General features: G+C 70.6%; 49 protein-coding genes and 2 tRNA genes (1 of these 51 running past the window's edge). 38 read left to right on the plus strand and 13 right to left on the minus strand.

The features are described 5' to 3' along the window. The first annotated feature begins 894 nt into the window (after positions 1–894). From ABEA93_RS04390 to ABEA93_RS04410, 5 genes are all read left to right on the plus strand, one after another. Positions 895–1,563 (plus strand): PadR family transcriptional regulator, encoded by a 669-nt coding sequence (locus ABEA93_RS04390; protein WP_345673930.1) that lies wholly within the window; start codon positions 895–897, stop codon positions 1,561–1,563. Between the two features lie 50 nt (positions 1,564–1,613). Then, the gene (locus ABEA93_RS04395) at positions 1,614–2,693 is read left to right on the plus strand and encodes an inositol-3-phosphate synthase (RefSeq protein WP_345673931.1); all 1,080 of its coding nucleotides are present in this window, start codon (positions 1,614–1,616) and stop codon (positions 2,691–2,693) included. A 94-nt stretch (positions 2,694–2,787) separates the two neighbouring features. Beyond that, positions 2,788–4,107 (plus strand): MFS transporter, encoded by a 1,320-nt coding sequence (locus tag ABEA93_RS04400; RefSeq protein ID WP_345673932.1) that lies wholly within the window; start codon positions 2,788–2,790, stop codon positions 4,105–4,107. A 235-nt stretch (positions 4,108–4,342) separates the two neighbouring features. After that, entirely contained in the window at positions 4,343–4,837 is a 495-nt protein-coding gene (locus tag ABEA93_RS04405; RefSeq protein ID WP_345673933.1) for an LppU/SCO3897 family protein, read from the plus strand. A gap of 209 nt (positions 4,838–5,046) precedes the next feature. Beyond that, on the plus strand, positions 5,047–5,565 hold the full coding sequence (locus ABEA93_RS04410) for an LppU/SCO3897 family protein (protein WP_345673934.1): 519 nt from the start codon (positions 5,047–5,049) through the stop codon (positions 5,563–5,565). 85 nt (positions 5,566–5,650) lie between these two features. Here the strand turns inward: ABEA93_RS04410 and ABEA93_RS04415 are convergent, their stop codons facing one another. Next, positions 5,651–7,159 (minus strand): CCA tRNA nucleotidyltransferase, encoded by a 1,509-nt coding sequence (locus ABEA93_RS04415; RefSeq protein WP_425584810.1) that lies wholly within the window; start codon positions 7,157–7,159, stop codon positions 5,651–5,653. Between the two features lie 222 nt (positions 7,160–7,381). On the opposite strand from ABEA93_RS04415, the gene ABEA93_RS04420 reads away from it, so the two are divergent. From ABEA93_RS04420 to ABEA93_RS04460, 9 genes are all read left to right on the plus strand, one after another. Then, positions 7,382–7,843: an NUDIX hydrolase gene (locus ABEA93_RS04420; RefSeq protein ID WP_345673935.1), complete on the plus strand. Its 462-nt coding sequence runs from the start codon at positions 7,382–7,384 to the stop codon at positions 7,841–7,843. Next, on the plus strand, positions 7,840–10,224 hold the full coding sequence (locus tag ABEA93_RS04425; protein WP_345673936.1) for a DUF6049 family protein: 2,385 nt from the start codon (positions 7,840–7,842) through the stop codon (positions 10,222–10,224). Before ABEA93_RS04420 ends, ABEA93_RS04425 begins: the two co-directional genes overlap by 4 nt. 159 nt (positions 10,225–10,383) lie before the next feature. Beyond that, positions 10,384–12,987, plus strand: a complete 2,604-nt coding sequence (gene murJ, locus ABEA93_RS04430; RefSeq protein WP_345673937.1) for a murein biosynthesis integral membrane protein MurJ — start codon at positions 10,384–10,386, stop codon at positions 12,985–12,987. A gap of 376 nt (positions 12,988–13,363) precedes the next feature. Next, the gene (locus ABEA93_RS04435; RefSeq protein ID WP_345673938.1) at positions 13,364–15,409 is read left to right on the plus strand and encodes a protein kinase family protein; all 2,046 of its coding nucleotides are present in this window, start codon (positions 13,364–13,366) and stop codon (positions 15,407–15,409) included. 71 nt (positions 15,410–15,480) lie between these two features. Then, a complete protein-coding gene (gene sigM, locus ABEA93_RS04440) occupies positions 15,481–16,134 on the plus strand; it encodes an RNA polymerase sigma factor SigM (RefSeq protein ID WP_345673939.1) in 654 nt (217 codons plus the stop codon). Continuing rightward, positions 16,131–17,501, plus strand: coding sequence for an anti-sigma factor family protein (locus tag ABEA93_RS04445; RefSeq protein WP_345673940.1), 1,371 nt, complete (start codon positions 16,131–16,133; stop codon positions 17,499–17,501). Before sigM ends, ABEA93_RS04445 begins: the two co-directional genes overlap by 4 nt. A 166-nt stretch (positions 17,502–17,667) precedes the next feature. After that, positions 17,668–18,621, plus strand: coding sequence for a thioredoxin-disulfide reductase (gene trxB, locus ABEA93_RS04450; RefSeq protein WP_345673941.1), 954 nt, complete (start codon positions 17,668–17,670; stop codon positions 18,619–18,621). 131 nt (positions 18,622–18,752) lie between these two features. After that, positions 18,753–19,079 (plus strand): thioredoxin, encoded by a 327-nt coding sequence (gene trxA, locus ABEA93_RS04455; RefSeq protein WP_345673942.1) that lies wholly within the window; start codon positions 18,753–18,755, stop codon positions 19,077–19,079. Positions 19,080–19,311: 232 nt separating this feature from the next. Continuing rightward, complete coding sequence (locus ABEA93_RS04460; protein WP_345673943.1) at positions 19,312–20,499, plus strand: N-acetylmuramoyl-L-alanine amidase; 1,188 nt, start codon at positions 19,312–19,314, stop codon at positions 20,497–20,499. 173 nt (positions 20,500–20,672) lie between these two features. Here ABEA93_RS04460 and ABEA93_RS04465 read toward each other — a convergent pair whose 3' ends face one another. Then, a complete protein-coding gene (locus ABEA93_RS04465; protein ID WP_345673944.1) occupies positions 20,673–20,897 on the minus strand; it encodes a YtxH domain-containing protein in 225 nt (74 codons plus the stop codon). Positions 20,898–21,234: 337 nt separating this feature from the next. Between ABEA93_RS04465 and ABEA93_RS04470 the strand changes: the two genes are divergently transcribed. Then, entirely contained in the window at positions 21,235–22,569 is a 1,335-nt protein-coding gene (locus ABEA93_RS04470; RefSeq protein WP_345673945.1) for an aminotransferase-like domain-containing protein, read from the plus strand. Between the two features lie 281 nt (positions 22,570–22,850). Next, positions 22,851–23,804 carry a D-alanine--D-alanine ligase family protein gene (locus ABEA93_RS04475; protein WP_345673946.1) on the plus strand — a complete coding sequence of 318 codons (954 nt, stop codon included), beginning with the start codon at positions 22,851–22,853 and terminating at the stop codon, positions 23,802–23,804. A gap of 1,593 nt (positions 23,805–25,397) precedes the next feature. On the opposite strand, the gene ABEA93_RS04480 is transcribed toward ABEA93_RS04475, so the two are convergent. The 8 genes from ABEA93_RS04480 to rpmH all read right to left on the minus strand — a co-directional run bounded on the left by ABEA93_RS04480 (position 25,398) and on the right by rpmH (position 31,843). Then, complete coding sequence (locus tag ABEA93_RS04480) at positions 25,398–26,549, minus strand: ParB/RepB/Spo0J family partition protein (protein WP_345673947.1); 1,152 nt, start codon at positions 26,547–26,549, stop codon at positions 25,398–25,400. Continuing rightward, positions 26,549–27,634, minus strand: a complete 1,086-nt coding sequence (locus ABEA93_RS04485; protein ID WP_423529875.1) for a ParA family protein — start codon at positions 27,632–27,634, stop codon at positions 26,549–26,551. The genes ABEA93_RS04480 and ABEA93_RS04485 overlap by 1 nt, the downstream gene beginning before the upstream one ends. 235 nt (positions 27,635–27,869) lie before the next feature. Beyond that, positions 27,870–28,667, minus strand: coding sequence for a 16S rRNA (guanine(527)-N(7))-methyltransferase RsmG (rsmG, locus tag ABEA93_RS04490; protein ID WP_345674281.1), 798 nt, complete (start codon positions 28,665–28,667; stop codon positions 27,870–27,872). Positions 28,668–28,987: 320 nt separating this feature from the next. Further along, positions 28,988–29,530 carry a Jag family protein gene (locus ABEA93_RS04495; protein WP_345673949.1) on the minus strand — a complete coding sequence of 181 codons (543 nt, stop codon included), beginning with the start codon at positions 29,528–29,530 and terminating at the stop codon, positions 28,988–28,990. A gap of 91 nt (positions 29,531–29,621) precedes the next feature. After that, positions 29,622–30,776, minus strand: coding sequence for a membrane protein insertase YidC (gene yidC / locus ABEA93_RS04500; RefSeq protein WP_345673950.1), 1,155 nt, complete (start codon positions 30,774–30,776; stop codon positions 29,622–29,624). A gap of 2 nt (positions 30,777–30,778) precedes the next feature. After that, positions 30,779–31,126, minus strand: a complete 348-nt coding sequence (gene yidD / locus ABEA93_RS04505; protein ID WP_345673951.1) for a membrane protein insertion efficiency factor YidD — start codon at positions 31,124–31,126, stop codon at positions 30,779–30,781. Then, the gene (gene rnpA, locus ABEA93_RS04510; RefSeq protein ID WP_345673952.1) at positions 31,123–31,539 is read right to left on the minus strand and encodes a ribonuclease P protein component; all 417 of its coding nucleotides are present in this window, start codon (positions 31,537–31,539) and stop codon (positions 31,123–31,125) included. The genes yidD and rnpA overlap by 4 nt, the downstream gene beginning before the upstream one ends. Before the next feature lie 166 nt (positions 31,540–31,705). Then, complete coding sequence (gene rpmH / locus ABEA93_RS04515; RefSeq protein WP_010849920.1) at positions 31,706–31,843, minus strand: 50S ribosomal protein L34; 138 nt, start codon at positions 31,841–31,843, stop codon at positions 31,706–31,708. Positions 31,844–32,397: 554 nt separating this feature from the next. Here rpmH and dnaA point away from each other — a divergent pair. From dnaA to ABEA93_RS04565, 10 genes are all read left to right on the plus strand, one after another. Then, on the plus strand, positions 32,398–34,806 hold the full coding sequence (gene dnaA / locus ABEA93_RS42075; RefSeq protein WP_425584812.1) for a chromosomal replication initiator protein DnaA: 2,409 nt from the start codon (positions 32,398–32,400) through the stop codon (positions 34,804–34,806). A gap of 1,162 nt (positions 34,807–35,968) precedes the next feature. After that, the gene (gene dnaN / locus ABEA93_RS04525; RefSeq protein WP_345673953.1) at positions 35,969–37,099 is read left to right on the plus strand and encodes a DNA polymerase III subunit beta; all 1,131 of its coding nucleotides are present in this window, start codon (positions 35,969–35,971) and stop codon (positions 37,097–37,099) included. 97 nt (positions 37,100–37,196) lie between these two features. Continuing rightward, entirely contained in the window at positions 37,197–38,153 is a 957-nt protein-coding gene (gene gnd, locus ABEA93_RS04530; protein ID WP_345674282.1) for a phosphogluconate dehydrogenase (NAD(+)-dependent, decarboxylating), read from the plus strand. A 128-nt stretch (positions 38,154–38,281) separates the two neighbouring features. Next, on the plus strand, positions 38,282–39,412 hold the full coding sequence (gene recF / locus ABEA93_RS04535) for a DNA replication/repair protein RecF (RefSeq protein ID WP_345673954.1): 1,131 nt from the start codon (positions 38,282–38,284) through the stop codon (positions 39,410–39,412). Next, a complete protein-coding gene (locus ABEA93_RS04540; RefSeq protein ID WP_345673955.1) occupies positions 39,412–39,978 on the plus strand; it encodes a DciA family protein in 567 nt (188 codons plus the stop codon). The genes recF and ABEA93_RS04540 overlap by 1 nt, the downstream gene beginning before the upstream one ends. Before the next feature lie 368 nt (positions 39,979–40,346). Further along, the gene (gyrB, locus tag ABEA93_RS04545; RefSeq protein ID WP_345674283.1) at positions 40,347–42,389 is read left to right on the plus strand and encodes a DNA topoisomerase (ATP-hydrolyzing) subunit B; all 2,043 of its coding nucleotides are present in this window, start codon (positions 40,347–40,349) and stop codon (positions 42,387–42,389) included. Between the two features lie 154 nt (positions 42,390–42,543). Beyond that, positions 42,544–45,108 (plus strand): DNA gyrase subunit A, encoded by a 2,565-nt coding sequence (gyrA, locus tag ABEA93_RS04550; RefSeq protein ID WP_345673956.1) that lies wholly within the window; start codon positions 42,544–42,546, stop codon positions 45,106–45,108. 382 nt (positions 45,109–45,490) lie between these two features. Continuing rightward, a complete protein-coding gene (locus ABEA93_RS04555) occupies positions 45,491–46,021 on the plus strand; it encodes a DUF3566 domain-containing protein (RefSeq protein ID WP_345673957.1) in 531 nt (176 codons plus the stop codon). Between the two features lie 86 nt (positions 46,022–46,107). After that, positions 46,108–46,181, plus strand: a tRNA-Ile gene (locus tag ABEA93_RS04560). A 608-nt stretch (positions 46,182–46,789) separates the two neighbouring features. After that, positions 46,790–47,251, plus strand: a complete 462-nt coding sequence (locus tag ABEA93_RS04565; RefSeq protein WP_345673958.1) for a DUF2568 domain-containing protein — start codon at positions 46,790–46,792, stop codon at positions 47,249–47,251. On the opposite strand, the gene ABEA93_RS04570 is transcribed toward ABEA93_RS04565, so the two are convergent. Continuing rightward, complete coding sequence (locus ABEA93_RS04570) at positions 47,241–48,266, minus strand: SGNH/GDSL hydrolase family protein (protein WP_345673959.1); 1,026 nt, start codon at positions 48,264–48,266, stop codon at positions 47,241–47,243. The two genes, ABEA93_RS04565 and ABEA93_RS04570, sit on opposite strands and share 11 nt — an antisense overlap. A 427-nt stretch (positions 48,267–48,693) precedes the next feature. Here ABEA93_RS04570 and ABEA93_RS04575 point away from each other — a divergent pair, with 427 nt between their 5' ends. The 4 genes from ABEA93_RS04575 (at position 48,694) to ABEA93_RS04590 (ending at position 50,626) form a co-directional block, all read left to right on the plus strand. After that, positions 48,694–48,867: a hypothetical protein gene (locus tag ABEA93_RS04575; protein ID WP_345673960.1), complete on the plus strand. Its 174-nt coding sequence runs from the start codon at positions 48,694–48,696 to the stop codon at positions 48,865–48,867. 148 nt (positions 48,868–49,015) lie between these two features. After that, the gene (locus ABEA93_RS04580; RefSeq protein WP_345673961.1) at positions 49,016–49,150 is read left to right on the plus strand and encodes a DLW-39 family protein; all 135 of its coding nucleotides are present in this window, start codon (positions 49,016–49,018) and stop codon (positions 49,148–49,150) included. Between the two features lie 316 nt (positions 49,151–49,466). Continuing rightward, a complete protein-coding gene (locus tag ABEA93_RS04585; protein WP_345673962.1) occupies positions 49,467–50,369 on the plus strand; it encodes a DUF4328 domain-containing protein in 903 nt (300 codons plus the stop codon). A gap of 184 nt (positions 50,370–50,553) precedes the next feature. Next, positions 50,554–50,626: transfer RNA gene (locus tag ABEA93_RS04590), tRNA-Ala, on the plus strand. Between the two features lie 100 nt (positions 50,627–50,726). On the opposite strand, the gene ABEA93_RS04595 is transcribed toward ABEA93_RS04590, so the two are convergent. Continuing rightward, the gene (locus ABEA93_RS04595; RefSeq protein WP_345674284.1) at positions 50,727–51,449 is read right to left on the minus strand and encodes a DUF5324 family protein; all 723 of its coding nucleotides are present in this window, start codon (positions 51,447–51,449) and stop codon (positions 50,727–50,729) included. Between the two features lie 303 nt (positions 51,450–51,752). On the opposite strand from ABEA93_RS04595, the gene ABEA93_RS04600 reads away from it, so the two are divergent. Together ABEA93_RS04600 and ABEA93_RS04605 are read left to right on the plus strand one after the other, a co-directional pair. Next, a complete protein-coding gene (locus ABEA93_RS04600; RefSeq protein WP_345673963.1) occupies positions 51,753–52,277 on the plus strand; it encodes a peptidylprolyl isomerase in 525 nt (174 codons plus the stop codon). 7 nt (positions 52,278–52,284) lie between these two features. Continuing rightward, positions 52,285–53,175: a rhomboid family intramembrane serine protease gene (locus ABEA93_RS04605; protein WP_425584813.1), complete on the plus strand. Its 891-nt coding sequence runs from the start codon at positions 52,285–52,287 to the stop codon at positions 53,173–53,175. 276 nt (positions 53,176–53,451) lie between these two features. On the opposite strand, the gene crgA is transcribed toward ABEA93_RS04605, so the two are convergent. Beyond that, positions 53,452–53,703, minus strand: a complete 252-nt coding sequence (gene crgA, locus ABEA93_RS04610) for a cell division protein CrgA (protein WP_345673964.1) — start codon at positions 53,701–53,703, stop codon at positions 53,452–53,454. A gap of 258 nt (positions 53,704–53,961) precedes the next feature. Between crgA and ABEA93_RS04615 the strand changes: the two genes are divergently transcribed. The 6 genes from ABEA93_RS04615 to ABEA93_RS04640 all read left to right on the plus strand — a co-directional run. Next, positions 53,962–54,654 carry a DUF881 domain-containing protein gene (locus ABEA93_RS04615; protein ID WP_423529867.1) on the plus strand — a complete coding sequence of 231 codons (693 nt, stop codon included), beginning with the start codon at positions 53,962–53,964 and terminating at the stop codon, positions 54,652–54,654. A 26-nt stretch (positions 54,655–54,680) separates the two neighbouring features. Then, entirely contained in the window at positions 54,681–55,427 is a 747-nt protein-coding gene (locus tag ABEA93_RS04620) for a class E sortase (RefSeq protein WP_345673966.1), read from the plus strand. Next, positions 55,427–55,639, plus strand: a complete 213-nt coding sequence (locus ABEA93_RS04625; RefSeq protein ID WP_345673967.1) for a hypothetical protein — start codon at positions 55,427–55,429, stop codon at positions 55,637–55,639. The genes ABEA93_RS04620 and ABEA93_RS04625 overlap by 1 nt, the downstream gene beginning before the upstream one ends. Further along, positions 55,636–56,277 (plus strand): aminodeoxychorismate/anthranilate synthase component II, encoded by a 642-nt coding sequence (locus tag ABEA93_RS04630; protein ID WP_345673968.1) that lies wholly within the window; start codon positions 55,636–55,638, stop codon positions 56,275–56,277. The genes ABEA93_RS04625 and ABEA93_RS04630 overlap by 4 nt, the downstream gene beginning before the upstream one ends. A 14-nt stretch (positions 56,278–56,291) precedes the next feature. Continuing rightward, positions 56,292–57,350: a class E sortase gene (locus ABEA93_RS04635; RefSeq protein WP_345673969.1), complete on the plus strand. Its 1,059-nt coding sequence runs from the start codon at positions 56,292–56,294 to the stop codon at positions 57,348–57,350. A gap of 119 nt (positions 57,351–57,469) precedes the next feature. Beyond that, positions 57,470–57,671: the 5' end (the start) of a class E sortase gene (locus ABEA93_RS04640; RefSeq protein WP_345673970.1), read on the plus strand. It continues 557 nt past the right edge of the window; the window shows 202 of its 759 coding nt (coding positions 1–202); it begins with the start codon at positions 57,470–57,472; the stop codon falls past the right edge of the window.

Consider the following 57,671-nt stretch of genomic DNA (forward strand, 5'->3'; position numbering starts at 1 on the left):
CCTCTGCCCCGGCCGTCCGCGCCGAGGGCGCCGGACCGCGTGGCCTGGCGCGCCGCGGCGCGGGTCTGCGCCCGGGGACCCGCGCCCGCGGCCTCCGATGCGGATGTGGAAGGGGCAGTCGAGGGGGATCCGGAGCCGCCGTCCGGCGCCGGAGCCGACGGAGACGCCGCCCGGGGACGCACGGACCCCGGTTCCGCGGCGTTTTCGGACGGCGTGCTCCCCCGAACATGCGAAGCGCGCCCTTCCGGGCGCGGCTGTGCCGACCTGCGACGGTGCTCACTCATGAATTCGCTGCTCCTCGGCCGTACGGCGGGGAGACCGCACGGGTCGTGGCTGTCCGTTCCCCAGGACGCGCGCGGGCGTCGAACGGTTGCGGAGGCGGTCCGGGGTACCACATGGCGGACCAGAGTACGCGCGGACGCAACGCCGGAAATCCGGACTCCTCTGGGCAATTCCGCACGAGTGGCCCACCGCGGAACCTGGAAATGCCCTGGGAGTTCGCCCTCGGCGCCACCGCCCTCCGCCGGCCGCCCCGTGTCGGTCTACGCGCCCGCACCACCGGACGCCGAGGCGCGAATCCCCCGCAAACGACCGCCGGACGACGGCGAAGAGACCGTGCGGAGACCTGGACGTAACCCTCCTGTGACTTGCGTCACCGACCCCGTTGTTGCACGGCATGCCGAGGAGACCTATCGTTCCGATGTATCGACTCGATACATCGAGCCGATACGACAGCCGGGATGCACCACGTCCCACGTCACACCCACCGCCTGTGGGTGGTCGTGGAACGGGGTGGATCCCCCGGTCTTCAGGCCGTCGGCGACCGTATCCCACGCGGCCCCGACGGGACCGGGCAGTCCGGTGGCGGCCACGCGAAGGTTGGAGGGGAAGCGGATGAGCAGGCGCGGAGGCGTCCTCGAGTTCGCCACTCTCGGCCTGCTGCACGACACCCCGATGCACGGGTACGAACTGCGCAAGCGGCTCAACACCGTGCTCGGGCCGTTCCGTGCGATCGCGTACGGGACCCTCTACCCGTGTCTGAAGTCCCTGCTCGAGCGGGGCCTGATCATGGAAGAGGAGCCCGAGCAGGTCGCCGCCGCCCTGGCCGGCGGCAAGCGGGCGCGCATCGTCTACAAGCTCACCGCGCACGGCAAAGAGCACTTCCAGGAGCTGCTGTCCGACTCGGGAGTCAACTCCTGGGAGGACGAGAACTTCGGTGTGCACTTCGCCTTCTTCAGCCGCACGGACCGCGAGGTGCGCATGCGCATCCTCGAAGGCCGGCGCAGCAAGCTCGAAGAGCGCCTGGAGCGCGTGCGCAATTCGCTGTCCAGCACGCGCGAGCGGTTGGACGGCTACACGCTCGAGCTGCAGCGCCACGGTCTGGAGTCCGTGGAGCGTGAGGTGCGCTGGCTGAACGAGCTGATCAACGCCGAGCGGTCGGCCGGGGAGACCCCGGAGGCCGGCGGCGGCGAGCAGCCCGAGAAGACCGAGAAGAACACCGGGACGACCACCCGGCAAAACCATCAGGACGCGGCCTCGGACCCGTCCGCAGCAACCAGTTGATGTCCGCCGATTCACGGCGGGGATCATTGAGACCACAGGGAGCAACCGGAATGGGTTCGGTTCGCGTAGCCATCGTCGGCGTGGGCAACTGCGCCGCTTCGCTGGTGCAGGGCGTCGAGTACTACAAGGACGCCGACCCCAACAGCCGCGTACCCGGCCTCATGCACGTGCAGTTCGGCGACTACCACGTGCGTGACGTCAAGTTCGTTGCCGCGTTCGACGTGGACGCGAAGAAGGTCGGCTTCGACCTGGCGGACGCCATCGGCGCCAGCGAGAACAACACCATCAAGATCTGCGACGTGCCTCCGACCGGTGTGACCGTGCAGCGCGGCCACACCCTCGACGGTCTCGGCAAGTACTACCTGCAGACCATCGAGGAATCGCCCGAGCAGGCGGTCGACGTCGTCAAGGTCCTCAAGGACACCGAAGCCGACGTCCTCGTGTGCTACCTGCCGGTGGGTTCGGAAGCCGCCGCGAAGTTCTACGCCCAGTGCGCCATCGACGCGGGCGTGGCGTTCGTCAACGCGCTGCCGGTGTTCATCGCGGGCACCAAGGAGTGGGCGGACAAGTTCACCGAGGCGGGCGTCCCAATCGTCGGCGACGACATCAAGTCGCAGGTCGGCGCCACCATCACGCACCGCGTGCTGGCCAAGCTGTTCGAAGACCGCGGCGTCATCCTCGAGCGCACGATGCAGCTCAACGTCGGCGGCAACATGGACTTCATGAACATGCTCGAGCGCGAGCGCCTGGAGTCCAAGAAGATCTCCAAGACCCAGGCGGTCACCTCGCAGATCAACCGCGACCTTGGTGCGAACAACGTGCACATCGGCCCGTCGGACTACGTCGCCTGGCTCGACGACCGCAAGTGGGCGTACGTGCGCCTCGAAGGCCGCGCCTTCGGCGACGTCCCGCTGAACCTGGAGTACAAGCTCGAGGTGTGGGACTCCCCGAACTCCGCGGGCGTCATCATCGACGCGGTGCGCGCCGCGAAGATCGCGAAGGACCGCGGTATCGGCGGCCCGATCCTGTCGGCGTCCTCGTACTTCATGAAGTCCCCGCCGGTGCAGTACTTCGACGACGAGGCCCGCAACGCCGTCGAGGCGTTCATCAAGGGCGAGGTCGAGCGCTGAATTCCGGCGTGACCGGCTGAGCGTTCCGACCGGAGGCCCGGTATCCCCCCAGGGGGTGCCGGGCCTCCGGTCTTTCCCGGGTACGTTTGCCTGCGTGTCACTGGTGCGCGATCTGCGCGAGCTGCTGCGGCTGCGGGACTTCCGGCGGCTGTTCGCGACCCGGCTGACGTCCCAGCTGTCCGACGGGGTGTTCCAGGTCGCGCTCGCCGGGCACGTGTTCTTCTCCCCGGAGAAGCACACCGGGGCCGGCGACATCGCGGCGGCGTTCGCCGTACTGCTGCTGCCCTACTCGCTCGTCGGTCCGTTCACCGGCGTCCTGCTCGACCGGTGGCGGCGCCGCCAGGTGCTGGTGTGGTGCAACCTGCTGCGCGCCGGGCTGGTCGTGGCGACCGGTGCGCTCGTACTCGCCCGGGTGCCCGACGCGGTGTTCTACGTCGCCGCGCTCGCGGTGCTGTCCGTCAACCGCTTCGTGCTGGCCGGGCTGTCCGCGTCGCTGCCGCGCGTGGTCCCCGAAGAGAAGCTCGTCGTCGCCAACGCCGTCTCCCCCACGGCGGGCACGGTCGTCGCGTCCGCCGGCGCGCTCGCCGCGGTCGTCGTGCATCTGTTCGTGCCCGCGGGCACCGTGGCGACCGCGCTGGTCGTCTTCATCGCCGCCGCGCTGTACGTGGGCTCGGCCGCGGTCGCCGCCACGATGGCCGTCGACCTGCTCGGCCCGGATCCCGGGGAAGTCGTGCCGCGGGTCCGCGACGCGGTGCTCGGCGTCGCACGCGGGCTGCGGGACGGCGCCCGGCACGTGCGGCAGCGCCGGGCGCCCGCCGACGCGCTGCTCCTCATCACCGCGATGCGGTTCTGCTTCGGCGTGCTCACCGTGATGACGCTGCTGCTGTGCCGGAACGTGTTCAACGACCCGGCGGACACCGACAAGGGCCTCGCCACGCTCGGCGTGACGGTCGCGGTGACCGCCGCCGGGTTCTTCGTCGCGGCCGTGGTGACGCCGATCGTCACGCCGCGGATCGGCGTGGCCGCGTGGATCGTGGTGTGCGCGGGGGGCGGCGCCGTGGGGCAGCTGCCCATCGCGGTGTTCCAGCTCGGGCCGCTGCTGGTCGCCGCCTTCCTGCTCGGGCTGGTGTCGCAGGGCGCCAAGATCGGCGTCGACACCATCGTGCAGACGACCGTGGACGACGCCTACCGCGGCCGGGTGTTCTCCGTCTACGACGTCCTGTTCAACGTGTCCTTCGTCGGCGCGGCCGCCGTCGCGGCGGTGACGCTGCCCGCCGACGGGCGGTCGGTCGGGGTGCTCCTCGGGGTGGCCGCGCTGTACGCCGCCGCGGCGCTGCTGTACGCGCTCGCGGTGCGCCGCAGGCCGCCCATCGAGGCGGTCTTCGCGGCCCAGGCGTCCGCTGGGCAGGACTGAGCGTCCCGGGAAACGGGACGGTAATACCGAAAAGTTGGTCGCTTTTGGGCGGCAATCGCGGCATTTGCCGACCGCAGGGCGAGACCGATGTGAAGCATCTCAAAGATCGACTTTGCGGTAGCTAGTGCGTGCCGGGTCGCGGCGTTCTAATCTGCCTCATCACCGATCGACCAACGATCCTTTTTCGTTGGGTATTCGTCGTATCCGCCGCATCCTGGCCACCCGGAGACCAATCATGACCAACTACCCGCGCGCGTCCGATCCCGACCGGGTCCCGTACGTACCGGCTTGGTCGGACGCCACCCCGCCGCAGGGCCAGCCGGCGCCGGGGTACGGCGGGGCGCCCGCCGAGCTGCCCGGGCCCGGCGGTGCGGCACACGCGGGCGGCCGACGCGGCCGGGCGGTCCGCAGGGAACGCAGCGTGTGGCTCAGCCCGCTGGTCATCGGCCTCGTCGTGGTGCTGGCCGCGGTCGTCGGCGGCGGCATCTACCTGTACGTCTCCGGCGGCAAGTCGCGCGGGCTCTCCCAGGGCGACTGCCTCGACCAGCTGTCCGGCACCAGCCCGCACGTGGTCGACTGCACGTCGTCCGGCACCAGGTACCAGATCGTGGCCATCATCAGGAACGCCATCGACGAGGGCCAGTGCCTTTCGGTAACCGGGGCCAACATCCCGTTCGTCATGGACGAGGGCGGCAAGCGCTCGGTGCTGTGCCTGACGAAGCTCGACTGATTTTCCGGCCGCCCCGATTGTCCTCCGCAGGCGCAAAACTGAGTCGGGTACGCGCAATATCGATCACCAAACCATCAAGTTATTGAGGCATTTGCTGATCGATGACCGATTTGACTGCGGGAAACGACTACACGATGTCATCAGGACCCCCTAGGGTGCTGGCCACTTGAGTGTCCCCCTCACGCAAATCCCCCCGACGGAGTCATCCCGTGTCGAACCCGTTCGCGAACGGTCCCCAGGGTCCCGCCGGCCAGCAGCCGCAGGGCCAGCCCTACGGCCAGCAGCCTTACGGCCAGCAGCCGCCCCAGCAGCCCTACGGCCAGGTCCCGCCGCAGGGGTACTACGGCGCCCCGCAGCCCCAGCAGCCCCAGCGCAAGCCGTGGCTGAAGTACCTGCGGATCGCTGTGCCGGTGATCGTGGTGGTGATCGCCGTCATCGGCTACTTCGCCAGCAAGAAGGACTCGGACGCCGAAGCAGCCAAGGTCGGCGACTGCATGAAGCACCTCAAGAAGGATGGCGGAGACGACGTCAAGAAGGCCGACTGCGGAACGCCGGACGGTCAGTACAAGGTCGTCGGCAAGTTCTCCGGCACCACGGACCGGGACAAGTGCGCCACAGTGGCCGAGTGGGACCAGACGGTCCAGATCTCGTTCTACATGAGCGGCAACGGCACCAAGCTCCTGTTGTGCCTGAACCCGGTTGCCGGCGTCGAGGACCCGCTGAGCTGACGGGCTTTTCGGCATACGGCCGAGGCCGCCGCGGAAAGCTCCCTCCGCGGCGGCCTCGGCCGTTTTCTTGTGCGCGGCGCGGCGGCTACTGCCGCTCCGCCCACCACTTCTTCAGTTCGGCGACGGCGGTCTCGTGGTCCATCGGGCCGTGTTCCAAGCGCATTTCCAGCATGTGCTTGTAGGCCTGCCCCACCTGCGGGCCCGGCGGGATGTCCAGGATCCCCATGATCTCGTTGCCGTCCAGGTCGGGCCGGATCGCGTCGAGCTGCTCCTGCTCCTGGAGGCGCGCGATGCGCTCCTCCAGCGAGTCGTACGCCCGCGCCAGCGCGGCCGCCTTGCGCCGGTTGCGCGTGGTGCAGTCCGACCGGGTCAGCTTGTGGAGCCGGTCGAGCAGCGGCCCCGCGTCCCGCACGTAGCGCCGCACCGCGGAGTCCGTCCACTCGCCGGTGCCGTAGCCGTGGAAACGCAGGTGGAGTTCGACCAGGCGCGCGACCTCGTCCGTGACGTCCTTCGGGTACTTCAGCGCCTTCATGCGCTTCTTCGTCATGTGCGCGCCGACCACCTCGTGGTGGTGGAACGAGACCCGCCCGTCGTCCTCGAAGCGCCGGGTGCGCGGCTTGCCGATGTCGTGCAGCAGCGCGGACAGCCGCAGCACCAGGTCGGGGCCGCCGGGCTTCTCCAGGTCCATGGCCTGTTCGAGCACGGTCAGGGTGTGCTCGTAGACGTCCTTGTGCCGGTGGTGCTCGTCCGACTCCAGCCGCAGCGTCGGGAGTTCCGGCAGCACGCGGGCGGCGATGCCGGTCTCGACGAGCAGCAGCAGGCCCTTGCGCGGGTTGTCGGACAGCACGAGCTTGGTGAACTCGTCGCGGACCCGTTCGGCGGAGACGATGTCGATCCGCTCGGCCATCGCGGTCATCGCGGCCACCACCTCGGGGGCCACCTCGAAGTCGAGCTGGGCGGCGAACCGGGCGGCGCGCATCATGCGCAGCGGGTCGTCGGCGAACGACGACTCGGGGGTGCCGGGGGTGCGCAGCACGCGGTCGGCGAGGTCGGCGAGGCCGCCGTAGGGGTCGACGAAAGTGGTGCCGGGGAGGTCCACGGCCATCGCGTTGACGGTGAAGTCGCGGCGGACCAGGTCGTCCTCGATGGAGTCGCCGTAGCTGACCTCGGGCTTGCGCGAGGTGCGGTCGTAGGCTTCGGACCGGTATGTGGTGATTTCGATCTGGAAGTCCTGCTTGCGGCAGCCGACCGTGCCGAAGGCGATGCCGACTTCCCACACCGCGTCGGCCCACGGCCGGACCAGGGCGAGGACCTGCTCGGGGCGGGCGTCGGTGGTGAAGTCGAGGTCGTTGCCGAGGCGCCCGAGCAGGGCGTCCCGGACCGAGCCGCCGACCAGGGCGAGGCGGTGCCCGGCCGCGGCGAATCTGCGTCCGAGGTCGTCGGCGACGGGTGCCACGCGCAGGAGTTCGGCGACGGCGCGGCGCTGGACGACGGACAGCTGGTTCGACGCGCTCGCGTGCTCGGCGGGCGCGGCCGCCTGGCCGACGGGCGCGTCGGGCACGGCGGCGTGCGGGGTGTTCTTCGCGTGGGGCACGACGTACAAGGGTACGGGGACCGTGCCCGGCGCTCGTCACCTTTATGGCGTCACCCGCTCCGTCGGCGCCCCGAGCCGCGCGTCGGCCCCGCCCGGAACGCCCCCAAGGCGACCCGAGGACGACCCGGCGACCGGCCGCGGAGCGCGGATCGGGCGGTCCGTGCGCGGCGATGGGGTGATCTTGTATCCCCCGCGCCCGACCCGGCGCACTAGGATTTCAGGATGCCCTCTGAGACCACCCCGCCGCGGCGGAGGCTCAAGGCGGTCGAGGAGCACTCGGCCGGTGGCCTCGTCGTGGACCGGGACACACTGCGGGCCGCGCTGATCGCACGCCGCGATCGGCGCGGCCGGTTGGTGTGGTCGCTTCCCAAAGGGCATATCGAAGACGGTGAGAGCGCGGTCGAAGCCGCCCTCCGCGAGGTCGAGGAGGAGACCGGCATCGTCGGCCGCGTCCTCGCCAAGCTCGGGGTGATCGACTACTGGTTCACCGCACCCGACCGCCGTGTGCACAAGACCGTCCACCATTACCTGATGGAGGCGGCAGGCGGGGATCTTTCCGACGACGACATCGAGGTCGAGGCGGTGGCGTGGGTTCCGTTGGGCGCGCTTTCAGCCCGGCTCGCGTATCCCGACGAGCGCAAGCTCGCGGTGCGGGCTCCGGAGCTGTTGGCGGACACGGCGTGATCCGTGCCCGGGCCGGCGCGGGACGCGCGGCCGCAATACTGCTCGCCGTCCTCGTGCTGGCCGGTCTGGTGACCGTGCTGCCGGGGGCTCCCCGCGCGGGTGCCGCCGAGTCGGGCGCCATCGACGTGGCGCCCACGAACCTGTCGTCGTCGGTGCTCACGTCCGCCAAGGGCGGGCCGCTGGTCGTCGGGTTCGATCTGGCCAACACGACCGGGCGCGATCTCGACCAGGTGACCGTGCGCGTGCGCATGAGCCAGCCGCTGACCCTTCGCGGGCAGCTCGCCAACGAGAAGGCGCAGGGGGCGCCGCTGGCCGACAAGGAAGCGTCGTTCAGCGTGTCCCGGTTGGCCGCGGGCCAGCGCGCGTCGGGCCAGGTGAAGATCAACCTGGACAAGGTGTCCCTGCCGTCGAGCAACGCTGTGTACGCGTTCACTCTGGAAGCATCCGCCGGCGGCGATTCCGCCGGTTCGGCGCGCGTGCTCGTGCCGTGGATGCCGAACGCCCAGAGCAAGAACAAGACCCAGCTCGGCGTCCTGTGGCCGCTGGTCGACCAGCCGCGCCGGGACGGCACCACCATCCCCGACGACCATCAGACGCCGGTCTTCGAGGACGACGGCCTCACCGCCGAACTGGCGGACAAGGGCCGCCTCGACCGCTTGGTCGCGGCCGGCGACAAGCTCGGCGACAAGCTCACCTGGGTCGTCGACCCGGACCTGCTCGACACCGCCGCCGCCATGCAGCGCGGCTACCGGGTCGCGCCGCCGCCCTCCGCGGAGAGCACGACCGACCGCGACGCCCGCAACGACCGCAAGAGCGGCGACAAGAACGGCCAGGCGACGCCCGGCACCGGCGACGGCGACACCGGGGCGGAGTCCCTGGCGAACCCGCGCACCGAGGACACCACGACGCCGGGCACCGGCGGGCCGACCGCGGGGACCTGGCTCGACCGCCTCCGGGCCGCGACCGCCCAGGGCACCGTCGTCGCGCTGCCCTACTCCGACACCGACGTCGCGACGGTCGCCCACGCCCCCGCCACCGCGGGCACCGACCTGTCCGCCGAACTCTCCGGGGCCATCGCGCAGGGCGGCGCCGCCGCGCAGCGCGTGCTCAACCGGCCGGTGCGCACCAACCTGATGTGGCCGATCGAAGGCGGCGTCGACCCGTCGATCGTCGCGCTCGCGAAGGCGTCCGGCGCGTCGATGCTGGTGGCCTCCGGCAGCGGCATGCCGACGAAGAAGTCGCTCAACTACACGCCTTCCGCGCGCGCCGAGGTCGGCCCGCAGCTCGACGCGATCGTCACCGACCCGCGCATCGACGCGCTGCTCGCCCAGGACGCGTCGGCGCCCGGTCGCAAGCTCGAGATCCAGCAGCAGCTGATCGCCGAGCTGTTCGCCATCACGATGGAGGACCCGACCCGGCAGCGGACGCTGCTCATCGCGCCGCCGCGGAACATGTCGGCGGACCTCGGCGAGGTCCTCGCGCAGGCCGTCACCACGGCCACCACGGCCGCGGCGTGGGCCGACATCGCCTCCCTCGACAGCGTCGCGCAGTCCGCGCTCGGCGAGGAGCGCACGGTCAAGCCGTACCCGCAGGAGCTGAGCCGGACCGAGCCGAGCCCGCGGTATCTCAAGACCATCCCGGAACTCCAGCAGTCGCTGGCCACGTTCGCGGCGATCCTCACCAAGCCCGAGCGGGTCACCGGCCCGTACACGCCGGCGGTGTTCGGCACGCTGTCCACCGCGTGGCGGGCGCCCGGCCTGGACGCCGAAGCGTTCCGCCTCGACGTCGCGCGCAGCCTCCGGGTCCTCGAACAGCTCGTCTATATCGCGCCGAAGTCAGGCGTCACCTTGTCCGGCGACAAGGGCAAAATCCCGGTCACCGTGGTGAACCGGCTCACCCAGCCGATCTCCATCCGCGTCGAGGTGACCTCGCGCCAGCCCAACCGGCTGAGCCTGACCCAGGCCGAAGCGGTGACGATCGAACCGGGCCGCACGCGCGCGATCGAGGTCGAGGCGGAGTCCGCGGCCAACGGCAAGGTGCTCGTCGACGCCCGGCTGCTGACCCCGGACGGCAGCGGTGCCTTCGGGCCGGGACAGACGTTCTACGTCAACACCACCAGCATTGACGGCATCACGTTGGGCATCATTGGAGTCATCGCCGCGCTGCTGCTCCTGTTCTCGCTCCGGGCGTACCTCCGCAGGCGGAGGTCCGGGTCGGGACGGGACGAGGGCGAGGAGCATCATAAGGACGACGGCGACGACGGTCCGGAGGGCGGACCGGGCACGGCCGGGCATCCGCAGGACGACGGGGCGCATCACCGGGGGGACACGACGGGGCACACGAGCTGGGATCGGCCGGGAGACCATCACGCACCGGCTTGACCGAATATGCGCCATATTTTCGCGTTCTGGCACAATATCCGCGAACATACCCGCGAACATGTGGCGTCGGGACCACCGCTTGCCGGGTCCCGAATGAGAAAGTGGGCACCTGGAGCCGACTGACGACCTACTGACGTGGAAGACGAGGACCTGGCCCGTATGAACGACCGGAGCGACGAACGGCAGCCGTACGGCGGCGCCACGGACGACCCCGGCGACGGGCGCGACCCCTATCTGACACCGCATCAGGACCCGTACGCGGCCCAGTACGGCCAACCGGTCCAGCCCGGGCAGCACTATTCCGACCCGGCCCACGAGTACGCCCCCTACGCCCAGCCCCCCGCCGCGCAGACCGGCGGCGACCCGTGGTTCCGCGACGACGACGGCAGCGGCGGCGCGGGCCTGGACGGCGCGTTCTCCCCCACTCCGCAGGCCCCGCCCGTCGACCCGGGCTACGGGCAGCAGCAGTACGGCCAGTACCAGCAGGCCCAGGCGTACGGCGACCCGCAGCAGGGCGGCCAGTACCCGCAGGGCGGGCAGTACACCGACCCGTACGCGCAGCCCGACGACGGGCAGCACTACGGCTCCCAGGTCCCCTACGGCCAGAGCGGCGCCCAGGTGCCGCCCCCGTACGCGCCCGAGCAGCAGCAGTACGCCCCCGAACAGCAGCAGTACGGGAATCAGCAGGCCCAGCACGGTCACCAGCAGAACCCGGGCTACGGCGGCCACTCCGGCTACGACCAGCCCGGCGCCGTCCAGGCCTACCGCGAGCCCGAGCCCCAGCAGCCCCAGCCGGGCGGCCGCGGCTCCGGTTCGGGTTCCGGCGGCTACGGCGGCGGCTGGGGCGACTACGACCGCCCCGGCGGCTGGCTCATGGACCAGACGCTCACCGGCATCCACCTCGGACTCACCGGTGAAATCGGCATGCCCACGTACACCGAGGCGTACCAGCGGTACGAAAGCCGCCAGCGCGCCGAAGCCGAAGCGGCCGCCGCGGCCGCCGTCTCGGTCGCCGAACCCGACCTGGCGCCGCTCCCCGGCCCCTCGCAGTCGCCCGTCTACCGGCTCCCCGGCAGCGGCGCCGAAGAGCGCATGGCCGGCATCCCGGTCGGCGGCAAGAAGGGCGGCAAGCTCTCCGGGATGATGCGGTCCAGCGCCCTCATGGCGTCGGGCACGATCGTCTCCCGCATCACCGGCTTCGTCCGCAGCCTCGTCATCGCGGCGGCCCTGGGCACGGCCGTGTTCGCCAACACGTACAACGTGGCGAACACGATCCCCACGATGCTCTACATCCTCGTCGGCGGCGGCGCGCTCAACGCCGTCTTCGTCCCGCAGCTCGTCCGCTCCATGCGCAACGACGACGACGGCGGCGAGGCCTACGCCAACCGGCTCCTCACCCTGGTGATGACCGGCCTGCTGGCCCTCACCGGCATCGCGGTGATCGCCGCCCCGTGGCTGATCCGCATCATGGCCAACTCGCTGGCCAAGCAGGACGCCGAGTTCGAACTGGCCACCACGTTCGCGCGCTACTGCCTGCCCATCATCTTCTTCATGGGCCTGCACGTGATGTTCGGGCAGATCCTCAACGCCCGCGAACGCTACGGCCCGATGATGTGGACCCCGGTCCTCAACAACATCGTCATCATCATCACCTTCAGCCTCTACATCTGGGTCGCGGGCACGCAGAACAGCTCCGGGATGACCGCCTCGCGCATCACCCCGGACGAGGCCCGGCTGCTCGGCATCGGCACCCTGCTCGGCATGGTCGTGCAGTCGCTGGCGATGGTCCCGTACCTGAGAGCCGCCCGCTTCCACTTCCGGCCGCGCTTCGACTGGCGCGGGCACGGCCTCGGCAAGGCCGCGGGCCTGGCCAAGTGGACCTTCCTGTTCGTCCTCGCCAACCAGGCCGGGTACCTCGTGGTCACCCAGCTCGGCAACGCGATCGACAGCAACGCGCAGACCGAAGGCATCACGTACGGCGTCGGCTTCTCCGCTTACAGCAACGCCCTGCTGGTGTGGCAGTTCCCGCAGGCGGTGATCACCGTCTCGGTCATGGCGGCGATGCTCCCGCGCATGTCGCGCGCCGCCGCGGACAACGACGCCGCATCGGTGCGCGACGACATCTCGGCGGGTCTGCGGCTCTCCGGCGTCGCGATCATCCCGTGCGCGGTGCTGTTCGTGGCGCTCGGCCGCGACATCGGCGGCCTGCTCTTCGCCCCGACCGGCGAGGACAGCGCGCACTGGATCGGCTACATGCTCGCCGCGCTGGGCCTCGGCCTCATCCCCTATGCGGCCCAGTACGTCCTGCTGCGCGGCTTCTACGTCTACGAGGACACGCGCACGCCGTTCCTCAACACCGTGTGGGTCGCCGCCTCCAACGCCGCCCTCGTCGGCCTCGCCTACATCGCGCTGCCGACCAAGTGGGCGGGCGTCGGCATGGCCGGCGCCTACGGCGCCGCCTACGTCATCGGCGTCTTCCTGGCCGCCGGCCGGCTCAAGAAGCGGCTCGGCGACCTCGACGGGCCCCGTGTCACCCGCACCTACACCCGGCTCTTCGTGGCCGCGGGCATCGGCGGCGCGGCGGCGTTCGCGGTCGCCCGCGTCGCGACGGGGGCGCTCGGCAGCGGCTTCGGCGGCTCGCTCGCCGCGGTACTCGGCGGCACCGTCGTGATGTTCGGTGTGTTCTTCGTCGCGGCCAGCAAGATGCGGATCGAGGAGATGTCCGCGATGACCGGAATGGTGAAGGGCCGCCTCGGCCGCTGACCCCCGCAGCGGGCCGCACAAGCCCCGAAGTGACCGGGAAGTGATCGTGATGATCACCAATCGTGGCCCACAATGCCTGTGTCAGATGAGACGATAGTTGTCACAAGTGGCATCGTTTTGACGCGGCGTCCCGTGCAAAATCAGCCACATCACGGTTCCAACGCGCGTTTTTCCGTGTCATGGATCACGATGGGGCGTACGGATGGTGCCCGCCGGCGCATCGGGGTAGGAGAGCCCGGGACGCCGGACGGTCCAACCACAACGGCGGGAGCAACCGGTTGCCCCCGTCGCGAGTCGTATCAAGTGGCGGGCGTGCTCCGGGGTCATCAGGCGCCGCTCGTACGATGGGGCGGGCTATGAGGAGGGTGAGGATACGGTGACGGACCGGACCGCAGGCTCCGTCAACCTGGTCGAGGACGGTCCGTCCGAGGCCGCCGACACCACCAAGACCTCCGATACCGGGGGCCCGTCCGCGGGCCGCAAGCCCACCGACCCGAAGGCTTCCCAAGTCGCGATCGAGACGATGCCCATGAGCACCCTCGACGAAGACGACATCGACGGCGAACTCGACGGTGGAACCGACGGCGTGGCCGACGGCACCGCGAAGTCCGGTGGCGCGCCCGATACTCGGCGTACCGGCACACCCAAGTCGAACAGCGCGTCGAACACTTCGAACGGTTCCGCGCCGACGAACGGCAGCGCCGCCTCGGCGCCCGGGAAGTCCCCCGCCGAACCCGCGGCCTCGCCCGCCGCCGAAGGCGGTTCGGCCGACGCCGCGGAGGAAACCGGAGGGCCGGCCTCCGGACCGGGGAAGTCCGACGAGCCGAAGGGCCGTTCACTCGGCGACATCACCCGCGGCACCCGGCTCGCGGACCGCTACCGCCTTGAGGACAAGCTCAGTTCGCACGGCAAGAGCGCCACGTGGCGCGCCGTCGACGAGAAGCTGCGCCGCGCGGTCGGCGTCCACATCGTCGTCGCGGGCAGCGAGTACGCGCGCAGCGTGATGGCCGCCGCGCGCGCCGCCGCGCTGGTGGGCGACCCGCGGTTCGTGCAGGTGCTGGACGCCGCCGAGGAAGACGGCCTGGTCTACGTCGTCAAGGAATGGCTGCCGGACGCCGACAACCTCGCGACACTGCTGGCCACCAACCCGCTGCCGCCGCACGAGGCGTACGAGATGACCCGGTCGGTCGCCGACGCCATGGCGGTCGCGCACCGGGCCGGGCTGTCGCACTTGCGCCTCGACCCGGACAACGTGCTGCGGATGCACACCGGGCAGTACAAGATCGTCGGCCTGTCGGTGGAAGCGGCGCTGTACGGCCACGACACCACCGACGCGGCACGTGACGACACGCGGGCGATCGGCTCGCTGCTGTACGCGTGCCTGGCCCGGCGGTGGCCGGACAGCGAGGCGTACGGCCTCGCGCAGGCGCCCCGCGCAGGCGGCAAGCTGTGCAGCCCCGGCCAGGTCAAGGCCAACGTGCACAAGCCGCTCGAAACGATCGCGATGCGGGCACTCGGCCACGAGGTCAAGCACCAGGCCCCGTTCGAGGCACCCGAGGACGTCGTCGCGGCGCTCGCCGCGATACCCCCGATCCTGCCGCCCGAGCCGGAACCGCCGGTCAGCGCGGCGGGAGCGGACTTCGACGACGAGTACACCCCGACCGCGGTGCTGTCCCCGCACGGCGGCTTCACCAGCGGCCCGCCGCCGGCCGTCCGGCGCCCGGTGCCGGCCGGTCCGCCGCCCGCGCTCGGCGGCGGATTCGGCGGCGCGGTGAAGGTGATCGTGTCGCTGGTCGTGCTGGTCGCGGTGGTGTTGGCGACGTGGCAGATCGCGGTGCACTTCAATGCGCAGAAGGACGACGATCCGAAGGCGTCGCCGTCGGGGTCCCCGTCGGCACCGCAGGCGCCCGCAGCACCGCAGAAGCCGACGACGTTGAACATCGTCGGCGCCAAGGAGCTGAACGTCGACAAGAACGGCAGCCCGGCCAGCGCCCAGAACACCGACGACATCGCCAAGTCCTTCGACGGCGACCCGACGACGTTCTGGCGTACCAGCACGTTCTACGACGGTCCGCCGATGAAGCTCCGCGACGGGCTGGGCATCGTCTACGACCTGGGCTCGGAGCAGGAATTGCGGACCGCGCACGTCAAGCTGATGGCGGGCGGGAACTACACCGAGGTCGAGTTGCGCGCGGCGCCGGCCGGCGCCGGGGGCTCCCCGTCCTCGCTGTCCGCATTCACCACCCTGCAGAAGCAGAAGACCTCGGACACAGACCTGGACTTCACGCTCGACCAGCCGGTCAAGGCGCGGTACGTCCTGGTCTGGATCACCGCGATGCCGCACCGCACGACCAACAGGGCAATCGGCGTCTACGAACCGGGTTACCAGGACAGCATCGCGGAAGTCTCGTTCACCAGCTGACCGGCTCACCCGTCGGGCGCCATGGCATGCCAGGATGACTCCCGGGAATTCCACGTCACCGGGGGGTGAGCTTGGGCATCGAGTCCGCGTACGCCGAAGTCGGCGACGCCGAGCTGCTCGGGCTGCACGCCTCGGGCGACGCACACGCGTTCGGTGAACTGATACGCCGTCACCGCGACCGGCTGTGGAGCGTCGCGCTCCGCACCCTGGGCGACCGCGAGGAAGCCGCCGACGCCCTCCAGGACGCCCTGGTGTCCGCCTACCGGGCGGCAGGACGGTTCGAAGGCCGCTCGGCCGTCACGACGTGGCTGCACCGCATCGTGGTGAACGCCTGCCTCGACCTGGCCCGCCGCAAAGCGGTCCGGCCCGCGGTGCCGCTGCCCGACGACCTCGACCAGCGGCTGCCGTCCCCCGCCGGGGAAGACCCCGCGGTCCGCGGCGAGACCCGCGACACGCTCCTCTCCGCCTTGGCCACGCTGCCGGCCGAACAGCGCGCCGCGCTGGTCCTGGTGGACATGGAGGGTTACCCGGTCGACGAGGCCGCCCGCGTCCTCGACGTTCCGGTCGGCACCATCAAGAGCCGCTGCGCCCGCGGCCGCGCCCGGCTGCTGCCGCTGGTGCGCCATCTGCGCGACGGGAACCGGGTTCCCGGCCCGGCCGTCAGACCGACAGGCGACAGGGTCGCGCACCACGACGGGCACAAGGACGGAGGTGTGACGCGATGACCGCGGAGAACCGCGTGGTCGGCCCGGACGGGCACGTCGACGTCGACTTCCTCGCCGATTTCGCCGAGGGTCTGCTGTCCGGTGCGGACGCCGCCACGGCCGAGGCGCACATCGCCACCTGCGCGGACTGCCGCGCCACCTTCGACGCGCTCGCGGAAGTCCGCACGCTGCTGGCCGGCCATCCGGCCGAGCCGATGCCCGCCGACGTCTACGCGTCGATCCAGGACGCACTCGCGGACGCCGCCGCGGCGGACGCGCTGCTCGCCGAAACCGGCTTCCGACCCGCCGCGGCCGCACCGGCCTTCCCGGCCGACCACGCGGATGCCGACCCGGACTGGGCGGACTTCGCCGCCGCGCGCCGGGCACGGGCCGTCCCGACGGCACCGATCGTGCCCACCCCGGCACCCGCAGCTCCTTCGGCTCCGCCGGTGCCGCAGCCTCCGGCCGACGACGACAACGGCGCCACGCGGTTCCTCGGCGCGGCCCCCGCGCCGCATGCCGCGCCACCGGCGCCCCGCAACGCCGCCGACCCCACGCAGGTGCTCGGTGCGGCGCCGGGCGGGCCCGGCTCGGGCCGCCCGGGCAGCTCCGGCAGTGCGGGAGCCGAGGACGCCACGCGGGTCATCGGAGCCGGCGACGTGCACCCGTTCGGAGTCGCCGCGGTCCCGCCGATGCAGCCGCCCCGGCCGCCGATGCCGGCCCCGGGCAGTGTCCCCGGCGGCGGGCAAGTGGTCGCCCTGGACAGCGCACGCCGCCGCAAGCGCCGCTACGTGCTGCTCGCCGCGGCCGCCGCCGGCGTCGTGCTGGTCGGTGTGGGCGCGGTCACCCTGCTCGGTTCGTCGTCCGACGACGGCAAGACCAACGCCGGCAACCAAGCGCCCATCGCCGCGCCGTCGCAATCGCGGGAGGCCGCCGCACCCGCACCCACCCGCGCCGGCGGCGGCCAACCCGGAGCAGGTACCGCGGCCGCACCGAACGCCCCGGCGAGCAGTCCCACCACACTGCCCGCCTACACACGCGCCGACCTGTCGACCCGGGTTTCCGCGATGCTCGACCGGCAGACGGCGGCGACCGGCGTGAAGCCGGGTGCCACCGCGTCGTCCGACCCCGGCCGCACCCAGCCCGGCCGCGAGACCCCGGTCACCCTGCCGGCCTGCGTGAGCGCACAGTCCAGGCACGACAAGCCCCCGACCGCCGCGGAACTCGCCCGCTACGAAGGACGCACCGCATACGTGCTGGCCTACGCCGAACCGGGCAGGCGCAACGCCGAGGTGGTCGTCATCGACGCGGCCTGCGCCTTCGCGCGGCCCGGCAGCAGCGACCAGACGTCCGGCGTGCTGCTGGAGACCGTCGTCCAGGTGCGCTGAGCCGGCGGCGGGACCGCCGGTGGTCGGAGCGGGAATGGCGCGCACCTAGGATCGGTTGAGCGGAACGTGCCGCCTGCCCGCCCGCCGGGGGGCGGCTGCGCAACCGCCGGCAACAGCCGTCCGAAACGGTCGGGCGGCTCGACGAGAAGCAGGGATGGGTCCCAGCGTGAGCGACGTCCGCAACGTGATCATCATCGGTTCCGGCCCGGCCGGATACACCGCCGCCGTCTATGCCGCTCGCGCCGACCTGAACCCGCTGGTCTTCGAAGGCGCGGTGACCGCCGGCGGTGCGCTCATGAACACCACCGAGGTCGAGAACTTCCCCGGCTGGCCCGAGGGCATCATGGGCCCGGACCTGATGGACAACCTGCGCAAGCAGGCCGAGCGCTTCGGTGCCGAACTGGTCGCCGACGACATCGTCGAGGCCGAACTGGAAGGCGACATCAAGGTCGTCAAGGACGGCTCGGGCAACGTACACCGCGCCAAGGCGGTCATCCTCGCGACCGGATCCGCGTACCGCGAGCTGGGCCTGCCGAACGAGAAGGAACTTTCCGGACACGGCGTCTCGTGGTGCGCCACCTGCGACGGCTTCTTCTTCCGCGGCCAGCACATCGCCGTGGTCGGCGGCGGCGACTCGGCCATCGAAGAGGCCACGTTCCTGTCCCGGTTCGCCGAGTCGGTCACGGTCATCCACCGCCGCGAGGAACTCCGCGCGTCGAAGATCATGCAAGACCGCGCGTTCGCCAACGAGAAGATCTCGTTCGCGTGGAACAGCGAGGTCGCGGAGGTCGTCGGCGACGGCAAGCTCACCGGTGTCAAGCTGCGGGACACGGTCACGGGCGAGCTGCGCGACCTGCCGGTCACCGGCCTGTTCATCGCGATCGGCCACGAACCGCGGACCGAACTCCTCAAGGGCCAGATCGATCTGGACGAAGAGGGATACGTGAAGGTCGCGCACCCCACCCAGCACACCAACCTGGCCGGCGTGTTCGCCTGCGGCGACGTCGTCGACCACATCTACCGCCAGGCGATCACCGCGGCCGGCACCGGCTGCGCCGCGGCACTCGACGCGGAGAAGTACCTGGCCGACCTCAAGCACCGCGAGGAAGCCGCGGTCTGATCCGCCGCCGCTCCGCACGCTCCCCGGCACCCCGCCCCGCGCGGGGTGCCGCCCCGGGGCCCCGGCCCCGCCCGCCCACCCCGTGCCCGTCCGAACCCATCCCGGCACCAGCCCGACCCGAGGAGGCCGCCATGGCCGAGAACACCGTGAAGGTCACCGACAAGACCTTCGACGCCGACGTACTCATGAGCGAGAAGGCCGTGCTCGTCGACTTCTGGGCCGAGTGGTGCGGCCCGTGCCGCCAGATCGCCCCGGCGCTCGAGCAGATCGCCGCGGAGCACGGCGACAAGCTCACCGTGGCGAAGCTCAACATCGACGAGAACCCCGAGATCACCACGCGCTACGGCGTGATGTCGATCCCGACCCTGCACGTCTACAAGGGCGGCGAGATCGTCAAGACGATCGTCGGCGCCAAGCCGAAGTCGCTCCTCCTGAAGGACCTCGCCGACTTCATCTGAGCCCACCCCGCGCGGGCTCCGCAGGAAAGGCGTCTCCCGGAACCGGGAGGCGCCTTTTCCGCGTGTTGTGGCCGGGGACCCGGCCTGCCGCCGGAGACCCGCGCGACCCGCCGCCCCGGGTCCGCGCGGACGTCACGCGGAACGGCTTCCCACACCCCGTCGAAGGCGGTTGGATGACGCTTCGCCGCGCGTACGATCGGGTGTTGCGACAACCTCGGGAGGATTCCGTTTCATGACCCTGCAGCGGCAGTACCGGCGCGGAGACACCGGCCCCGCGGTCGCCGAGATCAGGTCGAAACTCGTGCTGCTCGGTCTGCTCGACGCGGACGCCCGAGCGATACCGGCCGAGAACCGCGACCGCGGCGACGCCTTCCCCGACGACACCGTCGAGGCGGTGTTCGACGACGCGGTGGACCGCGCGGTGCGGCACTTCCAGCAGCAGCGCGCGCTGACCATCGACGGCGTCGTCGGCACCGAGACCTACCGGCAGCTCGACGAAGCCCGCTGGCGGCTCGGCGACCGCGTGCTCAGCTACTCGGTCAGCCACATGCTCGTCGGCGACGACGTCGCGACCCTGCAGCAGCGGCTGCTCGACATGGGCTTCGACTGCGGCCGGGTGGACGGCATCCTCGGCGCCGCCACCGAACGCGCGCTGCGCGACTTCCAGCGCAACTACGGCCTCCGCGCAGACGGCACGTGTGGACCTGCGACGTTCCGCGCCCTCGACCGCCTCGCCCGCACCGTCGTCGGCGGCCACCCGCACGCCATGCGCGAATCCGAACTCATCCACCGCTCCGGCCCCGCACTGGCCGGCAAGGTCGTGGTGATCGACCCCGGCCACGGCGGCGGCGACCCGGGCGTCGTCGCCCAAGGACTCGGCGAAGCCGACGTCGTCTGGGACTTGGCCCGGCGCCTCGAAGGCCGGCTGTCCGCGCTCGGCGTCCAGGCCTACCTGACCCGCGGTCTCGACGGCGACGGACCCGTGCCCGAAGAGCAGCGCGCCGCGTTCGCCAACGCCACCAACGCCGACCTGGTCATCTCGCTCCACTCGGACCGCAACGACAGCCCGCACGCCCGCGGCGTCGCGACGTTCTACTACGGCAGCGGCGACCACCACGGCCTGCGCTCCCCCACCGGCGAGAAGTTCGCGGGCCTCGTCCAGCGCGAACTCTGCGCGCGCACCGGCATGGTCGACTGCCGCACACACGGCAAGGCCTGGCCGCTCCTGCGCATGACCCGGATGCCCGCGGTGCGGGTCGAGCTGGGCTACCTGACCAACCCGGACGACGCGGCGCTGCTCACCCAGGCGCTCTTCCGCGACCAGGCCGCCGAGTCGATCGTCGTGGCGCTCCAGCGGCTCTACCTGCCGCCGGACCAAGACGAGCCGACGGGCATGCTGCGGCTCCCGGCGTTCACCTGACGGTTCGTCCGGCGCCCGCCCCGCGGGCTCCGACACCTGTCCGCACACGAGGGCGGCGGCAGCCTTGCGGCGCCGCCGCCCTCGTATGTTTCACGTGAAACCGCGCCTCGGAAACGTGCACGGCGGTGCGCCCGAAAGCGCGTGCGCACCGGCGTGCACGTCGTGAGAGGGCGTCAGGAGCCGTACTCGGCAAGCGGTTCGCCGACCGCGACCGGCCGGGGCACCCCGGGCAGCCGCCGCTCCGCACCGGGCAGCTGACGCAGCGGCACCGCGGGCCCGTCGGGCAACCAGGGGTCCTCAGCCCGCGTCTCCGTCCGTGGTGCGGCCAACAGCCCGGCGACGAACCCGCCGGCGATGCCGATTCCGAGACCGGTGATAACCCATCGCACCGTGCGCATGGGGCCTCCAGAATGGGTGGTTACGCCATGCCGCATCGTAATCGTCCCGAGGGCGGCATACCGAATACGCCTGCACGGCGCACTCGGTTGCTTCCCTCAGCGCCCCCGCAGCACCGCCCAGGATGCCGCCCGCGGTACTCCTATGGCGGCAATCACAGGGCGCGGACGTGTCCGATTTCGGATACTCGATGCACGGCCACGGCCGCAGCACCCCAGCGTCGGCCGGACACCCGTACGCCGGACACCCGCCAAACGAAGAACCGATAACCACAGACCGACACCACGCCGACCGTCCGGACCCCCGGCGGCACCGGCATCGCCTCGAGGAGGCTGGTACGTGAACGTCCCGCAGAGCACCCCCGGATCCCGACTCGACAACTACGTCGACCGCTACGCCGCCCGCACCGCAGGCATGACGGCATCCGAGGTCCGCGCTCTGTTCGCCGTGGCATCACGGCCCGAGGTCGTCTCACTCGCCGGCGGCATGCCGAACCTCCACGCGCTCCCGATGGACGCCGTCGGCGACGCCGTCGCCCGGCTGATCCAGGAACGCGGCACCGTCGCCCTCCAGTACGGCTCCGGCCAAGGCGACGAGACCCTGCGCGGGCAGATCTGCGACGTGATGCGCCTGGAAGGCATCGAGGCGCACCCGGACGACGTGACCGTGACGGTGGGCTCGCAGCAGGCCCTCGACCTGGTGACCCGGATCTTCGTCGACCCGGGCGACGTGATCCTCGCCGAGGCGCCCAGCTACGTCGGCGCGCTGTCGACGTTCGCGTCGTACCAGGCGAACGTCGTGCACGTGGAGATGGACGACGACGGGCTCGTCCCCGAGCACCTGGAGAACGCCATCGCGGCGGTGAAAGCCTCCGGGAAGCGCGCCAAGTTCCTCTACACGATCCCCAACTTCCACAACCCGATGGGCGTCTGCCTCTCGGCGGAACGCCGGGTGCGGATCCTGGAGATCTGCCGCCGGGCGGACCTGCTGATCGTCGAGGACAACCCGTACGGGCTGCTGGGCTTCGACGGCGACCCGATGCGCGCCCTGCGCGCCGACGACAGCGACGGCGTGGTCTACCTCGGATCGTTCTCCAAGACCTTCGCCCCCGGGCTGCGGGTCGGCTGGGCGGTGGCCCCGCACGCGGTCCGCGAGAAGCTCGTGCTGGCCGCCGAGGCCTCCGTGCTGAGCCCGCCGGTGTTCTCCCAGATGACCGTCTCCACGTACCTGGAGACGCAGCCGTGGCGGGCGCAGATCAAGAACTACCGCGAGATGTACCGCGAGCGCCGCGACGCCATGCTCGACGCACTCAAGACCTATATGCCGCCCGGCACCACGTGGACGAACCCGAGCGGCGGCTTCTTCGTCTGGGTCACCCTCCCCGAGGGCCTCGACGCCAAGGCGATGCTGCCGCGCGCGGTCACCGCCCGCGTCGCTTACGTACCCGGCACCGCGTTCTACGCCGACGGCTTCGGGGCGTCGTCGATGCGGCTCTCGTTCTGCTTCCCGACGCCGGAGCGCATCCGCGAAGGCGTCCGGCGGCTGGCCGGCGTCATCGCGCAGGAGCTGGAGCTGCGCGCGATGTTCGGCGGCACTCCCGGTGGTGCCACGCCCGGAGCTGTGCTGCCGCCTGGCTCCCCGACCACGCAGGCGCCTGGGCCCGATCTGGCTTAACCGGGGTCGGTCGGAGGAGGTCCGGTTGCTCGGGCCTCTTCCGGCGGTCGGGTTCGGGTCGGCCGGTCCGACTCGGTGGCTCGGCTGAGGTTTCCCGTGAAACATCGTCGGCCGGTCCCGCTCCGGGCGGGCGGTGATGTTTCACGGGAAACCCCCGGCGGTCTCGGCCGCCGGTTTTCCCGACCCCGATCCACTCCGACGGTCCCCGCGACTGTCTTCCCACCGCGTTCCGGAGGTATACGACTGACATGCCTCCGACGCCCCCTTCGAAAGGACCACGGATGAGCGACCTCGGCCGCGTCGTCGTACTCGCCGGCGGACTCTCCCACGAACGCGACGTCTCGCTGCGTTCGGGCCGCCGTATCGCGGACGCCCTGCGGGCGATCGACGTGGACGTCGAGGTGCTGGACGTCGACGGGCGGCTGCTCGCGACGCTGGCCGCCGACCGCCCCGACGTCGTCTTCCCCGCGCTGCACGGCGCCTACGGCGAGGACGGCGCGGTCCGCGACGTCCTCGAACTGCTGGGCATCCCGTACGTCGGCTCCACCCCCGACGCGTGCCGTCTCACGTTCGACAAGCCGATGGCGAAGGCCGCCCTGCGCGCCGCCGGGGTCCGCACCCCGGACTCGGTGGCGCTCCCGCACGACACGTTCCGCGACCTCGGCGCGGCGGCGGTGCTCGACGCCATCGTCGCCCGGCTCGGCCTCCCGCTGTTCGTCAAGCCGGCCCGCGGCGGCTCGGCACTCGGCGCCTCGGTGGCCCACACGGTCGCCGAACTCTCCGCCGCGATGGTCGGCGCGTTCGCCTACGGCGACGTCGCGCTCGTGGAGACGTACCTGACCGGCACCGAGGTCGCGGTGTCCGTCGTCGACACCGGCGAGGGGCCGGAGGCGCTGCCGGTGGTGGAGATCGTGCCGGACGCCGGCGTGTACGACTACACGGCCCGCTACACGGCCGGAATGACGGAGTTCTTCGTCCCGTCCCGGCTCACGCCGGAAGCCGCTCAGGCGGCCGTACAGGCGGCTCTGACCGCCCACCGCGTGCTGCGGCTGCGCGACGTGTCGCGCACCGACCTCATCGTGGACGCGGACGGCACCCCGTGGTTCCTGGAAGCGAACGTCGCCCCGGGGATGACGGAGACCAGCCTGCTCCCGCAGGCGATCACCGCCGCGGGGCTGGACGCGGGAATCCTGTACCGCGAACTGCTGCAGCGAGGGGCGATGCGGAGGGCTTAGGGGGCTTCGGCCGAGCGGGCGGACGGCGGCTTGTTGACCAGCATGCTGACCGGCCGCGGCTGACCCAGCGGGGGTGGGCGCGCGGGCGGGGCCAGGGCTGACAGGTCAGGCCGAGCGCCGCGGCGCGGCCGCCTGAAGGGGTCGGTCGGAGGGGTCGGCTGAAGGGGGCGGCTGAAGGGTCGACCGGCTTGGCCGTCCGACCGCCCGGCGCGAGGACTGAATGGCCTACGCGCCAGCCGGGTGGCGAGAGGCCGAGGCCGACCGGGTCACCAGGCTCACCGGATGGTCGACTGACCGAACGACGTGCCGGCACTCCAAGCGCGCGGCCCCCGCCCCGATCGCCTGGGCGGGGGCCGCATCGCGTCAGCGGAAGGTGCGGGCGGCTTCCGACGCTGCGGCCACCACCCGCCGTTTCACGTGGAACCGCGGACGGCAACGGTGCGGGCCACAGGCTGGCTGTGTCTGGCTGACTGATTGACGCATCACGCGCGCAGCCTCCACCCGGAGATCCCGAGCAGCCGGGCGGCATCCCGCTGGTACCGACGCGTCCGCCGCCCGGCCGCCGTTTCACGCGGAACGACCAGCGGTCAGCTGTGCGGCTGACGGGCTCGATCGCTTACTGCCGACCCGGATCACCGGCCGACTGGCGACTGACTTACGCACCGCGTTCGCGGCCCCACCGGATCACCCGAGCGCGACCGAGCTGCATCCGACTGGTGGCGTCGCCGTGGGCGACGGGTGGCCGCCCGACCGCCGTTTCACGTGGAACGGTCGGCGGCAGCCGAGAGGCTGCCTGGCTCGCGCACTTGCTGCCGGACTCCCGGACTCGGCTCCCTGGCGAGCTGTCCAACGCACCACGCTCGTAGCCCCCACCCGGATCAGCGAGCGGACCGACCCGCATCCTGCCGATGCCGTCGCAACGGTCAACGTGCGGCCGCCCGACCCCCGCTTCGCGTGGAATGGCCGGCGGCCGCGGTGCAGCCGACCGACGTGCTTGCTCACTGGCTGACTGACGCACCACGGACACTCCCGCAGGGATCACTCGGGCGGGGGAGTTGAATCGGCTGGGTGCCGCAGCGACTATCCCTGCCGTTTCACGTGGAACGGCAGACGCAGGCGTGGGTCGTTGGTTGTCTGACGCACCAAGCACGGGGCCCCACCGGGATCTCCCCGGCGGCCGGTCGCGCCGCATCGCGGGGGAGCTGCGGCGAACGCCAGCGCAGTTCCCCCGTGCAATGCGTCGGTCGGCAAGCGAAGCAGCCGACGGCTGGCGGCTGGCGGCTGGCGGCTGGCGGCTGGCGGCTGGCGGCTGGCGGCCACGGTGCCGCGTTTCACGTGGAACGCGTGCGGGTGTCGACCGGATTCACCGCCGCCGTCCCCACCGCCGCCGCCCGACCCACCACCCGTCCTCGAACCTCCGCAGCCATGCCACCGGCACGGTGTGGCTCACGTTTCACGTGGAACAACCCTCCGGCGACATGACGAAGGCCCGACAGATCGCTGTCGGGCCCGTCATGTCTCCGGCTCGGGTCTTCTCGGTCCTCCGGTCGCCGCGTGCGTCCGGTTCGGCCGACCGCGGCTCGGCCGTCCGGCTCAGCGAACCGGGTCAACCGCCTCCGCGGTGCTCTGAGCCGGAACGTCGGCAGCCGAGGCGAAGCGCGCCGCCAGCGCCTTCCCTTCGCCGGGCGCCATCACCGCGAGAATGCGCTGCAGGTCCTCGATCGACGCGAACTCGACGACGATCTTGCCCTTCTTCTGCCCGAGGTCGATGCTCACGCTGGTCTCGAAGCGGTCCTTGAGCCGGTTCGCCAGATCGTTCAGCTCGGGCGCCACGCGCTTGCCCGCACGCGGTCCGGGGCGCTTCGCCGTCGCGGGCCCGTTCTGCTCCTCGTCGAACTGCCGCATGCGGACGATCTCCTCGACCGACCGCACGGAGAGCCCCTCGGCGATCGAGCGCCGGGCCAGCTCGATCTGCGCCTCGGGGTCCTTGAGTCCCAGGAGCGCGCGGGCGTGCCCGGCGGTCAGCGTGCCCGCGGCGATCCGCGTCTGGACCTCCGGCGGGAGCCGCAGCAGTCGCAGCGTGTTGGTCACCTGCGGGCGCGACCGGCCGATGCGGTCGGCGAGTTCGTCCTGGGTGCAGGCGAAGTCCTTGAGGAGCTGGTCGTAAGCGGCCGCCTCCTCCAGCGGGTTGAGTTCCGCGCGGTGCAGGTTCTCCAGGAGCGCGTCCAGAAGGAGCTTCTCGTCCTCGGTCTCGCGGACGATCGCCGGGATGTTCTCCAAGCCTGCGATCTGGCTCGCCCGGAACCGGCGCTCGCCCATGATCAGCTCGTACCGGTCCGCCCCCAACGGCCGGACGACGACCGGCTGGAGCAGGCCGACTTCCTTGATGGAGACGACCAGTTCCTTCAGCGGTTCTTCGGCGAACTCGGAGCGCGGCTGCCGCGGGTTCGGCGTGATCGCGGTCAGCGGGATCTCCGCGAACCACGCGCCGGCCACCGTCATGGGCGCCTCGGGCTCCCCTGCCGCCCGCACGTCCACCGCCGCGGCCGGGTCCTGCTCCGGAGCGCCGAGACCGGTCGCGGCGGGCGCGGTGTGGTCGGGGAGAACCAGCGGCCACGAGGTCGGGGACGTCGGCGCCGCGGGCTCGGGCAGCGGCCTGGTCAGCGCCCCTGCCCCGGATCCGGCGCCCGCCGGAATGAGCGAGCCCAGACCTTTGCCCAATCCCCTGCGCGGTCGGTCGTTCACTATGCCCCCTTCGCTTCTGCGGCGATTCCCCGAAGCGCGATCTCGCGCGCCGCCTCAAGATACGACAAGGCACCGGTGGATCCCGGATCGTAGGTCATCACCGTCTGCCCGTAGCTGGGCGCCTCGGAGATCCGCACGGAGCGCGGGATCGACGTGTTCAACACTTCGGCGGGGAAGTGGTCACGCACCTCTTGGGCGACCTGCGAGGCCAGGCGGGTGCGCGCGTCGTACATGGTCAGCAGGATCGTCGAGACGTGCAGATGCGGGTTGAGATGCCCCCGTACCAGCTCGACGTTGCGGAGCAACTGGCCGAGCCCTTCCAGCGCGTAGTACTCGCACTGGATCGGGATGACCACCTCGCGGCCCGCCACCAACGCGTTCACGGTGAGCAGACCGAGCGAGGGCGGGCAGTCGATGAGGATGTAGTCCAGCGGCTGTTCGTAGGCATTGATGGCGCGCTGGAGACGGCTCTCCCGGGCCACCAGCGACACCAGCTCGATTTCGGCACCGGCGAGATCGATGGTCGCGGGCGCGCAGAACAGACCCTCGACGTCCACCACGGGCTGGACGACCTCGGCGAGGTCCTTGCCCTCCACGAGGACGTCGTAGATCGACGGCACGCTCGCGTGATGGTCTATCCCCAGGGCGGTGGACGCGTTCCCCTGCGGGTCGAGGTCGACAACCAGGACGCGGGCGCCGTGCATCGCGAGGGCCGCGGCCAGGTTCACCGTGGACGTGGTCTTACCGACCCCGCCCTTCTGGTTCGCCACGACCATGACCCGCGTTTCGGCGGGACGCGGCAGCCCTTCGGCGGCTCGGCCCATGGTCTCGACGGCTTGGCGGGCGGCGCGGGCGATCGGCGTATCGTCGACCAGGGCATCGGCCGGATCGGGTCCCGTTTCACGTGAAACGTCGTGGAACCCGGGCTCATCGCCCGCCGGTCCGGATGGATAGGGGTCGCGCGGCCCGGGGACTGGATCGGCGGATGTCCGGGCGGTGACGTCGGACGACAACGGTCCACTCTCCTCTGCTGCCAGAACCCCGGCGGAGCGGCGCGCACCGCCGGCACTCTCAGAGCCTGCCATGTTCGAGGCCGACTGCGTGGGCGAGGGACCAAGGTGCCGGCGCGCGGGGCGACCGGGGACTTCGATCTCAGCGTTTCCCCAGGTGCGCTTCCATGGAAGTCGTCGTTTCACGTGAAACACGATGCCCGGCGCCAGACCCTCGGACCTTTACGACACACCGGGCAAGTCCCATATCAGTTACACAGACGGGACAAAGAGGACTCGCTGCGGTGTGCTCGGCTGTGCCGTTCCCGAGTCAGCGGCGGCCCGAACGGCCGTTGCGGCCGGTGCTCTTCGTCGTTGCCCGCCCGCCGCGCGCACTCTTGCGGGCGCCCTTCGACGCGGGGCGCACGACATCACCCATCCGGACGCGAACAACCGTGGTGAGCGGTTCGACGATCCCCTCGCCGACCTGGACGACGTCCCAGGCGACCGCGCCGAGCTTACGCAAATCCGCTTCGGACTCCTGGAGTTCGGCCGCCGCGGAGTCGCCCTTGAGGGCCAGCATCTCGCCGCCCGAGCGCAGCAGCGGCAGTCCCCACCCGGCGAGCTTGGAGAGCGGCGCAACGGCGCGGGCGGTCACCACATCGGACTCGATGCTGCCGCGCACCTCCTCGGCACGCCCGCGCAGCACGGTGACGTTCCCCAGGCCGAGTTCGCGGACAGCTTCGTCGAGGAATGTCGTCCGGCGCAACAGCGGCTCGACGAGCGTGATCCGCAAGTCGGGGCGCACCAAGGCGAGCGGAATGCCGGGCAGGCCGCCACCCGAACCGACGTCGTGGACGATCGCGCCCTCGGCGACGAGTTCGGCCAGCACACCGCAGTTGAGGAGATGCCGCTCCCACAGCCGTTCGACTTCACGTGGCCCGATCAGGCCGCGGCGGACCCCGGCGTCGGCCAGGATGTCGGCGTACCGCACTGCCTTGTCCAGGTTGTCGCCGAACAACCGTGCCGCGGAGGCAGGAGCCTCCGGCGCGCGCTCCGCACCGGCCGCGCGCTCTGCGCGCCGACCCCGGCCTTCCTCATCCGCTGACTGGTGTTCCACGTGAAACATCATCCCAGGAACCGCCGCGGGGTTGCCCACCAACAGGCGGGGCGAAGCTGAACTTGCCGAAACCCGCCCCTGCATATCCGCCCTCATAGGGCCCTCCCTCCTCCCACCACTGTTGGGAGCCGATCACGGCGAAAGCCCCTCCCCCGCCTCCTCCGCCGCCGGACGAATCCGACCCCCGCAGTCTGACCTCCCCGCCCCTCCCACCGCATCCCGCATTCCGCACCCCTGTGGAAAACACGACCCCCTCCCCTCCACCGCAAAAAAGTCCGGCCGGGCCGCCCCGAAGGGCCACCCGGCCGGACCACGCCGTACCTACCGCATCACGCCGGCAGCACGACCACGCACCGCTGCGGCTCCTCGCCCTCGGACTCGCTGCGCAACCCGGCCTCGGCAACCGTGTCGTGCACCACCTTGCGCTCGAACGGCGTCATCGGGGCCATCTTGACCGGCTCGCCGGTCTCCTTGACCTTCTCGACGGCCTCGGTCGCCTGCTGTGCCAGGTCCCTGCGGCGCTGCGCCCGGAAGCCCGCGATGTCGAGCATCAGGCGGCTACGCTCGCCGGTCTCGCGGTGCACCGCGAGCCGGGTCAGCTCCTGCAGCGCTTCCAGGACCTCGCCGTCCCGGCCGACGAGCCGGTCCAGGTCGCCGGCGGCCTCGTCGCCTTCGGCCGGGATGACCGACACCGACGCCCGACCGCCTTCGACGTCCATGTCGATGTCGCCGTCGAGGTCGGCGATGTCGAGCAGCGCCTCCAGGTAGTCCGCCGCGATCTCGCCTTCCTGCTCGAGGCGGCCGATGTCGTCCGCGGTCAGCGTGGCCTTCCGCGAGGCGGTCTCGACGGCGGGGGTCGTGCCTTCCGTCACCGGGGTACTCCTTTAACGCTTCATGTCTGCGGGGGCCGGAGAAGCCGGTCGGCCGGGCCGGGACGGGCCCGAGAATGCCGCCGGCACCCGGTCAGGACTTCTTGCGTCCCTGGTTCTTGCGCGGCTGGTTGCGGGTCTGCGCCTGCTTGCGGGCCTGACCGTTGGCCGCGCCGCCCGTGGACGCGCCCTCCGACGCGTTGCCGTTGGCGGTCGGAGGCGTCCGGGCCGTGGAGCCCTTCACCGCCGGACGCTGCGGCTGCGAGCCCTGGGTGCCGTGGCCGCCGCCCTTGCGCTTCGACTTCGTGGTGGCCTTCGGCTGGACGCGCTTGGCCGCGCGCTCCTTCTCCTCGGCGATCTTGGCCTCGTACTCGGCCGCGTCGACGATCTCGCCTTCCGGCGTCATGACCTTGCCCTGGCGCTTGGCCTTCTCCGCAAGGCGCTCCTGGCGCTGCGTGAACGCGATGCTGCCCGGGGTGGGGTTGCGGCGGATGACGATGAGCTGCTGGCCCATGGTCCACACGTTGGTGGTCAGCCAGTAGACGAGGACACCGACCGGGAAGTTGATGCCGAAGACGGCGAACATGATCGGGAAGACGTACATCAGGATCTTCTGCTGCTGCGCGAACGGGTTCGCGGCCATGGCAGTGGGATCCGTGTTCTTCACCATCAGCTGGCGCTGCGTGATGAACTGCGACGCCGACATCAGCAGGATCATGACGACGGTGACGATGCGGACGGTGGTGAGGTCCGCGCCGAGGCTCTGGATCTTGGCCTCGGAGTCGAGGAACTTGGCGGCCAGCGGGGCCCCGAAGATGTGCGCGTTCTTCGCGCTCTCCACGAGGCTCTCGTTGATGAAGCCGACCGTCTTGCCGTTCGCGATGTTGCTGAGCACGTGGAACAGCGCGAAGAAGAACGGCATCTGCACAAGGATGGGGAGACAGCTCGAAAGCGGGTTCGTCCCCGTTTCCTTGTAGAGCTTCATCATCTCCTGGGACTGGCGCTCTTTGTCGTTCTTGTAGCGCTGCTGGATCTCTTTGATCTTGGGCTGCAGGATCTGCATGTTCCGGGTGGCCCGGATCTGCTTGACGAACAGCGGGATCAGACAGATCCGGATCGCGACCACGAGACAGACGATCGAGAGACCCCAGGCCCACCCGCTGTCGTTCCCGAAGATCGGGCCGAACAGCTTGTGGAACTGGACGATGATCCAGGAAACGGCGTCGTAGAGGGGGTTCAAGATCCCCACGGTCAGGCTCCTCGGGCGATGGTTTTCGTACCGGGCACGTGATCCGCATGGGTGTGGTCAGCGGTGCACTCGGTACGGGAGGTCTGCTGCGCCTCGGGGGCTGTCCCGGAGGACCGGAGACGCCATGGGCGGCGGGTACGCGGCGGGACGAAGTCGACTCCGCCGGAGTTCCAGGGGTTGCAGCGCAGGATGCGCCAGACGGTCAGGTACGTGCCCTTGATCGACCCGTGTGTCTTGATCGCTTCGTAGCCGTAGCGCGAGCAGCTCGGGTAGAAGCGGCACACCGGGCCCAGCATCGGACTGATCGTCCACTGGTAGACCCTGATCAGTCCCATGAGCAGGTACTTCATGGCTTCGCTCCTGGCTGTGCCGACCGCCCGAGCAGGCGTCCGAGCGCCGCGTCGAGGTCTGCGGCCAGGTCGGCGAAATCCGCGTCCGCGGCGGGCGGCAATGCCCGTACCACGACCAGGCTACCGTCCGGCAGCGCGGCCAAGCGGTCGCGCACGAGGTGCCGCAGGCGCCGCTTCACCCGGTTCCGCACCACGGCGGGTCCGACGGCCTTGCTCACGACGAAACCCGCACGCGGCGGCGGGGCTCCCCCCGGAGTCACGTACGGGTCGGTGGCATCGGTGGCCGTGCGGCCCGCATCGCCCGCGGACCGGCGGTAATGCACCACCAGCAGCGGACGCCCGGCCCGGCGGCCGCGGCGGACCGCGGCGGCGAATTCGTCGCGGTGCCTGAGCCGGTTAACGGGAGGGAGCATCGACGACCCCCTCTCGTGGACAGGCCTGACCGGATGCTTCAGAGGAAGAAACGGCGGGGCCCGCTCCAACGTGCCCGAAGCACGTCGTGGAGCGGTCCACCACCGTTCTCATCCGGCTGCCATCCGGCGTCGGTCCGGCACGCGTCCGGCTCGGACGTCGCGCGGATCAGGCGGACAGCTCGGCGCGACCCTTGCGACGGCGGGCGGCCAGGATGGCGCGGCCGGCGCGGGTGCGCATGCGCAGCCGGAACCCGTGGGTCTTCGCCCGGCGACGGTTGTTCGGCTGGAAGGTGCGCTTGCTCACTCGGGGGCTCCAGATATTGACTCGGAGGCTGGCGGTAAGGCCGCCGGCCATCACCGTACGTCCGCAACATGCAGTCGCTGTGTTTACGGACATGCGGCAGCGGTCGTCGACAACTAGACCGGCTTACGGTACGTAGAAACGCCCGACGCGGTCAAATGGGGGATGCGCGACTGCCTCCGCCCGGGTGTTCCGAGGGGTTTTCCGGGACCGCCCCCGAAGCCGTCACGGGCCGCAGTGTACGCCGTTGAGCTGGCCTTCTAGCTGCGGCAACGCAGTCTCCACAGCCTGTGGACAACAGGTTGAGTCGAAGCCCGCACGGCAGCTACCGTTGTGGGTTCTGCGAGTGGGTCCACGGAGTCAAGGGGGAGATCAGCGGACCGTCCGCCCGGGGCCATGCGGCCCTGACATCCCCGCCACCGGTTTCGCGCCGCGTGTGACCACGTGCGGCCGCGGGGATCGCCCGGTCCTGTGTCGTCGTCCCCGTGTCGTCGTCCCGTCCCGACACCCGCCTCCGATCCGCCCGATCGACCGACGCAACCGAAAGAGCGTGCACTGTGGCCGACATCACCAGCGACCTCGCCGCAGTCTGGGCACGGTTCCTGGAACGACTCGGCACGGACGAAAGCGTCGAGGCGAAGGACAAGGGGTGGCTCCAGCGCACCCAGCCGCTCGCCCTCATCTCGGACACGGTCCTGCTGGCCGCGCCGAACGAGTTCGCCAAGCAGGTGCTGGACGGCCGGCTGCGGCAGCTGGTGACCGAGACCCTCAGCCAGTCCTTCGGCCGCGCCGTCACCTTCGCGGTCACCGTCGAACCGGGCGCGGCGGGCGAGCCGGAGCCGGCGCGGGACGAGCGCGAGCCGGAGTCCGGCGGCTACCGGGCCGAGCGGCCGTGGCAGGACGACTACGCCGCGGGCGGCGGCTATCCGCAGGCGGAGCGCGGCCACGGGCAACCGGCGTTCTACGGCCAGGAGCCGTACGGGCAGCCGCCGTACCGCACCGAGCCGCCGTACGCCGACCCGTACGGCACCGAATACGGGCAGGACCGTTTCGGTGGCGCGCCCCGGTACCCGCAGGACCCGCGCGACCGCCGCGAGGCATACGACGGCGGCTATCCCCAGGAGCGCTACGGCGCCCCGGGCCGCTATCCCCAGGACCCGTACGCGTCCGAGCACCGGTACGGCGGCGAAGCCCCGTACCGCCCCGCACCGTTCCCACAGGACGACCACCGCGGCCCGGGGTCGTACGCCGACCCGTACGGCGACCAGGGCCACCGCCCGGACCGGAACGAGCGGAACGACCGCGGTGACCGCGGCGACCGGGAACGCGCCGACGGTGACGACGTCCGCGGCGACGGCGGCCACGGTGCCGCGCACCCGTCCGGCACGCACGCTTCCGCGCACGGCGACGCCCGCCGCACGGAGGCCGACTGGGCGGCGAACGCGCCGTCCCACGACGCAGACCGTGCGGGCGCACCGTCCACCGGGAATCCCCCGGCTGTGGACGGAGGTTCGGCAGCGGGTCCGCACGGGCCCGGCATCGACCGGGTACCGGACGACCGCATGGCGTCCATCGCCGCCGACGAAGGCACGCTGTTCTCCGGCCGCGACGACCTGCTGGCCGCCCCCGCGCCGCGCGTGGACCGGCCGCAGGCCCCGGAACGCACCGACCGTGCCGAGTCGTTGGGCCGCCCCGGCGGTCGCCCGGGCCCCGCCGTGCCGGGCATCCCCGGCGGCCATCCGGGCGCCGAGCCGATGACGCGCGTCGACCGGCCGGACCGCATGGACCGCCCGACCCCCTACGACCGTCCCGGGCACCCGGAGCGCATGGACCGCCCGGACCGCCCGGACCGGCCGGACCAGGGCGACCCGGACCGGCCGGTGCGGCTGCCGCGCCCCGGCACCGGGCGCGAACAGGCCGCAACCGGCAAGGAGAACGAGCCGGCCGCGCGGCTGAACCCCAAGTACCTGTTCGAGACGTTCGTCATCGGCTCCAGCAACCGGTTCGCGCACGCGGCCGCGGTCGCGGTCGCCGAGGCGCCGGCCAAGGCGTACAACCCGCTGTTCATCTACGGCGAGTCGGGGCTGGGGAAGACCCACCTTCTGCACGCCATCGGCCACTACGCGCGGAGCCTCTACCCGGGGACGCGCGTGCGCTACGTCAGCTCGGAAGAGTTCACCAACGAGTTCATCAACTCGATCCGGGACGGCAAGGCGGACGGCTTCCGCCGCCGGTACCGGGATGTGGACGTGCTGCTCGTCGACGACATCCAGTTCCTGGAGACGAAAGAGCAGACGCAGGAAGAGTTCTTCCACACCTTCAACACGCTCCACAACGCCAACAAGCAGATCGTCATCTCGTCGGACCGTCCGCCGAAGCAGCTCGTGACCCTGGAAGACCGGTTGCGCAACCGCTTCGAGTGGGGTCTGATCACCGATGTGCAGCCGCCCGAGCTGGAGACGCGGATCGCGATTCTGCGCAAGAAGGCGATCCAGGAAGGCCTCAACGCGCCGCCGGACGTCCTGGAGTACATCGCCAGCAAGATCTCCCGGAACATCCGCGAGCTGGAAGGCGCGCTCATCCGCGTCACCGCGTTCGCGAGCCTCAACCGGCAGCCGGTCGACCTCCAGCTGACCGAGATCGTCCTCAAGGACCTCATCCCGGACAGCGCCGGCCCGGAGATCACCGCGGGCACGATCATGGCGCACACCGCGTCGTACTTCGGCCTGACCGTCGAGGACCTGTGCGGGACTTCGCGCAGCCGGGTGCTGGTGACGGCCCGGCAGATCGCGATGTACCTGTGCCGGGAGCTGACCGACCTGTCGCTGCCGAAGATCGGTGCGCAGTTCGGCGGCCGCGACCACACCACGGTGATGCACGCGGACCGCAAGATCCGCTCGCTGATGGCCGAGCGGCGGTCGATCTACAACCAGGTCACCGAGCTGACCAACCGCATCAAGAGCTGATCGGCGAACTCCCCAGTCCCTCCTGCCGCTCCGGTCCGGTTTGCGGCGCCCTGGCGCGCCCTCGGCCGGTTCGCGGTTGCCCTGCCGCGCCCCGACCCTGCCCACAGCTGTGCGCACACCCATATGTGCGGGTAATTCGCCCACAGGCGCAGCGAGTTCGTTGTCCACAGGCCTGTGGCTTGCGCCATGCCTTCCGACCTGCGCGGACGTGTCCGCGGCGGTTTCGGCGGCGGTGAAGTTGTCCACAGGGCAGGGGTGTTGACCCCGCCCAAGCCCCGTTTTCCCCATCCCGATCGTGCCGCGGGTGGTCGCGGGCCCGGACCGCGTCGCGAAACGTCCGCCGGCCCCGATCCACCCCGAATCGGGGCTTCGTGTTCCCCGTTTTCGCCGTACATCCATACCGTTTCTTTGTGAGCTTCATCACATAGGCATCAGGTTTGGTCGAGTTTTCCACCGCAGATGCCCGAATCGCCCGTCCACATCACCGGTAAGAGTGGTGGAAAACTTCGTTGCGCACAGGGGCTGGGTACAACGGAGGCAAACGGGCAGGTCACCAGCCTGGGGATCTGTGCACGAAGCTTGTCCACAATCTGTGGACAACGGTCGCGGATCACCTGTCCCCATCCGCCCGTCATCCGTTGTCCACCGACTGTCCACCGGATCTGGCCAGTTGTCCCCAGGTTGTCCACCGACTCGTCCACAGGGAAGGGCCGTTCATTCGATCCGGTGAGGGAAAACCTCGTCAGGCGGGGACGGCCATGGGGACAACCGGGTCGAAGTCTGGGGATTGAGTGGGGACAACCGGGGGTAAACCTGGGGACGGCTTGTGGAGCAACTTTGCGTATCCACAGCGGACCCCTGGTTTTCCACCGGTCGTACACACCCCCGCAGTGGACAAAAAACAGGGCCTGACCTGCGCAAACACCGGTTATCCACGGTATCCACAGCCCCTACTATGACGACTACCTGTAAGTTCCCGGATTTCCTCGTCTAAAGGTGGGCTGCGCGCCGAACTGTGGATCGCGGCGCCGGCAGGGGTGGCAGCGGGCTGTCGGCCCGGTGCGTCAGACTGTGATGCGGCAGCCGGACCCCGACGAGGACCGCAGGCCGATCGAGCAGGACCAGACAGCAGGCAACTGGCGGCAGCAGGAGGCGGTGACCGGTGAAGTTCCGGGTCGAGCGTGACGTTCTGGCGGACGCGGTGGCGTGGACCGCCCGGAGCCTCCCGGCCAGGCCCGCGGTCCCCGTCCTGGCCGGCCTGCTGCTGGAGGCCAACGAGGGCGTCCTGATGCTCTCCGCCTTCGACTACGAGGTGTCCGCGCGGGTGGGCATCGAGGCCGAATTCGAGGAGGAGGGCCGGATCCTGGTGTCCGGCCGCCTGCTCGCGGACATCTGCCGCAGCCTGCCGAACCGCCCCGTCGAGATTTCCACAGACGGTGCAAAGGTCGCGGTGGTCTGTGGAAGCGCGCGCTTCACGCTGCCGACGCTGCCCGTCGAGGACTACCCGTCGCTGCCCGAGATGCCGACCGCCGCGGGCTCGGTGCCCGGCGACGTGTTCGCCGCCGCCGTTGCGCAGGTGGCCATCGCCGCGGGCCGCGACGACACGCTCCCGATGCTCACGGGTGTGCGGATCGAGATCGAGGGCGACAAGGTCACCCTCGCCGCGACCGACCGCTACCGGCTCGCCGTCCGCGAGTTCGACTGGAAGCCGGACCAGCCGGGTCTGTCGTCGATCGCCCTGGTGCCCGCCAAGACGCTGAACGACACGGCGAAGGCGCTGACCAACGGCGACAGCATCCAGATCGCCCTGGCCGGCGACAAGCTCGGCGAAGGCATGATCGGTTTCGAGGGCGCCGGGCGGCGCACCACGACCCGGCTGCTGGAAGGTGAATTCCCCAAGTACCGGGCGCTGTTCCCGGGCGAGTCGGCGACCGTCGCGACGGTCGAGACGGCGCCGTTCGTCGACGCGGTCAAGCGCGTCTCGCTGGTCGCCGAGCGGAACACCCCGGTGCGGCTGACGTTCTCCGACGGCCGCCTGGTGCTCGAGGCGGGCTCCGGCGACGAGGCCCAGGCGTCCGAGGCGCTCGAGGCGTCGCTGGACGGCGAGGAGATCTCGATCGCCTTCAACCCGGCGTTCCTGCTCGACGGGCTCAGCGCCATCGACTCGCCGGTCGCCCAGCTGTCGTTCACCACGTCGACCAAGCCGGCCGTCATGACCGGCAAGCCCGACCTCACGGCCGAGGCCACCGACGAATACCGCTACTTGATCATGCCGGTCCGGCTCTCCGGCTGAGCCGCCGACGCGATCCGCACGAGCGTGCCCGGACTCCCGGGCACGCTCGTGGGCCGTTGCGGGGTACCGCCCCGCGGCCCGACCAGCGCACCGATGTCTGAATGCCGCCACAAGGGGCACCAGCAGACGGTGCCGTAACCATCGGCATCAGGGCAGCGAAGTAAGGATGCGGGACATGGAGCTTGGACTCGTCGGCCTCGGCAAAATGGGCGGCAACATGCGCGAGCGGATCCGCCGCGCGGGCCACACGGTCGTCGGTTACGACCGCAATGCCGACATCGCCGATGTGGACAGCCTCAAGGCGCTTGTGGACAGCCTGCCCACGCCGCGCGTCGTGTGGGTGATGGTCCCGGCCGGGGCGCCGACCGCGTCCACCATCGACGACCTCGCCGAACTGCTGTCCCCGGGCGACGTGGTGGTCGACGGCGGCAACTCCCGCTGGACCGACGACATCGCGCACGCCAAGAAGCTCGCCGCCAAGAGCATCGGCTTCGTCGACTGCGGCGTCAGCGGCGGCGTGTGGGGCCTGGAGAACGGCTACGCGCTGATGTGCGGCGGCGACGCGGCCGACGTGGCCAAGGCCAAGCCGGTCTTCGACGCGCTCAAGCCGGAAGGCGACTCCGGGTATGTGCACGCCGGCAAGGTCGGCGCGGGCCACTTCGCCAAGATGGTCCACAACGGCATCGAGTACGCGATGATGCAGGCCTTCGCCGAGGGCTGGGAGCTGCTGGAGGCCTCCGACGAGGTCACCGACGTGCGCGAGGTGTTCCGCAGCTGGCAGGAGGGCACCGTCATCCGTTCGTGGCTGCTCGACCTGGCGGTCCGGGCGCTCGACGACGACGAGCACCTCGACAAGCTCAAGGGCTACGCGCAGGACTCCGGCGAGGGACGCTGGACGGTGGAGGCCGCGATCGACCTCGCGGTGCCGCTGCCCGCGATCACCGCGTCGCTGTTCGCCCGCTTCGCGTCGCGCCAGGACGACTCGCCGTCGATGAAGATGGTCGCCGCTTTGCGGAACCAGTTCGGCGGTCACGCGGTCGAGTCGACCAAGTAGCAGCCGGACCCCGGGGCGGCGCCGACCGCCGTCCCCGGGGTCGCCAGGGCCCGTGGGGGGCCGCAGTCGAACAGCTTGTCCAGCCGTTGTGAGGGGAGGCCGGCGCGGAGGGCGCCGCATCGTCAGCCATGTACGTCGCGCACCTGTCACTCGCCGACTTCCGCTCGTATGCCGGGGTCGAGGTTCCGCTGGACCCCGGCGTCACCGCGTTCGTGGGTCCCAACGGCCAAGGCAAGACCAACCTGGTCGAAGCCGTCGGCTATCTCGCCACGCTGGGCAGCCACCGGGTCGCCAACGACGCGCCGCTGGTCCGGCTCGGCGCGGAACGCGCCTATGTCCGCGGCAGCGTCGTCCGGGACGGCCGGACCACGCTGGCCGAGCTGGAGATCAATCCGGGCCGGGCCAACCGGGCGCGCATCAACCGCTCGCCCGTCCCCAAGCCGCGGGAGATCCTGGGGCTGCTGCGGACCGTGCTGTTCGCGCCGGAGGACCTGGCGCTGGTCAAGGGCGACCCGGGGGAGCGGCGGCGGTTCCTCGACGAGCTGCTGACCGCGCGGGCGCCGCGCATGCTCGGTGTGCGGCAGGACTACGAGCGGGTCCTCAAGCAGCGCAACGCGCTGCTGCGGACCGCGGCGATGGCGCGCCGGGCGGGCGGCCGCGGGGCGTCGCTGAGCACGCTGGACGTGTGGGATTCGCATCTCGCGGTGGCGGGTGCGGAGTTGACTGCGGCGCGCCTTGAACTCGTGGGTGCGCTGCAGCCGTTGGTGGACAAGTCGTACGACGCGCTGTCCTCCGGCGGTGGCCCGACGGTGCTGGAGTACCGGAGCTCGATCGGGGACGAGCCGCTGCCGCCGGACCGCGGGCGGATCCACGATGCGTTGATGGAGGCGATCGGGCGGCAGCGTCCGAGCGAGATCGAGCGCGGCATCACGCTGGTCGGGCCGCACCGCGACGACGTGCTGCTGAAGCTGGGGCCGCTGCCCGCCAAGGGGTATGCGAGCCACGGCGAATCGTGGTCGTACGCGCTGGCGTTGCGGCTGGCTTCCTACGAGCTGCTGCGGGCCGACGGCGGCGAGCCGGTGCTGATCCTCGACGACGTGTTCGCCGAGTTGGACGCGCGCCGCCGGGAGCGGCTGGCCGGGCTCGTGGCGCCGGGCGAGCAGGTGCTGGTCACCGCCGCGGTCGAGGAGGACGTCCCGCCCGCGCTGGCCGGCGCGCGCTACGCGGTCGCCGCGGGCGAAGTGCGGAGGACCGTGTAGTGGCCGCGGATCTTCCTTCTCCCGCGCCGGGTACGGACGCCGGTGGGCCCGGTACGGCCGGGACTTCGGGGGCACCATCCGGGAATCAGCCGGCGAGGCAGCCGGAGAAGAAGGGCATCGACCTCGCGCGCGCCGCGCTCATGCAGGCCCGTGCGCAGGCCAAGGACCGGTTCGACCAGCAGCAGGAACGGCGGGACGGCCGCCGCGGGTTGCGCCGCAGCGGGTCCGGTCCGGACGACCGGGATCCGCAGCCGCTGCGCCGGGTGATGGGGCGGATGATCGCGGAGCGCGGCTGGCAGACGCCGGCGGCGGTGCACGGGGTGATGGGGCGCTGGTCGGACATCGTCGGTCCGGGCATCGCGGCGCATTGCGTGCCGGAGCGGTTCGAGGACGGGCGTCTCGTGGTGCGCGCGGACTCCGACAACTATGCGACGCAGGCGCGGTGGCTGGCCCCGCAGTTGCTGAAGCGGATCAATCAGGAACTGGGCGACGGCACCGTGACGTATATCGAGGTGCGGGGTCCGGCGTCGGAGCGGCGCCGGGGCCGCTGGTCGGCGGGGCGCTGACGCGGCGGGTGCGCCGGGGGCGTGCGGAAGTCGGCCGAGGGGCCGGGTGTGGGGCCGCTGTGCGGCCTGGCGGGGGTGGTCCGGGGTGGTTCCCCGGGGCTCCGGCAACCGGCTGTCGTACCCGGCTGACAGGGTGTCATGGACGGTGCGGGTCGGGCCCGTCAGGCGGCATGAGAGCCGCGAAACACCCCCTGGCGCATGGGGGGACTTGTGGAAAGGTCCGCCAGAGCGCCACACACGAACTGAGGGCCCTTGGTAACCCCCGTTTGTGTCGTCCGGACCGGTAGACTATGGGAGCAGTCCGCTTGAGCGGATTACCCAGTGTCGACTTCCGCGGCTCCCCGCCCCGCGCCATCGGGCAGGGGGCCGTGCTGTGCCAGAAAGGGCGCTTTGTGGCCGACCCCGGCAACCCCAAGGAGAATCACGTGGCAGACTCCTCCGGCAGCGGGGCGCCTTCACCGAACGGTGCGTCGTACGACGCCAGCTCGATCCAGGTGCTCGAAGGCCTTGCGGCGGTCCGCAAGCGTCCCGGTATGTACATCGGGTCGACCGGTGAGCGCGGTCTCCACCACCTCGTCTACGAGGTCGTGGACAACGCGGTCGACGAAGCGCTCGCGGGCCACAACGACCACATCGAGGTCAGGCTGCAGGCCGACGGCGGGGTCAGTGTGCTGGACCGGGGCCGCGGCATCCCGGTTGCCGAGCACCCGACGAAGAAGCGTCCGGCGGTCGAGCTGGTGCTGACCGTGCTGCACGCGGGCGGCAAGTTCGGCGGCGAGGGCTACGCGGTGTCCGGCGGCCTGCACGGCGTCGGTGTGTCGGTGGTGAACGCGCTGTCGACCCGGCTTGCCGTGGACATCAAGCGCGACGGCTACCGGTGGACGCAGGAGTACAAGCTCGGCGAGCCGGTCGATCCGCTGGAGCGGCACGAGGCGACCGAGGAGACCGGGACGCGCGTGACGTTCTGGGCCGACCCGGACGTGTTCGAGACGACGACGTACTCGTTCGAGACGCTGTCGCGCCGCTTCCAGGAGATGGCGTTCCTCAACAAGGGCCTGACCATCGTCCTGATCGACGAGCGGCCGGACCACCTGGACGCCGAAGAGACCGAACGCAGCGTGACGTACCACTACGAAGGCGGCATCTCCGACTTCGTGCGGTACCTCAACTCGCGCAAGGGCGAGCCGATCCACAAGGACGTCATCGACTTCGAGGCCGAGGACAAGGACCGGCGGATCTCCGCGGAGATCGCCATGCAGTGGAACTCGCAGTACACCGAAGGCGTGTACAGCTTCGCGAACACCATCCACACGCACGGCGGCGGCACCCACGAGGAGGGCTTCCGCGCCGCGCTGACCACGCTGGTCAACCGCTACGCGCGCGACAAGAAGCTGCTCAAGGACAAGGACGACAACCTCTCCGGCGAGGACATCCGCGAGGGTCTGACCGCGATCATCTCGGTCAAGCTGGCCGAGCCGCAGTTCGAGGGCCAGACCAAGGACAAGCTCGGCAACACCGAGGCCAAGACGTTCGTCCAGAGGGTCGTCAACGAGCACCTCGCCGACTGGTTCGACCGCAACCCCGTCGACGCCGCCGACATCGTGCGCAAGTCGATCCAGGCGGCCACCGCCCGCGTCGCGGCCCGCCGCGCGCGCGACCTGACCCGCCGCAAGGGCCTGCTGGAGACCGCGTCGCTGCCGGGCAAGCTGTCCGACTGCCAGAGCAACGACCCCGAGAAGTGCGAGATCTTCATCGTCGAGGGCGACTCGGCGGGCGGCTCCGCCAAGTCCGGACGCAACCCGATGTTCCAGGCGATCCTGCCGATCCGCGGCAAGATCCTGAACGTCGAGAAGGCCCGCATCGACCGGGTGCTGCAGAACACCGAGGTCCAAGCGCTCATCTCGGCCTTCGGCACCGGCATCCACGACGACTTCGACATCGAGAAGCTGCGGTACCACAAGATCGTGCTGATGGCCGACGCCGACGTCGACGGCCAGCACATCCGCACGCTGCTCCTCACCCTGCTCTTCCGCTTCATGCGCCCGCTGGTCGAGGCCGGCCACGTCTACCTCGCGCAGCCGCCGCTCTACAAGATCAAGTGGGGCAAGGACGACATCCAGTACGCGTACTCCGACCGCGAGCGCGACGCGCTGCTGCAGATCGGCCGCGAAGCCGGCCGCAGGCTGCCCAAGGACGACGCCATCCAGCGCTTCAAGGGCCTCGGCGAGATGAACGCCGAGGAACTCCGGGTCACCACGATGGACGTGGAGCACCGCGTGCTGCTCCAGGTCACCTTGGAGGACGCCGCCCGCGCCGACGACCTGTTCTCGATCCTCATGGGCGAGGACGTCGAGGCGCGCCGCTCGTTCATCCAGCGCAACGCCAAGGACGTGCGCTTCCTCGACATCTGACGGACCGCACCGGACGGTTGCGGCCGGCGAATTCCCGCCGGTCTGCAACCGGTCCGTCCCCGCAACCGTCTGACGCCTCGACAGGTCACGCGGCGTACCACCACCCGAACATCCGAACGCGGTACGCCGCAGTGCGAAAGGAACCGGACCAGAGATGGTCGACGCGACCCCCCCTCCCACTCCCACGAGCGACCGCATCGAAGAGGTCGAGCTGGAAACGGAGATGCAGCGCTCGTACCTCGATTACGCGATGAGCGTGATCGTCGGGCGTGCGCTCCCCGAGGTCCGCGACGGCCTCAAGCCGGTGCACCGCCGCGTGCTGTACGCGATGTACGACGGCGGCTACCGGCCCGAGCGGGGCTACTACAAGTGCGCCCGCGTCGTCGGCGACGTGATGGGTTCGTACCACCCGCACGGCGACACCTCGATCTACGACACCGTGGTCCGCCTCGCCCAACCGTGGTCGATGCGCATGCCGCTCGTCGACGGCAACGGCAACTTCGGCTCGCCGGGCAACGACCCGGCGGCCGCCATGCGCTACACCGAATGCCGCATGGCCCCGCTGGCCATGGAGATGATGCGCGACATCGACGAGGAGACCGTCGATTTCGGGCCCAACTACGACGGCCGCCAGCAGGAGCCCGAGGTCCTGCCGTCGCGCTTCCCGAACCTGCTGGTCAACGGCTCGGCCGGTATCGCGGTCGGCATGGCCACCAACATCCCGCCGCACAACCTGCGCGAGGTCGCGTCGGGCGTGCAGTGGTACCTGGAGAACCCCGAGGCGTCCGCCGAGGAACTCCTCGAGGCGCTGATCGAACGGATCAAGGGCCCGGACTTCCCCACCGGCGCGCTGATCGTCGGCCGCCGCGGCATCGAGGACGCGTACCGCACCGGCCGCGGCTCGATCACCATGCGCGCGGTGGTCGAGGTCGAGGAGATCAACAACCGGCAGTGCCTGGTCGTCACCGAACTGCCCTACCAGGTCAACCCGGACAACCTGGCGCTGAAGATCGCCGAGCTGGTCAAGGACGGCCGAATCCAGGGCATCGCCGACGTCCGCGACGAGACCAGCTCGCGGACCGGCCAGCGCCTGGTGATCGTGCTCAAGCGCGACGCGGTCGCCAAGGTCGTGCTCAACAACCTCTACAAGCACACCCAGCTCCAGGACACCTTCGGCGCGAACATGCTCGCGCTGGTCGACGGCGTCCCGCGCACGCTCCCCCTCGACGCGTTCATCCGCTACTGGGTCGAGCACCAGGTCGAGGTCATCGTGCGCCGCACCCGCTTCCGGCTGCGCAAGGCCGAGGAGCGCGCGCACATCCTCATCGCGCTGCTCAAGGCCCTCGACGCGATCGACGAGGTCATCGCGCTGATCCGCGCGTCGGCGACCGTCGAGGAAGCCCGCACGGGCCTCATGGGCCTGCTGGAGATCGACGAGATCCAGGCCAACGCGATCCTGGAGATGCAGCTCCGCCGCCTCGCGGCCCTGGAGCGGCAGAAGATCACCGCCGAGTACGACGAGCTGATGGCGAAGATCGCCGAGTACAACGCGATCCTGCAGTCGGAGGAGCGGCAGCGGCAGATCATCAGCGAGGAACTCGCGGCGATCGTCGACAAGTACGGCGACGACCGGCGCAGCGCGCTGGTGCCGTTCGACGGCGACATGTCCATCGAGGACCTCATCGCCGAAGAAGACATCGTCGTCACCATCACGCGCGGCGGCTACGTCAAGCGCACCCGCACCGACCTGTACCGCTCGCAGAAGCGCGGCGGCAAGGGCGTGCGCGGCGCGCAGCTGAAGCAGGACGACATCGTCGACCACTTCTTCGTGACGACCACCCACCACTGGATCCTGTTCTTCACGAACAAGGGCCGGGTGTACCGCGCGAAGGCGTACGAGCTGCCCGACACCGGGCGCGACGCCCGCGGGCAGCACGTGGCGAACCTGCTGGCGTTCCAGCCGGACGAGAAGATCGCCCAGGTGATGGACCTGCGGGACTACGAGGTGGCGCCGTACCTGGTGCTCGCCACGAAGGCCGGCCTGGTCAAGAAGACCGCGCTGAAGGAGTACGACACCAACCGCGCGGCCGGTGTCATCGCCATCAACCTGCGTGCGGACGAGGCCGGCGAGGACGACGAGGTGATCGCCGCCGAGCTGGTGTCCGCCGAGGACGACCTGCTGCTGGTCAGCCGGAAGGCGCAGTCGATCCGGTTCACCGCTTCGGACGACGCGCTGCGGCCGATGGGCCGGGCCACGTCGGGCGTGAAGGGCATGAGCTTCCGCGAAGGCGACGAGCTGCTGTCGATGAGCGTGGTGCGCGAAGGAACGTCCGTTTTCACCGCGACGGACGGCGGGTACGCGAAGCGGACCAGCGTCGACGAGTACCGTGTGCAGGGCCGTGGCGGCCTCGGCATCAAGGCCGCGAAGATCGTGGAGGACCGGGGCTCGCTGGTCGGGGCGCTGGTTGTGGATGTAACGGACGAAATCCTGGCGATCACGCTCGGCGGCGGTGTGATCCGCACCCGTGTTTCGGAAGTTCGGGACACCGGGCGTGACACGATGGGCGTGCAGCTAATCAACCTGGGTAAGGGCGATGCGGTGGTCGGCATCGCGCGGAATGCCGAGCCGGAGCCTGAGGGCGATCCCGAAGGCGATGTGGTCGGCGACCCGGAAACCGAGGGCGCCGCGGCGGCCTCCGGGCAGGAAGGTGACGCGTGAGGCACCGGTCGGTTGAGCGGGGAGCGTTCCGCGGTCCGCGGAACTCCCGGGAGAGGCGCGGCTTCGCGGCCGCGTGCGGGCGAGGTGCGGCGTGAGCGGACAGTCCCCGCAAGGCGGGTCCTCCGGCGCGGTGCCGCCCCGTCCTGCGGCTCCTCCCCCGGCCCCGCCCGCGGCGGCCCCTGCGACGCCGCCGCGCCCCGCGGCGAGGCCTCCCGCGGCCGGCGCCGCCGGCGGGACGTCCGGGGGGACGTCCGGCGGCACCTCCGGGGGTACTCGCGGCCGGGCCAAGTCCGGTGCGGCGTCCGGCGGTAGCCGCCGCCGTGCGGATTCGCGGCAGAACCCGTCGGGGAGCGACGGGTACGGCCGGTCCGCGACGAGCACCATGACGACCGCGCGCCCGGCCGCCGACCAGAACCAGACGTCAGCGCAGCAGGTGGGGACCATGGCGCAGAACCCGACCCAGGCGGGCGCCCCGGCGGCCCGCCCCGCGGCCTCCGCCGCGCGCCCGTCCGCGGCTGCGGCCGCGGTAGGCCCGACCCGTACCCGGCGTGCCCGGCTCAAGGCCGCCCGGGTCGACCCGTGGTCGGTGATGAAGGTCAGCTTCCTGCTGTCCGTGGCGCTCGGCGTGGTCACCATCGTCGCCGTCACCGTGCTGTGGCTGGTGCTCGACGGCCTCGGCGTCTTCAACTCGCTGGGCAACACCGTCAAGGAAGTCACCCAGTCCGAGACGGACCCGCAGGGCTTCGACCTCAAGGCCACGCTGTCGATGAAGAACACCATGGTGTTCAGCACGGCGATCGCCATCATCGACGTCGTCCTGGTCACCGCCCTGGCGACCCTCGGCGCCTTCCTCTACAACCTCAGCGCGTCCTTCACGGGCGGCATCGAGGTCACCCTGGCGGAGGAAGACTGACGCCTCGCCGCACCCCTGCCCGACGGCCGGAATCCCGTTTTGGCGTGCGGGAAGGGGTGCGGTACTCTCTTGGAGCACACCAACGAGGGCCTATAGCTCAGACGGTTAGAGCGCTTCCCTGATAAGGAAGAGGCCACAGGTTCAAGTCCTGTTAGGCCCACTCAGAGTGTGCACGTCAGGCCACCAATCCGGTTCACCGGGTAGGTGGCCTTGATCGTTTTAGGGGCCGTTTAGGGGCCGTCTTTCCGGCACGCGGTTAATCACCGGCCCGCGAGCAGGTGCAGTGCCGTCGTCAGTGCCGTCGTGTCGGCAATGTCGGCAATGGATCGAAGCTATGGACCCTTTCGGTCCGCATGCGTCCCGTGTTGTTTGCCGCGTGCCGGGAGACGGATTCGCCTCTCGTGGAGCATGGGCTCTTGGATGGATGGACGTTGTGCGGGGTACCCCGCGACCAGGTGACCGTGTATCGGCACCCGTTCTTCGCCGAGCGGCCTGGCGGATGCGTTTCGTGCGGCGAGCAGGCGTCGCTTGCGCCGACCGAGCCCGGATCTCAGGAACGGTTTCACGGGCACGTCGAGAGGATGGCCCCGAGCGCCCTGCGAGACGAGTTGCCGGCCGCTCCCATGGCCGGAGCGGGCATCTCGCTTTGGATCGAAGACCCCGCAAAGGGAGTGGTGCGCCACTATGCGGAGACCGAGCGCATCGTCGGGGGCGGCGAGGTAATCCCGGAACTGGTCCACGCGAACGGCCGGCTCGGGCTTGCACACGTTGCCCACGGTTTCCGGGATTACGTGGCGACCCGATCATCACCCGGGCGCAGGCTCCACGCTCGCCACCGAACCGGCGGCCCGCGCACTCGGCGCGGTGGCCGCCTTGGCCATGGCCACCAGCCTGTGGGCGATCTTCGCCGCCCCTCGCGCCCGCGTTCGCATACCGGCCCTGACCGTGGCCGTGAAGACGCTGGTGTTCGGCGCGACCGTCGTCACGCTCGCCGAGGGCCACCCCCGGCAGGCCGCAGCCTTCGTGGCAGTACTGGCACTGACCACGGCGGCGGTACGGCTGCTGAGCCACCACCCCACACCACTGCGCCCGAACGCGCATACCTCTCTCCAGGCGCGGGTGCGGCCCCGTTTCGGACCTCGTTCCGGAGTGCTGCCGAGAGCCGCGCTGCGTGACGTGTGGTGTGCGGCGCGGCTATCGGCAGGAGGCCGTGCGGTTCCTACTGGTTGAGGATTTCTTCGATCTTGTCGGCCACGCGCTGCGCCTGAATGTCCCGTCCACGCTCATTGGGGTGCCCGTACCACGGGAGTTTCTGCCCGAAGAGTTCGACCTGGGAGTCCTCCAGCAGCCCCCCGATCCCCCGCTCGGCCCCGTCGCAGGCGGTGTTCGCCCAGGTGTGGCCGTACAGCTCCACGAATTCGGCGCCGGCGTCCGCGGCAGCCTGCTTCATGACCTGGTCCAGTCGCTTCTGGACCTGGTCCAGGAACGGCATGGCGTCCTGGGTGATGTCGGCGAGCGGAAGTTCCGTCTGGCCGGGCGCCGGGGTCAGGCACTTGGCGGTGTCGTTGGGCACGAGCCGGGAGTAGCCGACCAGGACCCGGGTGGCCTCGGGGGAGAAGTACGCCATGCGGTCGAACATCTCCGCCAACTGCCCGACGACCACCTCGAACTGGGAGTCCAGCCACTGCTGCCCGTCCCCCGACGCGAAGAACTCCTGGCACTTGTCGGCCGGCGAGTCCGCGTCCACCGGATCCCCGGGCAGCAGGGACGGCTCGCGCAGCTTGGCGGAGCACTGCTTGAGGATGCGGTTGAAGCCCAGTGTGTTGCCGCCCATGCTGCCCACGACCAGCTTGGTGTCCGGCTTGAGCGCGTCCTGCTGCGCCGGGACCTTGTAGTCCGTGCCGGGGAACGTCGTCTGCTCCTCCCAGAAGTTGCCGACGAGCGCGCCTCCGCAGGAGACGTCCGCTTGGACGTCGAGCTTGACGCCCTTGTCCGCAAGGCGCCGGGCGGCGAGGGCGGGGTAGTTCTCCTTCGCCTGGAAACAGAGGGCCCTGCTCGGGTCGTTCTCGTTGTTGACGGGCGCGATGCCGTAGTTGGCGGTGTAGGAATCGCCGTAGAAGACGGTCGGCACGGGGTCGGCGGGTGCCGCGTCCGCGGTCCCCGTCGGCACGGAGAGCGCCAGGCAACTGCCCAGCGCAACGGCGGCGGCCGCCAGCCGTCGTACCGCGGGAGTCTTCGTCGTCATACGCAGGGACGCAGGCATCGATGTGCCCTTTCGTCAGATACCGATGCGGGAGAGCAGGGATGTAACACTGCGTATTCATGCAGATTTCCAGAGTGATAATGCGATAGGCGCGCGTTGCAACTGGGTGACTCCCGGGGGTGCCGGTTCCACGCAAGTTCCACAACCCCCAAAGGCGGTGGCGTGGGCGCGGCTGCGAAGTGGTCTGCTCGTGCGACCGCCGAGCGAGTGGATTTCCCGGTGGGCGGGAGTGGGTGCCCCGAGCTGGGGCAACCGGGTCGTTGTCCCCTGTCGTCCCGGTGGTCCGACTCCCGAGAGGGAAGTCATGAGGCGTGCCCGTGACGCCCGTGGTGGTGTGCACGTCGGACCCGTCCATCACGCACCGGATCGGCAACACGATCAGCGGCAATACGGCGATCAGTGTGGCGAGTTGCCCGGCGAACCAGCATGCGGTCGGCGGCGGCGCGGCCGCGCCGCCATCGGCGACGCGACGGTCCTCCACTACGAGTCGTTCCCCACCGCGACCGGCTGGGCGGTCCGCGCGGCGAACACCGACAACGGCCGGCACGCCATCGTCGCCGAGGTGCTCTGCGCCGCTCCTTGACGGTGCCGCGGTGGTTCCACGTGGAACCACCGCACCACCCGTGCGGTTCGGCACGCCGCGGTAATCAAGCTGTTATTGTCGAGGGCATCCCGGATTCCTGTGCGGTGTCCGGGGCATGGACGTCACTCGCAGGACGGAGAGGCACGCGATGAAGAAGCTGATCCTGGTGGCCCTGGCCGCAGTTGCCGGCCTGTTGGTCTACCGGCAGATCCAGGCGGACCGTGCCGAGCAGGATCTGTGGACCGAGGCGACCGACCCGGTCCCGGCCGGCTCCGCGCGCTGACACCCGCGCGCACGCAGGCACTCGCGGGATAACCCGAGACACCCCTTCCGGGCCCCGGCCGACACGGCCGGGGCCCGCGGTGTTTCCTACGCCGCAATCGCGCACGGCCGCCCGGCGTTGCGTGGGTAGCGCCCACGGAGCCGACACGGCATGATGCGCTGCACGCAACCGGCTCGGTGGCGCGGCGCGGATCCGGCCATCCGAGTGACCCGACTCCGGGGGGATCTCCTTCATGCCCTGTTCCAGATGCGGTAGTCCCCTGCCCGCGGGCAGCGCACTCTGCCCGCAGTGCGGAACTCCCGTCGCGGCACCGCAGATGCCGTACGCCCCGCCGCCGCCGATGGGGTGGGGTCCCGGCTACGCGGCGCCCGCGCCGCCCAAGCCGCTGGGCAGTCTGGCGATCGCCACGAACATCCTGATGGGGATCGCGGCGGCCGTCGCCGTGTACTCGGCCTACGCGTTCTTCCACCGCGCGTCCGTCTTCGGGGACATCCAGGACGGCGACTTCAGCGCGCTCATGGACGCCGGCGACGCGGACGACCCGGTCAAGGCGTCCCTGGCACTGACCGTGATCTCGGGGCTGCCGATCGCCGTCCTGTACATCATCTGGTCCTACCGCGCACGCGCGAACATCGAGGCGTGGCAGGGTCCCCGGCCGAAGCTGTCCAAGGGCTGGGCGATCGGCGGCTGGTTCATCCCGGTGGCCGGCTTCGTCCTCCCGGGCATCGTCGCGAACGACATCGCGAACGGCAGCGACATGCGGGCCGCGCATCCCGGCGGGCGCGCGGGCGGCAAGGGCCTGCTGTGGGCGTGGTGGGGCACGTGGGTGGCCTCGATGGTGCTCTTCACCATCGGGCTGAGCCTCCGCGACTCCGAAGACGACCTGGACAACGGCAACGTCACCTTCGACACCTACCTCAGCAACGCGAAGACGGCCGACTCGCTCTCCGGCACCGCGAGCGTGCTGCGGCTGGCCGCCGCCGTGCTGGCGATCCTCGTCGTGCACCGGATCTCCACGATGCAGGCGCAGCGCATCGCGATGGGCCCGGGGGCCTACCCACCAGGACCGGGCATGGGCATGATGCCGGGTGCTCCGGGGATGCCCGGTTACCCGGGTGCGCCCGGTGCCCCCGGGATGCCGGGCTATCCGGGTATGCCGGGCGGCGGACCGGTTCCGCCGCAGGGTCCGCAGGCCTACTACCAGCAGCCGCCCGCCTAACGGGTTCGGCGCGAGCGCGACCGGCGGGGGACACGCGGGACATCCGCGACACCGCGCCACGGCTCCGGGTCACATCCCCGGGCCCCGGCCGACTCGGCCGGGGCCCGGGATATGCGCGGACCCGGGTGCCGGTTCTTCGGTATGCTCGTAGCGCTCGCCGTCCCGTCGGGTTCGGCGGATATCCGGGGCCATAGCTCAGTTGGTAGAGCGCTGCCTTTGCAAGGCAGATGTCTGGGGTTCGAGTCCCCATGGCTCCACAGCACAGCCGCGCTCCTCGCGGTCGCGGCAACGCCGAAGGCCGGACACCCCCAGGGGTGTCCGGCCTTCGGCGTTGTCTGAGCCGTTCTGTGGAGCCGTTCAGTGGTGGCCGCGGCGGTGCTTGCTCTTGGCGGCGTCCTGCAGGTTCCCGGTCTCGTCGCCATCGTGGTCCGCGGTGCCGACGCTTCCGGGGTCGGTCACCGGCTCGCCGCGGTAGGCGTCCGGGCTCATGCCCGGTGCGGGCGCCGCGGGCAGGCTCTCGTCGGCCTTCCACTCGGGCTCTTCGGTCTTGCGCTGCCACCACACCCAGCCGGCCGTGGCGCCGATCGCCAGAGCCAGCATGAAGATGCGGCGGTTCTTGCGGCGCTTCTTCTGCTTGGCCAGCTTGCGGATCTCCGCGGCGCTGACGTCGCCGCGCAGCGCGACGGCGGCGGCCTCGGCGCGGGCGCGGGCCTCGGCCAGGGCGGGTTCGCTCGCGTCCCGGGCGGCGACGGCGGCCGCGACGGCGCGGGGCCGCACCTCGTCCTCGTAACGGCGGCGGGCGTTCTCCACGACGAGTTGGGCGCGCGGGGGCAGCGCCGGTACGACGCGGTCGCGGCTGTAGGCCGCGGCGCGCATGCGTGCGTTGTCCATGGCCGGCAGTACGCGCGTCTGGCCCTGCTCGCGCGCGGCGACGAGCGCGGCGGCGAGTCGGGGCGCCGCCCATTCGCGGGCGTCCGCGGCGTACTGCGCTGCGGAATCCCGTGCATGTGCGGCACGGGGCGCGATCCAGACCACGGTCCGGCCAGACACGTCGCGTGCCTGCTCTCGTGCCCGATCCATGCTCACGACGGCCTCCTCCTCGGCGGTTGTATCCGCATACGCTTTCCCGGAGCGCCGAAGATCATGCCTGGTTTGTCATCTCATATACCTTTGATGGTGCGTGATCGTCGCGTGCGGAGCGCGCGTTCTCCTGGCGTTTGGGCGCCGGAGGCCGCCGCGTGCGAGGATTTCCGGGACCGACGGCAGGCCCGTCCGACCCCCGCGGCGGCAGCGGGAAACCCGCGCCGCCGGAGTGTCCGGGACCCGCCGCACACCGCGCAGCAAGCCGGCCGCGACCGTCGCGGCCGCAGGGAAGGCTCACTCGTGGCCGAGAAGCTCTACGCCACCGTCAAGACCAACCACGGGGACATCCTGCTCGAATTGTTCCCGAACCATGCGCCGAAGACGGTCGCCAGCTTCGTCGGCCTGTCCGACGGTTCCCGCGAGTGGACCGACCCGGAGACCGGTGCGCCGGGCAAGGGCCCGCTGTACAACGGGGTGGTCTTCCACCGCGTGATCGACGGCTTCATGATCCAGGGCGGGGACCCGACCGGCACCGGCCGTGGCGGCCCGGGCTACCAGTTCGCCGACGAGTTCCACCCCGACCTGCAGTTCAGCCGCCCGTTCCTGCTGGCCATGGCGAACGCCGGCCCGGGGACCAACGGCTCGCAGTTCTTCATCACGGTCGGCACCCCGGCGCACTTGAACCGCAAGCACACGATCTTCGGCGAGGTCGCGGACCAGGCGGGCCGGGACGTGGTCAAGGCCATCTCCCAGGTTGCGACCGACGGCAACGACCGGCCGGTGCGGGACGTCGTCATTTCCGAGATCGTCATCGAGAAGCGCTGAAGCCACGTTGAACCCACTTGACGGAGACAGACCGGCCGGGCCCGCCGAAGGCCCCGCGGGTTCGCCGGCCTGCTACCGGCACCCCGGGCGCGAGACGCACATCCGCTGCGCGCGCTGCGAACGCCCGGTGTGCTCCGAATGCATGGTGAGCGCGTCGGTCGGCTTCCAGTGCCCGGAGTGCGTGCGGGACGGGCGGCGTACCGTGCGTCAGGCGCGCACGATAGCCGGGGGCAGCGTGCGGTCCCCGCAGAAGAGCGCGATCGTCACCAAGGTGCTCATCGGCCTGAACCTGGCGGTGTTCCTGCTGGTCCTTGTGGTCGGGGACAAGGTGGTCGACAAGCTGATGCTGATCGGCCGTGCGCTCGTCGGGAACCACGTGGTCGGCGTTGCCGAGGGCGACTGGTACCGGCTGCTGACCGCGGGCTTCCTCCATCAGGAGGTCTGGCACATCGCCTTCAACATGTGGGCGCTGTGGATGCTGGGCCCGGCGCTGGAGTCCGCGCTGGGGCGGACCCGGTTCCTCGCCGTCTATCTGCTGTCGCTGCTCGGCGGCACCGCGACGTCGTACCTGCTCGCCGCGCAGAACCAGGGCTCGCTCGGCGCGTCCGGTGCGGTGTTCGGGCTGTTCGGCGCGGCCATCGTGGTGGGTCGGCGGATGCGGTACGACCTGCGGCCGCTGATCGCGCTGCTGGTGATCAACCTGGTGATCACGTTCCTCAACACCAGCCGCATCGACTGGCGGGCGCACGTGGGCGGCCTGGTGGTCGGCGTGATCAGCGCGATCGTGATGGTGCACGCGCCGCGGGCGCACCGGGTGGTGGTGCAGGTTGCGGGCGTGCTGGTGATCGCCGCGGCGATCGTGGCGACCGTGCTGGTCAGGACGTCGCAGCTGACCTAGGTGCCGGACCCGGGCGTGCCGCAGGGCTGCCCGGGTGCGGGGCGCAAGGGCTGTCGCAGGGGGCGTCGCAGGGCCGTTGCGTGGTCATTCGGGCCTCCGCGATCGGTTACACTGAGGATATTCCGAATGACCCACGGTGATGATTCCGTGCGGACATTCCGTTGCGGACGCGTCGGCACGCCGGGGTGGCGAGCCGCGCACGCTAGGGTTATCCACAGGCTGTGCCCAGTTATCCCCACTGTGGATAACTCTGTGGACGGCTGGTCCGCTGCCGCGTTACTTCCACTGGGTGGAGACGCCGAAGCCCGCCGCGATGAAGCCGAAGCCGACGACGATGTTCCAGTTGCCCATCTGCTCGACCGGGTAGTTGCCGTTCGTCACGTAGTAGACGACGATCCACAGCAGGCCGACGGCGAACAGGGCCAGCATGAAGGGCGCGACCCACCCGCGCGTGTCCAGCTTTATCACCGTCTTCTTCTCCGGCGGCGGCGTGAAGTCGGACTTCTTGCGAATGCGGGACTTCGGCACGAGAGTCTCTCCTGTCGATGCTGCCCTGGGCCTACAGCTTCGGAGCACCTACCGTCGGGCTTCGGCGCCCTGCCGTCGGCGGGGAGTGAACGGGGCGCGACGCGGCCTGCGACGCGTCGGTTAGCGTAGTCGCTCTCAGGTCCGGATGGAGGGTACGACAACGTGCGTAGGCCCGGTGTGCGCTTGCCTGTTTTCCCCAGGCCCAGTGTCGCGCGATCCGGAACCAACCGGCGAGTGATCGTACCCCGGGTCCTCGCGATGGCGGTCTTCGGACTGGCCGGCCTCATGTTCTGGGTGAGCGCCACCACGTCGCACGGCAACGACATCCGCAACGACAGCCCGTCGATGCAGTACCGCGACCTGGTCCGCAAGCAAGGCGCGCACAACACCGAGGTCGAACGCGACCTCACCGGACTGCGCAAGGACGTCGACGACCTGACGCGGGGTCAGGCCAACGACCCCGAGGCGCAGGCCAAGGTCGACGCGCTCACCGCCCCCGCCCAGCTGGCGCCGCTGAGCGGCCCCGGGCTCACCGTCACGCTGACGGACGCGCCTCCGGACGCCACCGCGCGCATCCCCGACGTGCGCCAGCCCACCGCCGACGACCTCGTCGTGCACCAGCAGGACATTCAAGCTGTGGTCAATGCGTTGTGGGCGGGCGGTGCGCAAGGTATCCAGATCATGGACCAGCGCCTCGTCGCCACGAGCGCGGTGCGCTGCGTCGGCAACACGCTGATCCTGCACGGGCGCGTCTACTCGCCGCCGTACGTGATCACTGCGGTGGGCGACATCGGGGCCATGCGCCGCGCGCTCGACGACAGCGAAAGCGTGTACAACTACACGACCTACGTGACCGCGTACGGGCTGGGCTACAAGGTCGAAGACCGGAAGCAGGCGAACCTGCCGGGGTACACCGGTCCGCTCGACCTGCAGTATGCGAAAGTCTCCTGAGCCGGGAACAGAAGGGGAGTCGGCCCATGCGCACCGCGATTCGCGGCGTTGGTGAGACGTTCATCACGCTCGGTGTCGTGATCCTGCTGTTCGTCGTCTACCAGCTGTATTGGACCGGGGTGCTGGCCCGCGAGGCGCGGGCCGAGGAACTCGACAAGCTGAACAAGAAGATCAAGAAGAACCAGTCGGCGCCGCTCGATCCGGTGGTCGGCACGCCGGGCGGCGCGTCCGCCCCGGCCGCGGCCCCGCCGCCCCAGCCGTACCCGCACGGCGAGAGCTTCGCGGTGATGTACATCCCGCGGTTCGGCTCGTCGTGGAAGTGGACGGTGCTGTCGGGCACCGACACGGACGTCCTGAAGAAGGGCCTCGGCTGGTACGACAAGTCCGCCAAGGTCGGCCAGGACGGCAACTTCGCGGTCGCGGGCCACCGCAAGACCTACGGCGACCCGATGATCGACTTCGCGGAGCTGAAGCCCGGCGACAAGATCGTGGTGAACGACACCGAGAACTGGTTCGTCTACACCCTCGACGTCCCGCTGGTGAACGCGCAGGCCGGCAAGAACGACAAGGCCGTCTACAAGACGCTCCCGGAGGACGTCGGAGTGGTCGCCCCGGTGCCCGCCAAGGGCTTCGACAAGCCCGGCAAGTACATCACCCTGACCACCTGCGACCCCAAGTACGGCAGCAGCCACCGCCTGATCGCCTGGGGCCACCTCGAATCGGTCCAGCCGCTGTCCGCCGGCGAGCCCGCGGCGCTGAAGGGAGCTTCCTGATGTACGCGTTCATCTGGCGCCATCTGCCGGGCAACGTGTGGGTGCGCATCGCGATCTGCCTCATCCTGGTCATGGCGATCGTCTACGCCCTGTTCCAGTGGATCTTCCCGTGGGCCGAGCCGCTGCTGCCGTTCAGCGACGTGACCGTCGACCAGGGCAACGTCACGGACGTCAACCCCAGCACTTCCCCGGCCGGAGGCCTCCCCGGATGACCGCGCGCATTCTCGTCGTCGACAACTACGACAGCTTCGTCTTCAACCTGGTCCAGTACCTCTACCAGCTGGGCGCGACCTGCGAGGTCCGCCGCAACGACGAGGTGGCCGTCGAGGACGCCGCCGGGTTCGACGGCGTGCTGCTGTCGCCCGGCCCGGGTACCCCCGAAGAGGCCGGGGTGTGCGTGGACATGGTCAAGTACGGGGCAGGACGTGTCCCGGTTTTCGGCGTGTGCCTGGGGATGCAGTCCATCGCGGTGGCTTACGGCGCTACCGTGGGCCGAGCGCCCGAATTGCTGCACGGCAAGACGAGTTCGGTCGCGCACCAGGGCGCGGGAGTCTTCGCCGGGCTGCCGTCGCCGTTCACCGCGACGCGGTACCACTCGCTCGCGGTCGATCCGGACACCGTGCCGGCCGAATTGGAGGTGACCGGGTGGACCGAGAGTGGGGTGATCATGGGCCTGCGCCATCGCGTCCTTCCGGTCGAAGGCGTGCAGTTCCACCCGGAGTCGGTGCTCACCCAGGACGGCCACCTCATGCTGGCGAACTGGCTGGCGACGTGCGGGTATCCGGAGGCCGTCGGGCGCGCCGGGGGCCTGGCGCCGGTGGTGGGCCGATCGGGGATGGCGACGACATAACCACCCGCCTGCCCGTGTACGCGGATCCGGCGCCGGACGCCGCACCGGCGTCCCAGCCCGGCCTCCCGGCCGGTCCGGAGCCCGGCTACGAACCGGACTTCCGGGACCGCACCGCCGAACTCGCCGTCGTGCGGCCCCCCGGGCGTGCGGCCAGGCGTGCGGCCGCGGCGGCGCCCGGTGACGGGACGCCGGGCGGCGGAACTCCCGGGGGCGGCACCCCCGGAGGCCGTGCCGCGCGGCGCAAGGCCCTCCAGGAGGAGCAGAAGGGTGCCAGGCGGCGCGGGAAGCCGCGCACGGGCGCGGCCGTGGAGCTGCCGCCCGGGGCGGGCCGTGCGGCCCGCCGGAAGGCCGCCAAGCCGTCCACGAAGGCACGTGTCATCACCGGAGTCGCCACCGGCATCGGCGAACTCGCCATGACGGCAGGCCTGGTGATGGTGCTGTTCGTGGTCTACACGACGTGGTGGACGAACGTCGTCGGGCACCGCAACGCCAACCGCGAGGCGGACAGCCTCCAGGACCAGTGGGACCAGAGCCAGAAGGACGGTGCCCCGCCGCCCGCCCCCGACCCGCGGCAGCCGGACGGCTTCGCCCCCGGCGCCGGGTTCGCCCTCCTCTACATCCCCAAGCTGGGCGTGCGCGTGCCGGTGGCGCAGGGCACCGACAAGCAGAAGGTCCTCGACAAGGGCCTGGCCGGGCACTACACGGACCCGAAGACCGCGATGCCGTGGGACAACCAGGGCAACTTCGCGGTGGCCGCGCACCGCAACACCCACGGCGAGCCGTTCCGCTACATCAACAAGCTCGTCGCCGGCGACAAGCTCGTGGTGGAGACCTCCACGACCTACTACACGTACGTGGTCACCAACACCCTTCCGGAGACGTCCCCGAAGGACATCGCGGTGATCGACCCGGTGCCGAAGAAGAGCGGGTTCAAGGGCCCCGGCCGGTACATCACGCTCACCACGTGCACCCCCGACGGGCACTCCACCTACCGGCTCATCGTGTGGGGGCAGCTCCAAGAGGAACGCCCGCGCAAAGACGGCAAACCGGATGCTTTGGTGAAGGACACGTAGCCTCCGCGCGGAGCATTGCCGACGCCCGCGGGAATCTCCCGGGAAACCACTGCGGGATGGCGCTTTCGTGGCTGTCAGGGTCTGAACATCGGCGTTTGATTGTGCCAAGCTGTCGCCTCATGGGCGTCGTGCGCAAGCTGATACGCGGCACCGCCGAGATCGTGTTCACTCTGGGTCTCGTCGGTCTCCTCCTGTGCGTCCACCAGTTGTGGTGGACCAACATCGAATCCCGCGCGAAGGCGTCGTCCAACCTGAGCGAGTTGGACGACGAATGGCAGCGCGGGCCGGTGGCGAGCAGCAACGACACGCCGCCGTACCTCG

Origin of the sequence: Yinghuangia aomiensis, from assembly GCF_039542225.1 — a bacterium.
In the GTDB taxonomy this organism is placed as follows: domain Bacteria; phylum Actinomycetota; class Actinomycetes; order Streptomycetales; family Streptomycetaceae; genus Yinghuangia; species Yinghuangia aomiensis.

Bases quoted from the DNA above. Each gene is read 5' to 3' on its own strand.
- ABEA93_RS04620 (WP_345673966.1), top strand. From the start codon at position 54,681: ATGCGCACCGCGATTCGCGGCGTTGGTGAGACGTTCATCACGCTCGGT.
- ABEA93_RS04395 (WP_345673931.1), top strand. From the start codon at position 1,614: ATGGGTTCGGTTCGCGTAGCCATCGTCGGCGTGGGCAACTGCGCCGCT.
- ABEA93_RS04595 (WP_345674284.1), bottom strand. From the start codon at position 51,449: ATGGATCGGGCACGAGAGCAGGCACGCGACGTGTCTGGCCGGACCGTG.
- ABEA93_RS04625 (WP_345673967.1), top strand. From the start codon at position 55,427: ATGTACGCGTTCATCTGGCGCCATCTGCCGGGCAACGTGTGGGTGCGC.
- ABEA93_RS04420 (WP_345673935.1), top strand. From the start codon at position 7,382: ATGCCCTCTGAGACCACCCCGCCGCGGCGGAGGCTCAAGGCGGTCGAG.
- recF (WP_345673954.1), top strand. From the start codon at position 38,282: ATGTACGTCGCGCACCTGTCACTCGCCGACTTCCGCTCGTATGCCGGG.
- ABEA93_RS04405 (WP_345673933.1), top strand. From the start codon at position 4,343: ATGACCAACTACCCGCGCGCGTCCGATCCCGACCGGGTCCCGTACGTA.
- trxA (WP_345673942.1), top strand. From the start codon at position 18,753: ATGGCCGAGAACACCGTGAAGGTCACCGACAAGACCTTCGACGCCGAC.
- ABEA93_RS04485 (WP_423529875.1), bottom strand. From the start codon at position 27,634: ATGGCAGGCTCTGAGAGTGCCGGCGGTGCGCGCCGCTCCGCCGGGGTT.
- ABEA93_RS04460 (WP_345673943.1), top strand. From the start codon at position 19,312: ATGACCCTGCAGCGGCAGTACCGGCGCGGAGACACCGGCCCCGCGGTC.
- rsmG (WP_345674281.1), bottom strand. From the start codon at position 28,667: ATGTTTCACGTGGAACACCAGTCAGCGGATGAGGAAGGCCGGGGTCGG.
- yidD (WP_345673951.1), bottom strand. From the start codon at position 31,126: ATGAAGTACCTGCTCATGGGACTGATCAGGGTCTACCAGTGGACGATC.
- ABEA93_RS04445 (WP_345673940.1), top strand. From the start codon at position 16,131: ATGACCGCGGAGAACCGCGTGGTCGGCCCGGACGGGCACGTCGACGTC.
- ABEA93_RS04580 (WP_345673961.1), top strand. From the start codon at position 49,016: ATGAAGAAGCTGATCCTGGTGGCCCTGGCCGCAGTTGCCGGCCTGTTG.
- ABEA93_RS04465 (WP_345673944.1), bottom strand. From the start codon at position 20,897: ATGCGCACGGTGCGATGGGTTATCACCGGTCTCGGAATCGGCATCGCC.
- ABEA93_RS04555 (WP_345673957.1), top strand. From the start codon at position 45,491: ATGACGACCGCGCGCCCGGCCGCCGACCAGAACCAGACGTCAGCGCAG.
- ABEA93_RS04570 (WP_345673959.1), bottom strand. From the start codon at position 48,266: ATGACGACGAAGACTCCCGCGGTACGACGGCTGGCGGCCGCCGCCGTT.
- ABEA93_RS04630 (WP_345673968.1), top strand. From the start codon at position 55,636: ATGACCGCGCGCATTCTCGTCGTCGACAACTACGACAGCTTCGTCTTC.
- gyrA (WP_345673956.1), top strand. From the start codon at position 42,544: ATGGTCGACGCGACCCCCCCTCCCACTCCCACGAGCGACCGCATCGAA.
- ABEA93_RS04585 (WP_345673962.1), top strand. From the start codon at position 49,467: ATGCCGTACGCCCCGCCGCCGCCGATGGGGTGGGGTCCCGGCTACGCG.
- rnpA (WP_345673952.1), bottom strand. From the start codon at position 31,539: ATGCTCCCTCCCGTTAACCGGCTCAGGCACCGCGACGAATTCGCCGCC.
- ABEA93_RS04475 (WP_345673946.1), top strand. From the start codon at position 22,851: ATGAGCGACCTCGGCCGCGTCGTCGTACTCGCCGGCGGACTCTCCCAC.
- ABEA93_RS04390 (WP_345673930.1), top strand. From the start codon at position 895: ATGAGCAGGCGCGGAGGCGTCCTCGAGTTCGCCACTCTCGGCCTGCTG.
- murJ (WP_345673937.1), top strand. From the start codon at position 10,384: ATGAACGACCGGAGCGACGAACGGCAGCCGTACGGCGGCGCCACGGAC.
- ABEA93_RS04615 (WP_423529867.1), top strand. From the start codon at position 53,962: ATGGCGGTCTTCGGACTGGCCGGCCTCATGTTCTGGGTGAGCGCCACC.